Raw genomic sequence first — 57,671 nt, 5'->3', positions numbered from 1 at the left:
CCGCGCGCTGTGGCAACTCCGCCGCGGTAGATTATGCTGCGGCCGCGTTGGAACCCGGAACCATGGCTCATTGGTTTTACCTTCCGATATTTGCGTCTTCCCATCCTTGAGTTTCCAGTGGCAAGTTACATGCGTCGAATGACGTACGGGGATGGAAACTAAAATTCCAATGGGGTTCGACCTTCGTATTTGGTCTTTCGTACGTCATATGACGCATGTGCTGTATGTTCTCCTCTGGTGAGATGTCTACTCAGAACAAGCGGGCACCAGCCGGGGAAGCCGCCGGGTATCCGTCGCAGACATTGGAGGAACAATGAAATCTCGTAGGTTTGCAAGACTCGTGTCGCTCGGTGCCGTGGCCTCACTCGTCCTTGCCGGTTGCACCTCCGGCACAGCGTCCGAAGGGGACTCCACCGGAAGGCCCGACAAAGGCGCAGTTGCGATGAGTTTTGCCGGGTTGGACATCCAGATCTGGGTCGATGAACTCGAATACATGAAACCCATCGTTGAAGCTGCCGGCTACGAATTGGTCAGCGACGATCCACAGTGGAATATCCAAAGCCAGGTTTCGAGCTGGCAGTCATGGATCCAGCGCGGCGACATCAAGGCGATCATGGGCTATCCCGTACAGTCGGACTCCATGGTGCCGGTCACCACCGAGGCGAATGCCGCAAACATCCCTGTCGTCGGGTATGCGACCGAATGGGACGGCATCGAGGCAGCATTGGTCATCGACAACTACAACGACGGTTTCACCTTGGGCGAGGAAGCTGGCAATTGGATCGTGGAGAAGTACGGAGACGCCGAGGTCCCCGTTGGGTTCTTCAGCTACTACGAAACCGATCTGGGTATTGACCGTTCCAACGGCATCAAGGACGGGCTGAAGAAGGCCGGCGCGAAAGTAAAGATTTCGGACATGCCCTCGCTGACCATCGAAGACGGACTGGAAAACACCAAGAACCAGCTGTCAGCGGATCCCAACACAAAGGTCTGGCTTTCAACCGGTTCCGACCAGTTGATCGGTTCCTACCGTGCGCTCATGGCTCACGGAGTGGATCCCAAGGACCCGGGTTACCTGCTCGGTGCCTTAGATGCCACCGATGAATCACTGGACCTGATAAAGGAAAAGGACAGCATCTGGCGGCTCGGGTTCATCCTGCCGGCCAAGGAGCTGGCCGAGAAGAATGCGCAGCTGCTCATCGAGGCGGCCGAGGGAACTCTCAAGGGGAACATCGAGATTTCCTCCACCCGGGTTACCCCAGAAAACGCCGACTCGTTCCGCAGCGACCTCAATAGCGGAAGCTGATCCACGATGCATTCCACACAGTCCCGGCCGGGGTCGGGTGAAGGCGATATGCGATTGCGGTTGGAAAACTTGTCCGTTGAATTCGGTGCCACCCGGGCTCTGGACGGGGTCTCGCTCTCGGTGGCGGCCGGTGAAGTCGTCGGCCTGCTGGGCCACAACGGGGCGGGAAAATCCACGATGTTCAACGTGCTCTGCGGGGTCTATGCCGCGTCGAGCGGGGTTTTCACCGTGGATGGTGTCCCGGCACCGGGGAATTTGACGCCGCAAGAAGCCGCCGGAATGGGCATCACGGTGATCCATCAGGAGCCAGCGCTGGCGCCGAACCTGAGCATCCTGGACAACCTGTTCCTGGGACAAGGGCTTCGGCCCAGCGTCGGCCAGCGCGAGCAAGCGCGCCGGGCCCTGGCCGAGGTCGGATCCGACCTCGATCCGCGTCTCATGGTAGATACGCTCTCGCTGGGTGAGCGTCAGCTTGTTGACTTGGCGCGCGGGTTCTTGGCCGGCGGTATGAAAATGTTGTTGCTCGATGAACCCACCGCCGCGCTCGGCCGTGCCGAAACCGAATCACTGCATGCCTTGATCAGGCAGCTGGCAGCGCGGGGGGTGACGGTAATCTACGTCTCCCACAGGCTTCCCGACATACTGGACATTTGCGAACGCATCTTGGTGCTCAGGTCGGGGCGCCTGGTGGTGGACGGGCCCGCCGAGTCATTCACGGGCAGGACGCTGGCCCAGGCCCTGGCCCCGGGCATGGCGGACGACGAATTCGTTCCAGCTAGGGTGCAAACGAGCGCCGGGGTTCTCCAGTCAGACGGGGTCAGCATCGCCGCCGGCGAAGTGGTGGGCCTCTTCGGGATGGCCGCCGGGGAACAATTCAGCTTTCTTGCCGGCCTCTTCGGCTTGGACGGACATGGCCGCTTTAGCTGGAACGACCGGGACGTCGATATCGCGTCGCCAGGCGCCGCGGTGCGTTGGGGCATCCATCTGGTGCCGGCCGACCGTGAAAACGACGGGCTAGTCTCCGGTGCTTCAGCACTGGACACGGTGTTCCTCCCGTGGTTCAGCCAGTTGCCCGGCCGCGGATGGTGGGTTGGCCCAGCAGTGGGGGAAAACACCTACGCCGAAGCCCGAAAAAAGCTCAATATCCTCGGCCCCGGCGCCGACGCACCAATTGACGAGTTCAGCGGCGGCAACCGGCAAAAGCACCTGCTGTCGCGCTGGATGTTTCCACGCCAACCGCGGGTCCTCCTGCTGGCACAGCCGACCCAGGGTGTCGACGTTGGCGCCAAGCAGGACATCGCCACCGCCGTGCGCGAGCTCGCCGCCCAAGGTGTGGCGGTGTTGGTCGCCTCCGCCGAATCTGATGAGATCGCCCAGCTTTGCGACCGTTCCTACGTTATGTACGGCGGTTCGAGGGCGGAAGTCCCCCGCGGTCCCGAATTCAGCGGGGATCTCGTTTCCACGTTGCTCCACCTATCAGATGCAGAACGACCCATGGAAGGGGTCTCCCGGTGAAACTATCCTCGGTCAATCTCAAGTCCTTCTTGGCCAAGAACGGGATCTTCTTTGCCCTCGTTCTCCTGATCGTGTTTTTTACGATCCTCAACCCGCGCTTCATGAGCACCAGTAACGCACTGAACGTGCTGCTGCAGGTCGCCGAACTCGGAATCGTCGTCCTGCCCTTGGCCCTGTTGATGATTTCAGGTTCGGTGGATCTGTCCGTCGGTTCCATAGCGTCTGCCTCGGCGGTCAATTCGGCGCTGGTCATGAGCGCCACCGGGTCAACGACCTTGGGCATCGTCGCGGGCCTGTTCTTTGGAATGGCAGCAGGTGCTCTGAATGGCTTCCTCGTGGCATACCTCGGTCTGAACCCCATTGTGGTGACTTTGGGTTTCCTGAGCGTCTGGGGCGGTTACGCGATGATGGTGACGGGCGGGCGCACAGTGACCAGGCGCGAATTGCCGGAGGAATTCCAGGAATTCGGCACCGCCGCCGTCGGCCCCTTCTCGGTTCGATTGTTGTTGCTCGTGCTGGTGGTTGCCGCTGTTTGGTACGTGTTGAACAGACACCGGGTTGGGCGCGAGACCTACGCCATTGGTGGCAGTGAGCGCGCGGCGCGATTGATGGGCGTCAATGTTCGCCGCGTCCGGTTCGGGCTGTTCTCGGCCACCGGCCTTGCGTCCGCCTTGGCGGGAATCATGCTGGGGGCCAAAGTCCAGTCTGTGAGTCCCGCTGTGGGCTTGAACCTCGAAATGAATGCATTGACGGTTGCCTTGCTTGGCGGTGTGGCATTTGCCGGCGGCGTGGGGCGCGTCGGCGGGGTTCTGGCCGGCTTGTTGTTCTTCGGCGTCATGCGCAACGGCCTGGTCTTTTTGCAGGCCTCCCCCTTCCTCCAAACGATCATCGTGGGCCTGACCTTGGTGGTGGCAGTGGCACTGGACGAATCTATCCAAAAGATCGTCAAGCAATCTTGGGCAACACGCGGCAAAGCGGTCTTGGAATCGAGTCTCGGGGCAAATGGCGACCCCGGTTCCTTGGTGGAGGAAGGCCCGACCGAGGCCGGGGAACGCCAGCGTTTGGGCGTCGGCAAACACTAGTCCTCGCCAAAACTCATCGGGATGCACGGCCCGAGACACACCAGAACACGCGACGAAAGGCACGCAATCATGAGCACAGGCTGGATCTGGCACGAAGTCTTCAACTGGCACAACACCGGCAACGGATCCGGCTTCTTCGGACCCGGGGGATTTATACAGCCTCATGTGGCCTTCGACTCGCCCGACACAAAGGGTCGCTTTGCGGCCTTAGTGAAGGTCAGTGAGTTCGACAAGAAAATGGTTGCACTGGACACGGCCCCGGCAACGGACGATGAGATCCTAGCGGTTCACACTCACGGGTACCTGCAGCGGCTTGAAGACATGAACGAAACGGGCGGGGATGCCGGGGAAAACGCGGATTTCGGTCCACAGGGGCTCGCGATTGCCAAGCTTTCGGCCGGCGCTGCCATCGGAGCAGTGCGGGCCGTGCTGCGCGGCGAGGTGGACAACGCCTATGCGTTGGTGCGTCCAGCTGGGCACCACGCTGAGGCCGACCGTGGCCGCGGTTTCTGCCTGTTCGCCAACACCTCGATCGCCGCACGTGTCGCCTTGGACGAATTCGAGCTCAAGCGGGTGGCGATCGTCGACTGGGACGTGCACCACGGCAACGGAACGCAGAGCGTGTTTTGGAACGACCCGTCCGTCCTCACGATTTCCCTGCACCAAGACCGGTTGTACCCTGCGGACTCCGGCATGCGCGCCGAAAGCGGCGGGCCAGGCGCCGAAGGCACCGCGATCAACATCCCGTTGCCCGCGGGCACGGGAGACGGAGGCTATCTCGATGCCCTGGACCGCGTCGTGGTTCCAGCCTTGGAACGATTCCGACCCGAACTCATCATTATCGGCAGCGGTTTTGACGCGTCAGCCACGGACCCGCTCGGCCGGATGGTGGTCACCAGTGACGGGTTCCGCTCCATGTCCCAACGGATGATCGACGCCGCTTCCGAACATTGTGCAGGTCGCATCGCGTTCATCCACGAAGGTGGCTACTCGGCGCACTACGTCCCGTTCTGCGGCATGGCAGTGCTTGAGGAACTGACCGGCATGGATTCTGGGGTCAAAGATCCCTACATGGCATTTTTTGCCGACTACCCGCAGCTGCAGTTGGAACCGTGGCAGAAGGAAGCCGTGGACTTGGCCAGCGAACTCGTCCACCACGTGCCAGACCACCGCCAATGACCCGTGTGATCGAGTTCCTCACGGACCACCGCGGCCGAATTGAATCGATCCACGGCGGTCCACCACCCCCGGAATTGGTATCCTACGCCCGGGGCTTCCTGTTGCTGAACCGCCACCGGGTCCAGTTCCTCTACCGGTCGGCCGAACCATGGCTGACCGTCGTGCTGGAAAGGGCACGTCGGCGCGGCGAGCGGCACGATCGTGCGCTGATCAGGGCCGTTCCATCAGAACTGCCACAGGGCATCACCCGGCGCGAAATCGAGGTCCTGACCTTGTTGTCACTCGGACTGTCCAACCCGGAGATCGGGGAACGGCTCGGAACCAGCCGCCGGACTGTGTCCACCCAGGTGGAGCGGCTGCTGCACAAGCTCGGCCAGGTGAGTAGGGCTGGGCTGGCATCGCTCGTCGTTGACAGCCACCTGATTGCTTTGCCGATCCCGGGTGGCGTTGATGGCGTGGCTCATATCTCGGTCGTGGGTGTCGAACGATTTGCTGGCATGGTCGATGAGGTTCCCGCGCGTCTTCCCTCAGGCCCGAAGACAGTCGACGGACCACGCCCGATCCTGGTTGGAACCCTGGCGTCCCTGACTGGCCAGGCCAACGACGAGGGAGAAGAATTGGTCCGCGGCGCTGCACTGGCTGTCGAGGAGATCAATTCCCACGGCGGGGTGGCGGGCCGGACTCTTGAACACCTCGTTGCCGACGCGGACTTGTACGACCCCGATGCAGTCCGGGCCGCCATGCAGCGACTCATCGATGCAGGCGTCGACGCCATTACAACGCACTATTCGAGCGCCGAGAATCCCTTCCTGCTCGAGATGGCGGCCGAATACGGCAGGCCGTTTCTTCATGTCGACACATTTGAGCGTCATGTGGACCTAGTCCGGAGTAATCCCCGTCGCTACGGAACGGTATTCCAGACGTGCCCGTCAGAAAAGTATTACGCCATGGCGTTTGTGCGCTTCCTGAGAGATCTCGGGAAACTGCGGAGCTATCTGCCAAGGCAACGCCGGATGGCGTTGGTGGAGATGGACACCCCGAGTGCGCATATCGGCGGAAACGGATTCGAGCCCGCAGTCGCTGAGGCAGGCTGGAGCATTGTCAGCCGCGAAAATGCTCCCTTCCGGCAATCGGACTGGGAGGAAGTGGCCCGGCATCTGGTGGAGTCCCGCGCCGAAGTCATTCTCGTGGCACACTTCATCACCGACGAAATTGCGGAGCTGCAGAGACAACTCCATGCCGCGAAGTTCACGGGCTTGGTCTACTACGTTTACGCTGCATCGAGCCCCCGCTTTGTGGAGCAGCTGGGGGATCTTGCGAATGGGGTCGTGTGGAGTTCCGTCACCAACCGAACGGATTCGGCCGTGGCACGGGCGTTTCAGCGAAACTATGCGGTCCGCTACGGCGTGGAACCGGGGCCGGCGCAATCCAGTTCCGCCTACGACCAGGTCCAGCTGTTGGCTAGCTCGTGGCGCCAAAACGGAGGCACGGACAGCGCCGGAGTGTGCTCTACCCTACGCGAGACCCTCTACCGAGGGCTCAACGGAACCTACTATCTGGGAGAAAACGGCCAAGCGCCATTGAGCTACCCTGATGGCACAATCGATCCGACGATTGGCATGCCGCTTTTAACCTGCCAGATCCAATCGGGTGCACCAGTGGTCCTTAGCCCCGCACCATTCGGGTCCATGCATCGCTTGCAGATTCCGGGAATGAACCTCGCCGTGGAAAGCTAACCAAAGACCGCATCAACCAGGTCACCGGGATCCCCCGCTCCATGGCGAGGTTTCCGGAGACTTCGATTTCGTGACACATGGTTGTTTTCTGCTGCCCGCGCTGAAAAGCGATCTCGGCGCCGAGATCGGCGAACCAGTCCCAACGCATGATCGCGGCCAGCCCAAGGGGACCACCAGGTCTAGGTTGAGCACCAGGGCCAGTCCAGGCGCCCACGCCGCAGAGAAGCACGAAGTATCTGCGATTCCCGTGGGATACTCTGCCGTGGGCGTAAGTGTAAGCGCGATACGGGATGTCGTACAGCTACGCCTTCACAAGACTAGGCAGTAAGAATTCGGCGTAATCGACAACCTTTCTAGGCGTTAGGCAGGGGTTACCTTCTGCCAGATGCAGTACGCGGTTATCCAGATCCATGACCACAGACATGACCGTCGACCACTGCGCCGCAGGATCCGATCGGCCATCGGGGTGGCAGCAAATGGAACCCGGGGCGTCTGTGTGATCCCGCAGGGCGTGATCCAGTACAGCGAGAGTGACCTTTTTTGCGTTGATGCCGACCAGCTCGCGCAACCGGGACAGTCGCACGTAGGAATCGGACATGGCCATGGGAGCCAGGTCGAAACCGTCCCGCGTCGAATCCAAGAAGTGGTTGGTGTGGAAGGTCTTTCCATGTTTGGCAATCTGGACGTTGATGTTGCGTGCGTCCCCCGGTCCCGTCTCAACGTTCAGGATCGCTCCGTCCGCGGCTCCCAGCATGTAGTTTCCGGAAGAGGCCCTGGGGTGAGAGGCCAGTAATTCGACCGCGTCATAGACACGTTTGCAATCTGCCAGCGCCCGCAGCAACACATGAAAAGGGACGCCCGGGGTTGTTCCGTCAACGCTCGTCACAAGCGTGTTTACTGCCATGCCGATGCCATGCTCGTTCATCACAGTTTTGGCCAGCAACCCGGCCTCCACGATGGTGACGTAGTTCGGTCCGTCCTCGCGTTCAACCTCAAGCAGGATCACCGAATCTAAGCCGTGCACCAGCCAATCCCAATTCTGGCCAATCAATGTGTGACCCAGTGCCGTGTGCGTCGGGGCTATCGCAAAGGAAGAACATTCCCCGACCCCACGCAGTGGATTTGCACATCCCGTGGCCATCCTGTGCGCGGAGACCAAAGCCTGCCAGAGGATCTCGGTGCGACAATTCATCGCCAGGATGTCTCCGAACGGCAGGTTCGCGCCCTTGGCAATCCCGCGCATTTCGTCCCAGATATCCGGGAAGAAGCGCTGGATGGATTCAGCGTACCCTTCGGCGTGGCTGACGGCGTCTTCCCAGGTCACGCCCTTGCTGGCGAAAGAGCGCTCGTAACCGTCGCGGGCATGGTGCACCTGTGTGCGGGCCAGTGATCCGTATTGTTCACCGCGTTCAATCGGCCCGCCACTGACTCGGATGCGCGGGTAGCCTGCAGTTTTCATGCCCGGTCCGTCCGTCCTGCCAGAGCGCCTCCTGCGACCCCCAAGAGTGGTTGGTCTTCATGTTCCGGGAGCAAATTGGTGGGCAATGACGTGGGGGCCTGTGCCGCTGACAGCGTCCCGGTCGGAGAGTCTTCATCCAGTAGTTCGGCGGTTTGCCGCACCGTGCCGATCCAGGCTCCGGCTCCCTTGAGTCCCACGATGATCTTTTCGAGCATGGCCAAGCGCGAGGGTCGCCCGGAAATCATGGGGTGCAAAGTCAGCATGACGTGTCCGCCCAGGGCCGCAATGCCGTCGATCTCCGGCTGCCACACCTCTAGGACCTCTCGGGTGGAGCGAATGGTCTTTTCCCAGGTGTCATTGGCGAACCAGAAATGCGGGGCGTCGTCCAGTATCCACGACACAGGGACCTCAATGAGGTCGTGGCTCTCGAAACGGTAAGGGCGAATGTCGTTGAGCAGGTTGGAACTGTATATGAAGCCCGCTTCCTGCAAGAGGTCAAGGGTCTGGTCCGAGAATTCCCACGAAGGGGATCGGTATCCCGTTATCTCCGCACCCAGGTCCCGCAATACGGCCAGCCCATCATACAATTCCGCGCGTTCTGCCTCGGGACTCAGTGTTGTGGGGTTGGTGTGTGAGTGTCCGTGGTGGGCGACCTCGTGGCCCCGGGCCAGGATTGCTCTTACGGAGTCGGGGTGGCGCAGGGCATCCTTGCCGCAGATGAAGAAGGTTGCCTTCACGTCGTGCTTAGCCAGCAGATCCAAGATCAAGGGAACCCCCACGCGCGGACCATAGGCTCCCTGCGAAAGCACTCCGGGACGGTTGGCATTGTCGGGGTTCTCTCCGATCCAAACCTCTTCGGCATCAAAATCGAAGGTAATGCTTGCGCCGAACTCCTTGTCCTGCGGCCACAAAGCCATCGTGCATCCTCACTCGTGGGCATCCCGCTGGGAGAGAGAACGCCATGGTCATTACGTGAAGATCCAGTCTGCCCGGCACGTTACCTTGTGTCATGGGTCAAATGACGTATCTTCAATTTCACGTCGAAAATCCAAACCCGGTAGTGGCGCGAGGATGCCGATCCAACCAATGGCTTGGCCACCCTGAAACTGGTACCAAAAATTGCTCTGAGGGCGAGGATCTTGTTGCGGACATGTCCTGAGTTTCGGTAGAAACTATGGCACTTGGTCGCGGCGCAGGCGACCTCCGTGGGGAGGGCGCCCAAGCGGATGGTTGGGTCGGGCGCCTGCTGCGCGTGGCCCAAATTGACGGCGACTGGCACAACCTGAGGCCCAAAAGATTCCCGATTGCCGGTGAAGGGGAACCATGAAATTCGCTCCAACCCAGGGAGCAATGCCGAGTCTACGGACCTTCGTCCGGAAACGGCCGGCTCTGGGCATCCGGACCCCAACTGATTGGCGTCCCTGCTGCAATCGTTAGTGAGTTGGTTCCCAAAAACCCCACTCGACTAATTCCTCCACGCTCTTGCGTGCCTTCTCTTGAAGCGACATTGGAATGGCGCCTATTTCTTCGTCGAAGTTGATCCAGAATTGAACGCATTGACGATCGGTGTCCGAATCCCAGACCGATTCAACCGGACGGTGCCTGAACAAAGACTTGAGCGCTTTGTCTTCAACGGGGTTAAGAACATGCTCTGGCCTGTTCATGGTCCATCGGTCGTACTCGAAAACGGACGCGTGCTCAACGGGACTAAGATGCTTTTGGCGCCATCGAGGGATCCTTTCCAAATCGTGCCTGGTGCTGGCTGGCAAGCCATGCATTATGTTCATCCACTTCTCTCGCCCGCTCATTGATGGCCTTGATTATTTCCTCGCCGACCATTGAAGGAGTCCAAATATTGACTCCGTATGTTGGTTCTCATGGCCCGGATGGATAAGGCCGTCGAGCCGATGGCTATGCTGGGTGGATGGCGACAGTTATTCTCTTGCGGCACGGCCGCACCAATGCCAATGCCGCTGGACTGCTGGCCGGTCGGACAGCGGGCATCGGTCTGGACCAAATCGGGATCGACCAGGCCGCTCGGGCCGGAGACCGGCTCGCGGCCGTGCCCTTGGTCGCCGTGGTCTCCAGCCCCCTGGAGCGTTGCCGGCAGACCGCCCGGTTCGTCCTCGAACGCCAGGCAGGCATCCCGTACGCGCCGGTCGAGCCGGATCTCATCGAGTGCGATTACGGTCAGTGGCAGGGCCGCACGCTCGAGGATCTCGCGACCGAGGACTTGTGGTCGGTGGTGCAGTCGCAACCCTCGGCCGTCACCTTTCCCGGCGGTGAATCCCTGGCCGCCATGCAGGCCCGGTCGGTGGCAGCGATTCGGCGCCACGATGCGGCCTTCGAAGCAGAGCACGGGCCTGGGGCGGTATGGGCAGCGGTGAGCCACGGCGACCTCATCAAGGCAATCCTCGCCGACGCGCTTGGCATGCACCTGGACCTGTTCCAGCGCCTCAATGTGGGCCCCGCCTCCGTGTCCATCGTGCGCTATGGCGCCAGCCGGCCGACCGTCTACGCGACTAACACCGAGGCCGGGGATCTTGCGTGGCTGGCGAACAGCGCCCCCTCCGGCGACGCACCGGTGGGCGGCGGGGCAGGGCAGGAGGCGCCGCGATCCTCCGGAGCCTAAGATGGTTACATGCCTACACGTGTTCACGAGTTCATCTGGCCTGATCGGGTCATAGTCGGCACCCTAGGCCTGCCGGGGTCGCGCACCTTCTACCTGCAGGTACGCGCGGGGCGGCAGATCGTCAGTATTGCCTTTGAGAAGCAGCAGGCGGATCTGCTTGCCGAGAAGGTCGATGAAATTCTCGACCAGCTGATGGCCCTCGAGGGCAACCCCTTCAGCGTTCCCGGAAGCACGCCCATAGAACTGGTCGACAACGACCAACTCGAGACCGTCCAGGAACAGTTTCGGTGCGGAGCCATGGGCCTGGGTTGGGACCCCACGACGGCCCAAGTCGTCATCAAGGCCTACCCGATCACCGATGTCGATGACGAAGTCGTCGAATCGCCTGAGGAGATTGACCCCAACGCGGACGAAATGCTGCTGGTGAGCATGCCGGTGGGCTCCGCCCGGGCATTCGCCAAGCGCACCCGCGAGATCGTGGCCGCCGGGCGTCCGATGTGCCTGCTCTGCGGCTACCCCATGGACGCCGACGGACACACCTGCACCCTTCCCGAGAACTGATGCCGGCGCCCGACCTTGCAAACGCTGAGCTGACGCTCACCGGGCGCATCACCGCGGCTTCGAACGCCACATTTGTGGGCAGCATCGGCGACGCGGTGGTCGTCTACAAGCCAATGGCAGGTGAAAAGCCGCTGTGGGATTTTCCCCACGGTGCCCTGGCCCACCGGGAGCTGGCCGCCTACCTGGTCTCGCAGGCCCTGGGCTGGAACGTCGTGCCGCACACCTGGCTGCGCGACGGCCCGCTGGGTGAAGGAATGGTGCAGCTCTGGCAGGAGCAAGATCCCGCCCAGAATGCCGTGGACCTGGTCGCTGCGCACGACGTGCAGCAAAAGGACTGGAAGCAAGTTCTTGACGGCCGGGATGAGGCGGGGCGAATGGTCGCCCTCGTCCATGAAGACTCGCAGGCCCTCAGGCGCATGGCCGTCTTCGACGTGGTCATCAACAATGCCGACCGCAAAGGCAACCACGTTCTCGCCATGGGGGACGGACATCGGTACGGCGTGGACCATGGGCTTACCTTTCACAGTGAGCATAAGCTGCGGACGGTGCTGTGGGGTTGGATGGGAGACGCCCTAAGCGCCGAGGAACTCGACGGAGTGGACCGCGTCATTCAAGGGCTGCACGGCCAGCTGGGACGCGACCTGGCGCACTTGCTCACCGCCGAGGAAATCTCCGCGCTCGGCGCACGCTGCACGCGGTTGCGCTTGGCCCGGCGGTTTCCGGCTCCGAGCGGCGGGATGCCGGCGGTGCCCTGGCCGCTGTTCTAGGAAAAGGACAGTTGCCGGCGGGACCAAGTGCCCGTCGTGAAGCAGACGCCGCCGGTGGGAATCATCAAACCGGACGGGCAGGGAAATCCGCCACCGAAGGCCACACCGACAGGCAGCGCGACTCCCCCACTGTCATCCGATGCGGCGCACAGCATACGAGTGCGTCCCGCGCGCGGACTAGCGGAGCATCCTTGGCGCCCCGGTCACGGGGCGGGATCAGCCTTGTCTTTCCCCGGCCGATATCCGGCGATTTCCGCCCTGATGTCGCCCTCCTCGTGTCCGCCCTTCTTCTTGCCGAAAGGGAGCGCCTTGAGCAGCGGGTGCACGATGGCCATGACGATACTTCCCCAGATGATTCCGATGATGGCCGAGCACAGGGTGTTCACGAGCCAGGCCAGGAAGGCGCCCACCGCGGGGATCCCGGCGAAAGGCGTCTCGAGAACATGGACCAGGTCGTAGGGGGCATGCCACCCGAGGTCGTAGGCGCCCTGCAGCATGATGTGGCCACCCACCCACAACATGGCGATCGTCCCGATAAAGGTGATTGCGGCCAGCACGGCGGGCATGCCCTTGACCAGCGCCTCGCCGAAGCGCTTTGCGCCCGCGGAGTCCTTGGTGGCCAGGTGCAGGCCGATGTCGTCCATCTTCACAATCAGCCCCACGGCCCCGTACACGAGCACCGTGATGGCGAGCGCCACGACGATAAGGATGATGGCCCGAGAAAGCAGGGACTCGGTGGCCACCTCGTTCATGGAGATCACCATGATCTCGCAGGAGAGGATGAAGTCGGTGGTGATGGCGCCCTTGATGACCTTGGCCTCCGCCAACGGTCCGCGGTCGACCGCCGGGGATTTTTCCGCCTCATGGTGTCCGCGGAGCTTGTGCCACACCTTTTCGGCGCCCTCGTAGCAGAGGTAGGTGCCACCGGCCATGAGGATGAACGGAATGATCCCCGGGAGGAAGGCGCTGATCAGCAACAGCGCCGGCAGGATGACCAGCAGCTTGTTGCGCAGCGAACCCCAAAAGATCTTCTTGATCATTGGCAGTTCACGGGAGGGGTCGGCACCTGAAACGTACTGCGGGGTGACGGCGGCATCGTCGATGACCACTCCGGCCGCCTTGGCTCCCGCCTTCGCGGCGCCGGCGGCGACGTCGTCAACCGAGGCGGCCGCGATGCGGGCCAGGGCCGCGACATCGTCCAGCAGGGCGACGAGGCCGCCGCTCACAGGGCGCCCCGGTGCTGCTCGAGGGCGGAGGGCTGGGCGTGGAAGCCTCGGTCAAGGCGCATATTTGGCATGTTCCGAGTATATGGCGGCGAACGGGCCACCGGCGACGAGAGAAACGGGAGTCGGCAGCACGGGAAAGGCCGACCGTCGATGGTTTCCCGCCCGCCGCATGGGATGCCGGTGGGCGAAAAATGTCGGTGATCGATGGCCGAAAAACACTTTGTTGAACCCCCACACGTCAAGATCGAAGACCATGGCCCGAGGGCTTCACTAGCTTTCCGTCAGTGACGGCCCTGGCTGGCCAAACACCAGTGCGGAGCGCTCCCCACCGTTTTCTGGCCGTTCTCAGCCCCTCGCGACATTCAGCGAGAACTCGATGAAGCCCGAGTCCTCCACGGCGACGAACCCGAGATTCGGCGCCTCGACACCGAATTCCGCCCAGGTCGTCGGGATCTGGCCGACCAACTGTGCCGAGCCGCCGGCCAACACGCCCTGGACGTTGGCATCCACGGAAACCGTCTGGCCGTTGAGGGTGAGGTCGCCGGTGATGGCGAAGGTCTGCGTGTCACCCTCAAGCGCCCCCGACACGTCAACGGGCTCGGTCAGCGTGAACGTTGCCTCGGGGTGCTGCGAGGTGTCGATGGCCGTCGTGCGGAAGTACTGGTCGCGGCGATCGGAGTCAGTGCTGATGGTGTCGACCGACAGCTCGATGTCCGCGGCCGTCAACCGGTCGTCCTCGACTCTCAGGGAACCGCTCACGTCCTCGGTGCGTCCCGTAACGGTCACGTCGGCTCCGTTGAGGACTTCGTCCAGCCGGTATCCGGCGAAAGACCCGGCACCGACGGTCCAGGTGCCGGAGTGGTCCTCGGCTGCAGTCGCGGTGCCGTTCTCCCCCGTCGCTTTGGACGCCTCGCCGGTCGGCGTTGCCGACAAGGCCGGAACGGCCTCGGCCCGGGCGGAAACGTTGGCAGCATAGATGCGGCTGCCCACGAAGATGCCCGCAACAACGGCTGCCGCCACCAGTGCGACGATCCACATCAGGCGCTTGTTCTTCGGGCGGGCGGGTGCCGGCTGGTCGGTCATGGGTTCTCCTGATCGCTCGCGCCGATTCCCGGCGGACTTTTACTTGATGCTTGAATTATTTCACCGCGATCAATTTCCCCTGCCGAAAAATGCGCCCATCGAGCGAAGTTCACCAAAGATACGCAGGCCACAAACAGACTGCCGCGAAACCCCGGCCCCGGCGGCCCCGGCGCCGCCGCCCACCGGGCAAAAAAATTCCCCGGCGCCCTGTGAGGGGAACCGGGGAATTTCAATCAAACCTAGTGCTAATGACTAGCGACGCAGGCCGAGGCGCTCGATCAGCGTACGGTAACGCTCGATGTCGGCACCCTTGAGGTACGCAAGCATACGACGACGACGACCAACCAGGGCCATCAGGCCGCGGCGGGTGTGGTGGTCATGCTTGTGCATCTTCAGGTGTTCCGTCAGATCCAGGATGCGGCGCGACATCACGGCGATCTGGACCTCGGGGGAACCGGTGTCGCCTTCGCTGGTGGCGTAGGCCTTCATGATTTCCTGCTTGATAGCGGCGTCTAATGCCACAATAACTCCTAGAGTTGTACCGCGTTTCAAAACACCGTTGCCGGCAGGTGCACTCGCAACCGCGGACTGCAGCGGGCACCGCAGATAAGTCTAGCAAACGGATGCCCGCCCCCGGCACCCTTGCGACCCATGCCACATGCTTCGCTTGCGTGAACGCTAGCTGCGCAGCCGGGCCCGCCAGGCGTGGGTGAGGTAGGGCAGCGCGAACGGCTCCCCCGGCGTGTGCCCCAAGTGGTCGTAGAGATACCAGGACAGGTTGTGCTCGACCCTTGCCCGGGTCGCTGCGCCCGCGCGCAGGTAGTAGCTGCGCGACTTGGCCAGCGCGATGACCTGTTCCCCGGTCAACGGCTGCTCCCAGGTCCAGGCCCCGGATTCGGGTGCGTGGAATTCCGGGCCCAGCGGCGGGACGAAATCCGGGCGGTGCACATCCCCTGCATGCATGATCCGTGCCAGCCGGTGCACCCAGGAGACCGAGACATCAAGCTGGTTCCAGACCAGTGACAATTGCCCGGCCGGTCGCAGCACGCGGGCCGCCTCGGCGCTGGCTGCCTTCGGGTCCACCCAGTGCCAGGCCTGGGCGTAGGTGATGACGTCCGCGCTGGATTCATCCAGCCCGGTCTCTTCCCCGGTCCCGGCGACGGCCGTGACCTCGGGCAGGCGGCTGCGGAGCACATCAAGCATGTCGTCGGAGGGTTCCACCGCGCCGACCTTCAGGCCGCGGCCGAGCAGCTGCGCGGTGAAGATCCCGGTGCCTGCCCCCACGTCCACGGCGTCGCGGGCGGTCGCGGGGACCATGAAGTCCAGCGCTGCATCCGGATAATTCGGGCGCACCGCATCGTAGTGCGCTCCCCCGGCCTTGAAGGCCCTGGCCAGTTCCCGGCGGCGCTTTCCATCCATGGTGAAGGCGCGGGCGGGCAGCCCGGGAACAGGGCGCGGTGTTGCCCCGGTTGTCCCGGGGCCCGAATCAGGCATCAAGCAGGACGGTACGGGTGCGTGCGACGTCCTCGCGCATCTGTTCGATCAGGGCCTCGATGCCCCGATAGGCCACCATCGGGCGCAGGTGCTCCACGAATTCCACGGCAACCTGCTGGCCGTAGAGGTCGAAGTCCTCCACGCCCTCGGCCGGGCGGTCGATCACGTGGGCCTCCACCTGGCGGCTGACACCCTCGAAGGTCGGGTTCGAGCCCACGGAGATCGCCGCGGGCCAGCGCACCTGCGCCTCGTCGACCAGCCAGCCGGCGTAGACGCCGTCGGCGGGGATGATGCCCGAGGCCGAGGGGTCGAGGTTGGCGGTGGGGAATCCGAGTTCGCGGCCGCGTGCCGCGCCGTGCACGACCTCGCCGCGCATCCGGTGCGGGCGGCCCAGGATCTGGGCGGCGGTGGCGACCTCGCCGCGGTTCAGTGCCTCGCGCACCCAGGTGGAGGACCAGCGGCGGTGCTCGCCCACGTCCTCGACGCCGACGACGTCGAAGGCGTATTGCTTGCCGAGTTCGACCATGGTGTCGAAGTCCCCGGAGTTCTCGCGCCCGAAGCGCACGTCGTGGCCCACCACCACGGTGCAGGCGTTGAGCGCTCCCACGATGACCTTGGCAACGAATTCCTCGGCGGTGGCCCGGGCGAAGTCAAGGGTGTAGCGGATCATGAGCAGGCCGTCGAGGCCCTCCTCGGCGAGGGTCTCGATGCGGTCCTCAAGGCCCATGATGAGTTCGGGTGCGTCGTCGGGGCGGTGCACCTGGGAGGGGTGCGGATCGAAGCTGATGGCAACTGCCCTGGCGTTGCGCTCCCTGGCGGTGGCCACCACGGCGGCGAGCACCTCGCGGTGCCCGCGGTGGACGCCGTCGAAGTTGCCGATGGTCACTACCGACGGGCCGATGCCGGGCGGGACGGCTTCGAGGCCTTTCCAATAGTGCACGTTGCTCCTTCGCTGGTGATCCTGGCGGCCGCCTTGAGACCGGCCATTACCATTATGAACGACAAATACGCCAAGTGCCGATTCCTGCGTCCCCCATCCGCCCATTGACGTGGCGTGCACCATAGGATGGGCGCAGGGCCACAATTCCGTCCGGCCCGCCAATCACAAGGAGCTCCAGATGGCCGACCTGAATGAACTGCTTGACCTGATCCCCCTTGACCAGCTGGGCGCGAAGCTCGGCGTGGATGCCGAGACCGCCCGTGCCACCGCTGCGACGGCACTGCCCTCGCTGCTCGCGGGGCTGCAAAACAATGCCGCCTCCCCCGAAGGCGAGGACGCCCTGTCCACGGCCATTGCCCAACACGACGCGAAGTTCCTGGACGGCGGCGTGGACATCGACGCGGTGGACACCGAAGACGGGCAGAAGATCGTGCAGCATTCGCTCGGTGAGAACCAGTCGGCGCTGACCGCCCAGCTCAGCGGTGCGGCACCGGGCGGCGTGGACCTGGGCGCACTGGTGCAGAAGGCCCTGCCGATCCTCGCCCCGATCGTCATGTCGTTCCTGGCCCAGAAACTTTCCTCCTCGCAGGGCGGCCTCGGCGGCCTTCTGGGCGGTCTGCTCGGCGGGCAGGGCCCGGCAGCCGGGCAGCAGCCCGGGGGCCTTGACCTCGGCGGGATCCTGGGCGGGCTCTTCGGCGGCGGAAGCACGCAGCAGCAACAGCCCCAGCAGGGCCAGGCTCCCGGGGGCCTTGACCTCGGGGGAATCCTCGGCGGGCTCTTCGGCAAGAAGTAGGCCTACCGCCACCAACACCGGAGCCGGAGATCCCGCACACCGCCCCATGGGCAGGGGTGGGGGAAATCCGGCTCCTTGTGGATGCCTGGAATCAGGCCGCGGGCTGCGCCTGCCCGTCATTCATGCGGTGGCGGCCCAGCCACCAGAGGCCGATCAGCGGCAGCACCAGCGGCACGTAGCCGTAGCCGGAGCCGAAGTGGGACCAGACGGCCGGGTGGGCAAAGAGGCTCGGCAACGCGAAGCTCAGCGTCCCGACCACCAAGACGCCAATGAGTTCAAAGAGCACCGCATACCAGGACAGCCTCCAGCTGCCCGGACGCTTGGAGGCCATCGCGAGGGTCGCCACGATGTAGACCAGCCCGGCCAGGGCGCTGAGCAGGTAGGCCAACGGGGCCTCGGAGAAGTCCATCAGGATCTGGTAGACGGCACGGACCGTGGCCGAGAGCGCCAGCACCCCGTAGACAGCGATGATGATCCGGCCCAGCCCGGAGCTGCGCCCGCCGTTGGAGCGCTGCTTCTTTCCCGCGCCGCGGGTCGCCGCGTCGGCGATGCGCGAACGCCTCGTCGTGTTCTTTCCCTGCTCGCTCATGCCGGCAGTGCTCCGTCCCAAATTTGTTCCATCCTGTACAGCATGACAAAGACAATCGCTCCGGAGACCGCCAGCACCGTGTTCGAGTACCGCGACTTGTCGGTGACCGCCCAGATGAACGCCAGCGCCGGGATCAGCAGTGCGGTGAGCAGGTAGCCCCAGAACTCCCAGGGTTCCCCGCTGATCACCTGTCCCCCGGCCTGGCGGATTGCGGCGGCGATCCCGTAGACGACCAGGAACACCTCCAGCAGCGCCACCGACACCAGGGCAAAGTCGTCCGGGTAGGTGCGGATGATGGTCGCAACCACTCCCAGCAGCACCGCCACGGCGCAGAGAATGGCCCCGGCTATAAAGAATCCGTCAACGATCACGGCGGAAATTACCCCTTAGAAGTTGTTCATTCACTCGGCCCCGGCCACCGGCTCTTCCCGGCGCACCAACCCTAGGAAGCGGGGGCAAACACCAGTTCGGGCCTGGCATTCTCGCCCTTGTTCTTCAGCAGCGCCACCAGGGTGCCGTCCGGGGCAAATGCCGCGGTCGTCTCCTCGCTTTCGTTCACGCCGATCCTTCGGCCAAAGGAGAGCTCGGAGCGCTCGTGCTCGCTCAGGTCCCGGCGCGGGAAAAGGGCGTCGGCGGCCTTCTCCATCGGCAGGTACTCGAAGTCCTTGGCCAGCTGTTCCAGCGTGCGTGCCCGATCCAGGGTGTAGGGCCCGACCTCGGTGCGGCGCAGTGCGGTCAGGTGGCCGCCGACCGCCAGGTCCTCGCCCAGGTCGCGGGCCAGTGCCCGGATGTAGGTGCCCGAGGAGCATTCGACTGTCACATCGATGTCCAGCACCTTGCCGCCGCGTTCGCGGCGGATGTCGTGCACCTCGAAGCGGTGGATGGTCACCGGGCGGGCGGCAAGCTTCACTTCCTCCCCCGCGCGAACCCGGGCGTAGGAGCGTTCCCCGTTGACCTTGATGGCACTGACGGAAGAAGGCACCTGTTCGATCGGGCCGGTGAGCTTGGCAATCGAGGCGTGGATCTGTTCCTCGGTGACGGCGGCGGCGATCCGGGCCTGCACGATCTCGCCCTCGGCGTCGTCGGTGATCGTCGACTCCCCCAGGCGGATGGTGGCGGTGTAGGTCTTGTTGGCGCCCACGATGTAGGTCAGCAGACGTGTGGCCTTGTTGATGCCCAGCACCAGCACGCCGGTGGCCATCGGGTCCAGGGTGCCCGCGTGTCCGACCTTGCGGGTGCCCGCCAGCCGGCGCGTGCGGCCCACCACATCATGGCTCGTCCAACCCTGCGGTTTGTCGACAATGACCAGGCCTGAGCCAATGGGTTCCGTGGGGTTCTGCGCGGCTGTTTTCACGCCCTCCAGTATAGGCCGGTTCCCTGGGCACGATTTCCCGGGCCGCACGGACACGGTGTCATTGTGCGCAAGCTATCCCCCATCCCGCCCTTCCCGGCCGCTGGTGCTGGCCCGCGCGGCACCAACAAGGAAGACGGTGCACGGCATTGACTTCCCCCTGCGCTGCCCCTAACGTTCTGGGTGTCTGGCCACGGCCGGATCATCCGTGTCGGGCAAGGTGTAGCTGGGGCGCCAACACCCTCGTCCCGTGTATACGGCATCCACTCGTCCATTTCCCGTCGGCGCCATCCACCAGCCGCCCGTGTTGCCTCTCGGCAAACGGCTGGCACGGCCAAATCGAAACAACTTGGGGCCATGGCGCACGGAGAAAACGAGCCGGTTCAATAGTCCACGCTCCGCAACGACGCGGTGCGTCCAGTTCTCTTGAAAAGGATCCACAGCATGAAGTTTCGCGCACTCGCGGCGGTAGCCGCTGCCTCGGCCATGACGGTGACGCTCAGCGTCGCCCCTGCCCAGGCCACCAAGGACCGCCAGCCGGCACCGTCCATCACCAACGTCAAGACACTTGCCCAAGGTTTCGGCGGCCCACTGAAGGTCGCCTTCGGACCGGAAGGCAGCATCCTCGTTGCCGAGGCCTTCGCCGGCAAGATCACCTCGGTCTCCCCCACCGGCGCCAAGACCACCCTGGTCAATGCCCCGGGCAAGGAAATCGTCGGTGTCTCCCACGCCCGCGGCACCACCTACTACTTCGAGAATGCCGGGGCCACCGGCGAGGAACCGCCCAGTGGGGCGACGCCCGCGCTGCTGAAGTCCATCGACAAGAAGGGCAAGACCCGCACGATCACAGACCTGCTGGAGTTCGAGAAGACGCACGATCCCGACGCCCGGACCGTGTACGGGGTCCGGGACGCCTCAGCCAGCTGCTTGGCGCAGGCACCGGAGATGCTTTCAATGGGCGAGCTCTATTCGCACCCGTTCTCCAGCCTCCCGGCACGCAACGGCGTCTACGTCGGCGACGCGGGGGCCAACACGATCCTGCACGTGAACAACCGGGGCAAGGTTTCCCTCGTCAAGGCGCTTCCCGCCGAACCCGTCACCATCACCGAGGCGGTGCGGGAAGCTGCAGGGGAAATGGGCATCACGGTCCCGGATTGCATGCTCGGACTCACCTATTGGGCGCAGCCGGTACCCACCGACATCACGGTCAAGGGAAACTGGATGTACTACACCGTGTTGCCCGGGGTTCCGGGCGAGTCCCTGTCCAGGGGCAAGGTCTACAAGATGAACCTGCACACGAAGAAGACCCAGACCGTGGCCACCGGACTCAGCGCGCCCACGGGCATTGCCCTGGACAAGCGCGGCAACGTCTACGTGGCAGAGCTCTTCGGCGGCGGCGTGGCAAAGATCGTCAACGGCCACGGTGTGACCGTGCTGCCGGCCATGATGGCCAGCGATGTAGAGATCCGCAACAACAAGTTGGTTGCCAGCACCGAGGCGCTGACCCCTTCGGGCAAGCTGGTGACGGCGACCGTTAAGTAGTCAATCAGCCCCGGCCATTCCCGGGGAAATGAGGCGACCCCGGGCGGGGACCCGTTCACTTCGGGATTCCCGACCGGGGTTTGCCCGCGTTTGGGCGGTTTCCAGGAAAGTCAGGACGCCAGGCGTTCCGGCTGCCGATCCGGCGGATTATCGAGCCCGGCCGATTGCGGCGGCCGGCTGATGGCAGACCACACCTCATCGAGGGAGAGCCCGAGCACCCCTGCGATGGCCGCAATGGTGGAGAAGGAGGGCGTGGCCACGCGTCCAGTTTCGATCTTGCGAAGGGTCTCCGGGGAGATGTCGGCGGCCACCGCCACCTCGAACATGGAACGATCGGTGCGCGCCCGGCGCAGAAGGGCGCCGAGTTGCTGGCCGCGTTCGATTTCGGCTGGAGTGAGTGGAAGTCTGACCATGACTCCAATGATAGTACCGGTATAGTATTACCGGTACTGTTATTGGAGGCCGCGAGAGGACCAGCCCATGATCGAGATTTTCAGCCCAGCCGAACTTGAGCGCGCCACGGAAAGCGGGGCCTTCATCGCCTCGGTGCTCCAGGGCATCAAAAAGCGGGTCACGGTGGGCACGAACCTGCTGGAAATCGATGCTTGGGCCGGGGAAATGATCAAGGCTGCGGGCGCCCGCTCGTGCTACGTCGACTACGCGCCCTCCTTCGGCAGCGGCCCCTTTGGCCACTTCATCTGCACGTCCGTCAATGACGCGGTGCTCCACGGATTGCCCCACGACTATTCCCTGAGGAACGGCGACCTGCTGACCCTGGACTTCGCAGCGTCCCTCAACGGGATCGTCACGGACGCCGCGATCAGCTTCACCGTCGGAGAATCCTCGTCCACCTCCGATGCCAAGATGATCAAGGCAACGCGGCAGGCACTGGATGCCGGCATCGCAGCGGCCAACCCCGGCGCCCGCATCGGGGACATCTCCCATGCCATCGGTGAGGTCCTGACCGCGGCCGGATACAGCGTCAACCTGGAGTTCGGCGGCCACGGCGTGGGATCGACCATGCACCAGGATCCCCACATCGCCAACATTGGCCGCCCGGGCCGCGGCTACAAGCTCCGCCCGGGCCTGCTGCTGGCCATCGAGCCCTGGGTCATGGCCGACACCGACAAGCTCGTCACCGACGCCGACGGCTGGACACTGAGGAGCGCCACCGGCGCCCGCACGGCACACTCTGAGCACACCATCGCGATCACCGAGGACGGCCCGCGCATCCTGACCATCTAGGCCCGTGCAGCCCTGAGGATCCAACAACAAGGCCGTCAGGTCTTCCGCCCCGGGGCGGAAGACCTGACGGCCTCATTTATTTCGAAAGAAGGGAAACGAGGATTAGTCGTCTTCCTCTTCCTCGTCGTGCTTGTACGGGTCCGCGTCGCCGGCGAAGTTCTTGCCGGCCGCCAGTGCGGCAACCTCGGCGTCCTTGGCCTTGGCGACGCGCAGCAGCGCCTCGAGGTTCGAGGCGTTGACGGGGATCTCGTCGGCAACGAATTCCAGGGTCGGGGTCAGGCGAACGGTCACGTTCTTGCCGACCTCCTTGCGCAGGACGCCCTTGGACTTCTCCAGGGCGGCAGCCGCGTCGGACTTCGCCTCGTCGTCGCCGAAGACCGTGTAGTAGATCGTTGCGTGCTGCAGGTCGTTGGTCACGCGCGCATCGGTGACCGTGATGGCCTCCACGCGCGGATCCTTGACGGCCTTGCCCAGGGCCTGGGCGACGACCACCTTGATGCGTTGGGCCAGTTTTGCGGCGCGAGCTGAGTCAGCCACGTTCACTCCTTTTCTCGGCCCCCGCGAAGGGTGCCGGTTAATGCGCTTCGACGGCGGGGAGCCGCAACCCTGTGCGGTTGCGGCCCCCCACCGTCGATTAGCAGCGCTTGATATTGATTAAGCGCGCGGCTTTTCGCGCATCTCGTAGGTCTCGATCGTGTCGCCGTCCTTGACGTCGTTGAACGAGCCCAGGCCGATACCACATTCGAAGCCCTCGCGGACCTCGGTGGCGTCGTCCTTGAACCGCTTGAGCGAATCCACGGTGAGGCCCTCGCCGATGACCTTGCCATCGCGCAGGACGCGTGCCTTGGTGTTTCGGCGGATGGTGCCCGAGCGGACGATCGAGCCGGCGATGTTGCCGAACTTCGAGGAACGGAAGACCTCGCGGACCTCCGCGGTGCCCAGCTGGGCCTCCTCGTATTCCGGCTTCAGCATGCCCTTCAGTGCCAGTTCGATGTCATCGATGGCGCCGTAGATGACCGAGTAGAAGCGCATGTCGACGCCCTCCTTGTCGGCCATGTCCGCAACGCGCTCCGCGGGCTTGACGTTGAAGCCAATGATGATGGCATTGTCAACGGTCGCCAGGTTGACGTCGTTCTGGGTGATGGCGCCAACGCCGCGGTGGATGACGCGCAGCTGCACGCCCTCGCCCACGTCGATCTTGAGCAGCGAATCTTCCAGGGCTTCCACGGCACCGGACACGTCACCCTTGAGGATGAGGTTGAGGGTGTCGATCTTGCCGTCGGCAACGGCCTGGTCGAAGTCTTCCAGGGTGATGCGCTTGCGACGCTTGGCCAGGGCCGCGTTGCGGTCCGCTGCTTCGCGCTTCTCGGCGATCTGGCGGGCGGTGCGCTCGTCGTCGGTCACCAGGAAGGTGTCGCCTGCACGCGGCACCGAGGACAGGCCGAGGACCTGGACCGGGCGCGAAGGCAGTGCAACGTCGAGGTTCTCGCCGTTTTCGTCGAACATGGCACGCACACGGCCGTGTGCGGTGCCGGCAACGATGGTGTCGCCGACGGCCAGGGTGCCGGACTGGACCAGCACGGTCGCAACCGCACCGCGACCCTTGTCCAGGTTCGCCTCGATGGCGATGCCGCGGGCGTCCTTGTCCGGGTTGGCACGCATGTCCAACGCGGCGTCGGCGGTCAGCAGAACCGCGTCAAGCAGCTCGTCGATGCCGATCTTCTGCAGCGCGGAGACGTGGACGAACATGGTGTCGCCACCGTATTCCTCCGGGACCAAGCCGTATTCGGCCAGCTGGCCCTTGACCTTGTCCGGGTTTGCCGCGTCCTTGTCGACCTTGTTCACTGCCACGACAACCGGGACACCGGCGGCCTTGGCGTGGTTCAGGGCTTCAACGGTCTGCGGCATGACGCCGTCGTCCGCTGCAACCACGAGCACGGCGATGTCGGTCACCTTGGCACCACGTGCACGCATGGCGGTGAACGCCTCGTGGCCCGGGGTGTCAATGAAGGTGATCGCGCGATCGATTTCCTCGTGGATGTGGTGGATCTGGTACGCACCGATGTGCTGGGTGATGCCGCCGGCTTCGCCCTCGATGACGTTGGACTTGCGGATCGCATCGAGCAGGCGGGTCTTACCGTGGTCAACGTGACCCATGATGGTGACCACCGGCGGACGTGCCTCAAGCATGTCATCGGTCTCGGCCTCGATTTCGGCGTCAAAGTCGATCGAGAACGAGGCGAGCAGTTCGCGCTCTTCGTCCTCGGGGGACACGACGGTGACGACGTAGCCGAGCTCGGCACCCAGGACGTCAAAGGTTGCCTCATCCAGGGACTGCGTGGCGGTGGCCATTTCGCCCAGGTGGAAGAGCACGGTAACCAATGCTGCCGGGTTGGCGTTGATCTTGTCGGCGAAGTCGGTGATCGACGAGCCACGACGGAGGCGGACCTCGGTGTTGCCGTTGCCGCGGGGCACGCTCACGCCGCCCAGCGACGGAGCGCTCATCTGCTCAAGTTCCTGGCGCTTGGCGCGCTTGGACTTGCGCTGCTTGCCGCGGCCTGCGCCGCCCTTGCCGAAGGCACCCTGGGTTCCACCGCGACCGCGGTTGGGACCGCCGCCGCCCTTGTAACCGCCGCCGCCACCGGCTGCACCGGGAGCTGCGCCCGGGGCGCCGCCCGGACGAGCCGGACCGCCGCGGCCGCCCGCTGCCGGACGTCCACCGGCCGGAGCCGGACGTTCGGTGCGGTTGGGCATCATGCCGGGAGTTGCGCGAGCGCCTCCCGGGGTGCGCGGGCCTGCACCGGGGGCACCGGCCGGACGCGGGGCGCCCGGACGGGATCCACCGGCACCTGCCGGGCGGGGACCGCCGGCACCTGCTGCGGGACGCGGACCGCCGGCACCTGCCGGGGGACGCGGGCCACCCGGGCGGGGACCGCCCGGACGGGGGCCACCGGCGCCGGGGCCGGAAGCGCGCATGCCCTGCTGGGATGCGAACGGGTTGTTGCCCGGACGCGGTCCGCCGGGCTTGGCACCCGGACGGGGAGCTGCGGAACGCTCGGGGCGGTCCGTACGCTCGGTGCGCTCGGGACGTGCGTTCTCACCGGTCGGGCGCATGCCCTGCTGGGAGGAGAACGGGTTGTTGCCCGGACGCGGGGCGCCGGGCTTGGCACCCGGACGCGGGGCGGCCGGAGCCGAGGCTGCAGGTGCCGCCGGAGCCGAATCGGCAGGTGCGGAGGCAGCGGGTGCCTCGGCGGCTGCCGGGGCCGGCGTGGTGCCGGCCGGCTTCGGTGCGGTGGCGCCCGGGGTTGCCGGGGCGGCCGGAGCTGCGGCCGGGGCCTTGGCTGCCGGTGCTGCCTTGGGTGCTGCCGGAGCAGCGTTCGGGAACGCGGAGCGCAACTTGCGCACTACCGGTGCCTCGATGGTTGAGGATGCGGAACGGACGAATTCGCCCATTTCCTGCAGTTTTGCAACTGCATCCTTTGAAGTGATTCCGAGCTCTTTGGCGAGCTCGTGTACGCGGACCTTAGCCACATTTCTCCTGTCTGAAGGTCCGCGCCACTTCTTAAGAAGTCTTTGGCACGAACCAACGTTTGCTGTCTAGCCCAGCATCCAAAACGGATGCCACAGGCGCTGCGACGCATAACCGATTCATCATCGTTAGGCGCTCATCGCTTGGAACTCATCGGGTTTCCATCAGATTTCTGACCCGCTTTCAGGTTGGACGTTTGTGAAGGCCGGTTTCCCAGGTTGGGTCCTGACCTTGGCCCTCGACTCCGCCACAAGTGCGGAAACATCCACGTTGGTCCGAAAGGACCGCGCGAATGCCCCGCGTTGCACGGCGCGTTGGGCACATTCCGGGTTCGGGTGCAGCCATGCACCCCGCCCGGGGAGGCTCCGGGTGGGATCCGGCACGGGAACGGACTTGCCGTCCTGCGCCTTCAACACCCAGCGCCTCAGCTGGTTCTGGTCCGCCACCATCCGGCAACCAATGCACGTGCGCTGCGGCTGTTGCTGCAATGACACGTTGGTTCTTCTTCCGACATTGATTTACCACGATGCATAGTGGACCACAGACAAGTCTAGCGCGTTTCGTCAATCCGTGGAGCGTGCCGTGGACCACTCGAATCGATCACACTTCACTCCCCCTCGGGCCGGGGTACGGGGCACGCAAAGGGCCGCCGGCCCGCGACCGGCCGGCACCGAGGCGGTGCCTGCCTGACGCGGGGCGCGACGGCCCTTGGACGGGGCGCTGCTAGTTGGCGTCGACCGCGTCCGAGACGATGTCGATGCGCCAGCCGGTGAGCTTGGCGGCCAGGCGGGCGTTCTGCCCTTCCTTGCCGATGGCCAGCGAGAGCTGGTAGTCCGGGACCACGACGCGGGCCGAGCGGGTCGACTCGTCGGTGATGGTCACCGAGACGACCTTCGACGGGGACAGGGCCGAGGCAATGAACTTCGCCGGGTCCTCGTTGAAGTCGACGATGTCGATCTTCTCGTCGTTCAGCTCGGTCATCACGGCGCGCACGCGCGAACCCATTTCACCGATGCAGGCACCCTTGGCGTTGACGCCCGGGATGTTGCCCTGCACGGCGATCTTGGTGCGGTGGCCTGCCTCGCGGGCCAGGGCGATGATTTCCACGGCGCCGTCGGCGATCTCCGGGACCTCGAGCTCGAAGAGCCGGCGGACCAGGTTCGGGTGCGAGCGCGACAGGGTCACGGCCGGGCCCTTGGGGCCGCGGTTCACGTCCACCACGTAGCAGCGGATGCGGTTGCCGTGGGTGTACTTCTCGCCCGGCACCTGCTCCGGCGGCGGCAGCAAGGCCTCCACGGTGCCCAGGTTCACCTGGACCATGATCGGGTTGTTGCCCTGCTGGATCTGTCCGGAGACGATCTCGCCGATCTTGTTCTTGAACTCGCCCACGACGTTGTCGTCCTCGGCGTCGCGCAGGCGCTGCAGGATGATCTGGCGTGCGGTGGAGGCGGCGATGCGGCCGAACCCGGTGGGGGTGTCGTCGAACTCGCCGACCACGGTGCCGTCTTCCTCGGTCTCGGTGGCGAAGATCGTCACGTGGCCGTTGCGGCGGTCGACCTCGGCGCGTGCCTGCGGCATCGCACCCGGGGACTTCTGGTAGGCAATGAGCAGGGCCTGCTCAATGGTGGGGATCAGCACCTCGAGAGGGATTTCCCGCTCTTTTTCGAGCATGCGCAGCGCGCTCATATCAATGTCCAACTCAGGCCTCCACGTTTTCGTCGTCTTCGTCGTCAAGTTCTAGTTCAGTGAGGTCCGCGCTCTCGGCACGGGAGAACTCCACCTCGACGTTGCCGCGGCGGATGGATCCAAATTCAATGCTGCGGGGTTCGCCGACCTTGGGCTTCATGCCCTTCTTCACCGCGATCTCCGGCACGATGGTGATTCCCTCGTCGTCGACCTCCATCAGGCGGCCGAGCAGGTTGTCCTCGCCGATCACGTTGACCTTGACCATGCGCCCGACGTTGCGGCGCCAGTGGCGCGGCAGGGTCAGCGGGCGGGAGGTTCCGGGCGAGGAAACCTCAAGCTCATAGGGGTCAGAGGTGTCGTGCGGGTCCTTGTCCAGGGCCTCGGAAATCGAGCGGGAGACCTCGGCGACCTGGTCGAGCAGGATTCCCTCGGTGCCCTCGATGGCGTCGACCACCACGTGCACGATGCGCTGGTCCCCGGCACGGCGGACCTCGACTTCTTCAAGCACCAGCTGGTGGGAGGCGACGGTGGGCTCCAGTAGTTCGGTGAGGCGGGCCGCCTCGAGCTGGATGTCTGCCGGCTTGCCGGTCATGAAAGTCCTCCCACATTATTCGATGTTGTGAATCCTAGGGTAGCGACTTTTGGTGCCATCCGTCTGCCCGATCCTTCGCGGGCCACCCGCTCCCCCGATCCATGGGATGATCAAGGTGATGGATCAGCACCCCCAGGACCCCAGTGATCGTGTTTCCCGCCGACCCCGCCGCAGCGGTGCCAGGCGGGCCCTGCTGGCATTGGCGGCGGCTCTTGCCGTGGCCGCCGGGACCCTGGGCACAGCGGTCTACCTGAACCGCGAATCCCCTACATGGCAGGGAATCCTGGGCACCGAACCGGCGGTCCGGGAGGCCCCGGACCCGGCCGCGGAACTGCCCGTCCTGCTCGATGCATTGAACCTCATGATCGAGGGCCCGGGCGCCTCCGGCGGTGCCCCATTGGCCGCCGCGCTGCAGGGCACCGGCACCATGCTGTCGGAGCATGTCGATTTACTCACACCCCGAATCCCGGAGGCCGCCGAGACCTCTGCCGAACCCTCGGCGGCCACCCCGTTGACCCCGGCCGAGTTTTCCCTGCGCCTGGCCCAGACCGGCAGCGCCCTGCTGACGCAGTCTCTCGGTGCCCCCGGGCAGGAGGCCCGCAGGCTCTCCGGGGCCGGCCTGGAGCTGCTGCTGCAGGCCCGCACCGTGCTCTCCGCCTCCGGGGCAACACAGGCGGCAATCGACGCCCTGCCCGCACCCGGCGCCACCGACGAACCGGCGCCGGCGACCGCGTCGGCCACGGCGCAGGAATCGGCCGCCGGCGGCGCCACCACCAGCCCGGCCGTGCTGGCCCAGATGCCCGCGTTCAACGTCTCCGGCTGCCCCTCCCCCGCCCCCACGGAAACCGAGGCGGCGGATTCGGGCCGGCTGCTGGCCAGCGTTGCCGACGCCGCCTACCGGATGGGCTACGCCTACGACGTCGCCGGGGCACGGACCAGCGCCGGGCTGCGCACCGCGGCTTGGAACAGGTCCGCGATGCTGGTGGACTTCGCGAAGGCAGTGGAAGCTCAATTTGCGGACGAACTCGGCTGTGCTCCCCTCCGGCAGCCCGCCTACCAGCTCCCGGCCGACGCCATCGAAAACCCGATGGACGCGGCACGCAGCGGAGAGGCGCAATTGGCGCTGCTGTTGCGCGACGCCGCGGCGACCCAGGAAGCCGAAGCGCGCGCGTACCTCCTGGATGCCGCCTGGGCCCAGGCGCTGCACGCCCGCCAGGTCACCGGAGTTGCACCTGACTTCACCCAGGTGGAGGGCGCTGCAGCGGCCACGGGCGCGGCAACCGAATCCCCAGTGCCTTCCGGCCCCTAGCCGCAAGAGTCTCCTTCGCCGCGCCCTGCGCGGATCTTCCGGCTTCCCGGTGCACAGCCCGATTCGGGACCCCCGGCAAGCCGCGGCGCCGTGTGAGGCGTGTCACGGACTCCCGAAGCGCACCGGGGCAATACGTTGGCAGTGTCCCACTCGCACAGCCATCAAGGAGATCCCTGTGTCACGCAGATTCATTCATGCCTCGGCCTGCGCCGCCGCACTCACCCTCGTCGCCGGAGCGGTCACCGCCGCCCCGGCCGCCGCAGAACCGCGGCAAACCGAAAAACAGGCCACCGCCACCGGCACAGGCGGGGCCGTGAGCACCGTCGATGCCGAGGCCTCGGCCGCGGCCATCGCCGTGCTGCGCAAGGGCGGCAACGCGGTGGACGCCGCCGTCGCCGCGGCAGCAACCCTCGGCGTCACCGAGCCCTACAGTGCCGGCATCGGAGGGGGCGGCTACTTCGTCTACTACGACGCCGCCTCCGGAAAGGTCAGCACCCTGGACGGACGGGAAACGGCCCCGGCGGCCATGCCGCACGATGCGTTCATCGATCCGGCGACCGGGGACCCCTATCCCTTCACCCCCGAGCTGGTGACCAGCGGCGTCTCGGTGGGCGTGCCCGGCACCGCGGCGACCTGGCAGCAGGCGCTGGAGAACTGGGGGTCGCTCAGCCTCGGCCAGGCCCTGCAGCCGGCCATCAAGGCCGCCACCCGAGGCTTCGTGGTGGACGAGACCTTCCGCGAACAGACGCTGGATAACCAGGAGCGCTTTGCCGCGTTCGACTCCACCGCCGAGCTCTACCTGCCCGGGGGCGATGCCCCGAAGGTGGGCAGCATCCTGAAGAACCCGGAACTGGCCAACACCTACCGGCTGCTGGCCCGCGACGGGGTCGAGGCCTTCTACCACGGGGCGCTGGCGGAGGACATTGCCAACGCCGTCCAGGCCCCGCCGATCGCCGAGGGCACCGAGCTTCCGGTGCCCGTCGGCCACCTTTCCACCCAGGACCTCGCCGACTACGAGGTCATCAACCAGGCACCCACCAAGGTGGACTATCGCGGGCTGGAGGTCTTCGGCATGGCTCCCTCCAGCAGCGGCGGCACCACCGTCGGCGAGGCCCTGAACATCCTGGGAAACTACGACCTCTCCGCCATGGAGGGTCCTGGCGCATTGCACCACTACCTCGAGGCCAGCGCCCTGTCCTTTGCCGACCGGGGAAAGTACGTGGGCGACCCGGCGTTCGTGGACGTGCCAACGAACCAGTTGACCGATGCCCTGTTTGGCGCCGAACGCGCCTGCGCGCTGGATTCCGAGCAGGCAGCCGCCAAGCCCGTGGCCCCCGGCGACGTCGCGGACTACGACGGGCTCTGCCCGGCGACCACCGCTGCGCCGGCCCAGGAGACCGACACCGAGAACTACTCCACGACGCACCTGTCCGTCGCCGATGCCCAGGGCAACGTGGTGTCCTACACGCTGACCATCGAGCAGACCGGCGGTTCGGGCATCGTCGTTCCGGGACGCGGCTTCCTGCTGAACAACGAGCTGACCGACTTCTCCACCGTCTACAACCCGACCGACCCCAACCGGATCGATCCGGGCAAGCGTCCGCGTTCCTCGATGTCCCCGACCATCGTGCTCTCCGAGGGCAAGCCGCTGCTGGCCCTGGGTTCCCCGGGCGGTTCGACCATCATCACTACGGTGCTGCAGACCCTGGTCAACCGCGTGGATTTGGGCATGAGCCTGCCCGAGGCGATCGCCGCACCGCGCGCCTCGCAGCGCAACACGGCCAAGGTCACGGCCGAACCGGAATTCATCGAGTCCCAGGCACCTGCGCTTCAGGCCCTCGGCCATGAATTCGTCGCTTCGGGCGATTCGTTCACGCCGCAGGCTGAAATCGGCGCGCTCGAGGCCATCGAGTTCGCGCCGGACGGGACGATGACCGCGGCGGCCGAACCGACGCGCCGCGGCGGAGGCTCGGCCATGGTGCTCAAGCCGACGCGCTAACGGCGGCAAGGCCCCCCTCTGAAACGGAACGGCTCCCCGACCCTTGAACCGGTACGCCGGTTGGGTGTTCGGGGAGCCGCACCTGCGTCCGGGTGCCTTTCCGGCCAACGGCCGCTGCACCCGATGCCAGCCTGGCGGCACGTTCACAAGGGCGGAATTGCGGCTATCTGATCCAATCTCCCTGATCACAGAGGTGGTCTGTTCAGCTGCCGTCGGGTCACGAAGACGGCCGACGTGCCGTCTCATTAACGCGCTTCAGGACCGTTTGACGCATCGTATTGGCTGGGCAAATAAAAAAGGTTTCCGAGGGTCAATAAAAATAATGCCAGGGCCTTCATGAATTCATCGACAGTCGAGAAACAAAATTATCCAAAAAGTGATTTTTGGCCGAAACGGACTACAAAACGTCTGTGCTTGGGGTTAGCATCTGGCTAGAGCCACCGGCGTTTGGGAGGGGCTCTGATTCGAATCATCACTAGGGGGAATTATGTCTGTTCGTTTCAATCCGCCACCACTCTGGATCCAGCACCTGCCTGCCGAATTCCAGCCCTCACCCTCATGGGTCCCGGACGCCGCGTGGGGTGCCCCTCCGGCAGGCTGGCCCATGTGGGTGGAACGTCTCAATGGCCAACCTGCGGCTCCGCCGGAAGAGTTCTCCGCCAACCCGTACCTGTACATGGCGGTGATGCCCGGGGAGCCGGCCTTCAGTGCCGCCGGGGGCCATGGCCCAAGTTCGATCGGAGCGGATGGCAGGCCGGGAGTCGCCGGTTTTTCGGCGCCCGAAAACGATAAACCCAAGAGACCCTTGAGCCGGGGGAAGAAGATCGGGATCGGAGTCGCAGGCTTCGTAGTCCTCGCGATCATCATTGGTTCTTGTGGCGGCAGCAACGAGCAGCCCTCGTCGGCCCCCACAGCTACGGACGCCCCAACAGCTTCTCCCAGTTCCCCGACCGCTGTCGCCCCCGTGGTGTCGTCGGCTGACGCTTCGGCCAGCGCCGAGGCGGAGGCCGCAGCCGAAGCCAGCGCCCAGGCCGCAGCCGAGGCCAGTGCCAAGGCGGAAGCTGAAGCGGAGGCCAGTGCCAAGGCGCAGGCAGAGGCCGAAGCGGAAGCTGCTGCCAAGGAGGAAGCCGAGGCGAGCGCCAAAGCCGAGGCAGAATCAGGGACCTTGATTCAACAAAATGCACTTCGGTCGGCCGAGAACTACCTCGACTTCTCGGCCTTCTCGCGCAGTGGGCTGATCAACCAATTGGAGTTCGAGGACTTCTCGACCAAGGACGCAACGTGGGCGGTTGACCGTGTGGCTGTCGACTGGAATGAACAAGCTGCCAAGTCAGCCGAGCAATATCTCGACTTCTCATCCTTCTCACGCAAAGGTCTGATTGACCAGCTGATGTTTGAGGGTTATACCAAGAAGCAGGCTGAGTACGGGGTGAGCAAGACCGGCCTCTAGCCCTCCGACTGGCCGTGTGGTTCAGGCCTTCCAGTTGGCACGCTGCCGTGGCCCGGTCGCGAGGACGCCGCGACCACCCAGGAACGCCGCGTTGACGTGAAGCCTGTTGCGCCGTTGTGGCACAACAGGCTTCACGTAGCGCTCCAGCCGGGAGCCCCACCTGCGTCCGGGTGCCTTTCCGGCCTATGCGGCGGGGAACAGCACGTCGTAGCCGAGCTTGAGGATCAGCGCGCCGACGACTGACAGGAACACGATCCGGATGAACTTGCTGCCCTTGGACACCGCCATGCGCGCGCCCAGGTAGCCGCCGGCCATGTTCGCCGCGCCCAGCACCAGGCCGATGCCCCACAGCAGGTGCCCGGTGGGCAGGAAGAATGCCAGGGCGCCGAGGTTGGTGGCCATGTTCACGATCTTGGCCTTGGCGCTGGCTGCCAGGAAGTTGTAGCCCATGAAGGCGACCATCGCGATGATCAGGAACGAGCCGGTGCCCGGGCCGATCAGCCCGTCGTAGCCGCCGATGACCAGCCCGATCACCGCCGCCACCGCGTGGTGGCGGGACCCGGTGTGGCGCAGGTTCGTCAGCTCCCCGGCGGTGGGCCGAAAGAGCGTGAACAGGCCCACCGCCACCAGCGCGGCGATGATGACCGGCTTGATGACCTCCTCGGGCAGCAGCGTGGCAAGGATCGCGCCGCCGAAGGAACCGGCAAGCGCGACCATGGCCATCGGGATGGCCGTCCTCAGGTCCGGGTGGGCGCGGCGATAGTAGGTCACCGCAGAAGTGGTGGTCCCGAAGACCGAGCCCAGCTTGTTGGTGGCAAGGGCCTGCACCGGGGAGATCCCCGGCACCAGCAGCAGGGCGGGGAGCTGGAGCAGTCCCCCGCCGCCGACCACCGCGTCGACCCAGCCGGCGGCGAAGCCCGCGAGCACGATCAGCGCGAGGGTTCCGGCCTGCATTCCCTGCAGGCCGGAACCCTCAAGCAGCCCCGCCGCCTCGATCATGCCTAGCCCTTGGCGAGGGCGATCAGCTGCGCGACGACCTCGTCGACGGCCACGTCGGTGCGTGTCCCCGTGGCGCGGTCCTTGACCTCGACCACTCCGTCGGCCAGGCCGCGGCCGATGACCACGATGGTCGGCACGCCGATGAGCTCCGCGTCGGAGAACTTCACGCCGGCCGAAACCTTGGGCCGGTCGTCGTAGATGACCTCGACGCCGGCTGCGTGCAGCTCGTCGGCGATCTTCTGCGCAGCCTCGAAGAGCTCGGCCTGCTTGCCGGTGACCACCAGGTGCACGTCGGCCGGGGCGACGTTGCGCGGCCAGACCAGGCCGTTCTCGTCGTGGTTGGCCTCGGCCAGGGCGGCGACGGCGCGGGTGACGCCCACGCCGTAGGAGCCCATGGTGACGACCTTGAGCTTGCCGTTCTGGTCAAGCACCTTCAGGTCCAGCGCCTCGGCGTACTTGCGGCCGAGCTGGAAGATGTGGCCCATCTCGATGCCGCGGGCGGTTTCCAGCGGGCCGGATCCGTCCGGTGCCGGGTCCCCGGCGAGCACCTCGACGCACTCGATGGTGCCGTCCCAGGCGAAGTCGCGCCCGGCGACCAGGCCGAAGACGTGCTTGCCGTCCTCGTTGGCGCCGGTGACCCAGCTGGTGCCGGGCACCACGCGCGGGTCGACCAGGTAGAGGATCTTGCTGGCGCCCTCGAGGCCCAGGACGGCCGTCTCGGTGCCCAGGGCCGGGCCGATGTAGCCCTTGATGAGCGTCGGGTGCTTCTTTAGGTCATCCTCGGTCGCTGCCTCGAGGCCGACCTCGCCGCCGGTTTCCAGGTGCGCGGAGATGTTCGCCTCGACGCGCTTGAGGTCGACGTTGCGGTCCCCGGGCAGGCCGATGGCCACCAGCTGGCGTTCGCCGGTGGGCAGCGTGGCGGCCAGCACGACGTTTTTCAGGGTGTCGGCAGCATTCCAGGCCCCGTTGGCGCGCGGGGCGACCTCGTTGGCGCAGGCCACCAGGGTCTCGATGGTGGGGGTGTTCGGGGTGTCAAGCACCTCGAAGGCCGGGGCATCGGTGTAGTCGATGTCCTCGGGCACCACGGTGGTCACTGCCTCCACGTTGGCGTAGTAGCCGCCCGGGGAGCGCACGAAGGTGTCCTCGCCGACCTCGGTCGGGTGCAGGAACTCCTCGGACTTCGAGCCGCCCATGGCGCCGGCGGTCGCGAAGACCGGCAGGATCTCCAGGCCCAGGCGCGCGAAGATCTTCAGGTAGGCGGCGCGGTGCGCCTGGTAGGCCTCTTCCAGGCCCTCGTCGTCGATGTTGAAGGAGTAGGAGTCCTTCATGATGAATTCACGCCCGCGCAGCAGGCCCGCGCGGGGACGGGCCTCGTCGCGGTACTTGTTCTGGATCTGGTACAGGTAGGCCGGCAGGTCCTTGTAGGAGTTGTACAGGTCCTTGACCAGGAGGGTGAACATCTCCTCGTGGGTCGGGGCCAGCAGGTAGTCGGCGCCCTTGCGGTCCTTGAGGCGGAAGAGCCCGTCGCCGTATTCGGTCCAGCGGCCCGTGGTTTCGTACGGTTCGCGCGGCAGCAGGGCCGGGAAGTGAACTTCCTGGGCGCCGATGGCGTTCATTTCCTCGCGGATGATGGCCTCCACCTTGCCCAGGACGCGCAGGCCCAGCGGCAGCCAGGTGTAGATCCCGGGCGCGGCGCGGCGGATGTACCCGGCGCGGACCATCAGCTTGTGGCTGGCGACCTCGGCGTCGACCGGATCTTCGCGCAGCGTGCGCAGGAACAGGGTGGAGAGCTTTAGGACCACGCTAACTTTCCATTTCCGCGGCCATTTTCCAGGCCACAACATAGTGGTGGGGTGCAAATCTTTGGTGCCGCGGCTTCCGTCCGCGGGGGTCCGCGGCGGGGCATGGCGCCGCAAGGCACTTGTCCCATCCTACTTTGCCGACCCGGCGCCCCTTGGCATCGGGCGGCGACATGGCACCGGCCGGCAGGCACCCGAGGATGAGTGCCTGCCGGCCGTCGGCACGCCGGGTGAGCCCGGTGGTTACTTGTCGCCCATGTGCAGCAGTGCGAGGTCGATGTATTTCTCGGCCTTCTTCACGGCGGCCTCCAGGTCCTCCGGCTGGGAGATGCTGACCGAGACGTTGTTTTGGCCGTCGTAGCCGGCCACGGTCAGCGTCGTGATGGACTGGCCCATCACCTTCACGTCGGTCACGGTGGCCATCGTGGTCTGCGCAGTGGTGCTGGCCTTGGCGTCCCTGACCTCCGCGGTGGCTTCCTGGTCCTGCATGGTCAGCGTGAATTTGCTGCAGTCGGCCTTGTTTTCCGCGGCCTGCTGCATCAGCTTTTCCAGGGTCCCGGCGCTGTCATAGGAGGCGACGCTGACGGCGGTGCTCACGTCGTTGGGCTCGGCGGGCAGGACCAGTACCGCCATGGTGACGCGCTCGAGCATCTCGCTCATGCCGGCCACCGCGAACTCACCACACTCCGCCGGACTGACCTTCATGCCCGACACGATCTCCTCGATGGTGCCCATGCTTGCCCGGAGTTCGGCGTCCTTGAGGACCTGCGCATCGTCCTTGCCGTATTCCTTTTCCAAGGCTTGCGCGACCTTCACCAGCTGGTTCGCGGTCAGTTGCTTCCCGGTGGCGGCGCTCGGCTCGGTGGTTGCCACGGAGCTTGGCGCGGATGGCCCGGCGGATCCGGGTCCCGTCAACGGCGCCGCCGAACCGGGCGAGGACTCGGCCGTGGCGGTCTGTCCCGGCTGGGTGGCTGCACCCGGCGTGGATTCCGCCGCACATCCGGTGACGGCAAGTGTTGCGGCAATGGGCAGTGCCCACAGTGCTGTTTTCTTCATCTTCTCCCCCGAGGCGTATGAATGGAACGCTATTCCGGCCACCATGGTGGCAGCCATGGGCAACACCTTACCGAATAAAACTAGTCGTGGGAGGAAATGTTCGGCAGGAGTTTTCCGTCGTCGCCTGGGCAGGTCCCGTCGGGCCGGGAGAGGGAACCCCGGGTGCGGGGCCGCTACGGTGCAGGGGTCGCCGCGGGCGATGCCGCGCGCAGGATCCCCAGCATGGCCTCGGCATCCTTCAGCGCCTGGGCGGCGGCGGCCTCGGCGGTGTCCTTCACCGCGCGGGTTGCCGTCAGCATGATGTTCCCGTCAATGACGCGCACCGACACCTGCTTGCTCTTGGCGCTCCCGTTCACGCTTTCCAGCATCGTTGCCGAGGTGTAGGGGGCCGAGCTCGTGGCGTCGAGCCGCGACAGCCGCGAAACGATCCTTTGGCCGTCCGCGGTGAGCGTGTAGGTGCCGCAGGATTCATCCAGGTGTTGCTGCGCCGCCACGTCGGCCACCAGGGCCGCACGGTCCCGGTAGGAGGCCACCGTCAGGTCCCCGCCGGCCTGCTGCGGCAGGACGGCCGCGGCCATCGCGGCCTGGTCCAGCTGGTCCTTGAGGCTGCCCAGCCCGTAGAGCCCGCACTTGGCCGGGACCACGGTGATGCCCTCGAGCCATTTTTCCGCCTGCGGCAGTTGCCGGCGCAGGCTTTCATGGTCGTTGACCACGGTTCCCGGGGTTGCCTTGGCCCATTGCTGCACGGCCCCCTTGAGTGCCGCGGCATCCAGGTACCCCAGGGCGGCCGGGGCCGAGGGTGCCTGCGGCGATTCCTGGGAGCCCGGCGCGGTGACCGGGACCTCCACGGCGGTCGGGGATGGGGCGGACGGCCCCGGGGCGTCGGTGCAGCCGGCGAGGGCCAGCAGCAGGCCGGCGGCCCCCAGCACGGCGAGGGTCTTGCGAATGGTTTCGTTGGTCCTTGGCATGTGGGACGTCAAGCTCTGGCTTTCCGGTCGGCGGCCCGTGCCGGGGAGCGCCGTTTCCGTGGTGGATGGGATTGCCGGCAACCGCCGGGCGGGTCAGAAAAGGATGGTGGCGAACTCCCCGACCTCTTCGAAACCGACCTTGCGATAGGTGGCAAGGGCCGGGGCGTTGTAGTCGTTGACATAGAGGCTGGTGGTGGGGGCCAGGCGCAGGGCGTAGTCGGCGACCGCCGCCATGTAGCCCGCGGCCTTCCCGTTGCCGCGGTGCCCGGGGTTCATCCAAACACCCTGGATCTGCGTGGCGCGGGTGGTGACGGTGCCCAGCTCTGCCTTGAAGCGGATCTCGCCGTTCGGATCGAGGGAAATGAGCGAATGCCCCGAATGGATCAGCGAACGGACCCGGGAGCGGTAGAACGATCCCCCGTTGACCAGGGGCGAGTAGCCCAGCTCCTCCTCGAACATCAGGGCGCAGGCGGGCAGGACCAGGTCGTACTCCCCCGAATGGCTGGCCCGCAGGGATGCATCCGGCTCAATGGCGGGGGCGCCGGAAAGCGTCATCAGCGGCTGGTTGGGCCGCACGCTGAAGGCCTGCTGCGGCCCGTCGACGAGAACCTTCCACATCCCCATGACCGCCTCGGCGGGGCCGAAGCAGGAGGCAAAGGAGCGGTTGAGCGATTTCACCACGTGGCCGAATTCCTCGGCGTCCCCGGCGGTGACGTTGATGGGGACAATGTTGGCCCCGACCCAGCAGGCCGAGACCAGCAGTTCGCCGTCGAACCTGCCCACGATGAGCGAGCCGCCCAGCCCGGGCCGGGCCGAGCCGGTGACCGCCAGCTGCGCATCCATGAAGATATTGGCAACGGGGTCGGAGGAAACGAGGGCGCGGAGAGCCGCGGTATCCGCATCGTCCAGGACACGGATACTTGCGGAGAGCGACTCTCCGGCGCCCGGGTTGCGTCTAGCTGACGGTAACCACGGGGCCACCTTGGACAGGATTTTCTCCATCCACGTCCCCCATTTCCTCGGCGATGCGCATCGCCTCTTCAATCAGTGTCTCAACAATCTGGTCTTCGGGCACCGTCTTGATGACTTCGCCCTTCACAAAGATCTGGCCCTTGCCGTTGCCCGAGGCCACGCCGAGGTCAGCCTCGCGGGCCTCGCCGGGTCCGTTGACGACGCAGCCCATGACTGCCACGCGCAGCGGGACCTCGAGGCCCTCCAGCCCGGCGGTGACCTGGTCGGCGAGCGTGTACACGTCGACCTGGGCACGGCCGCAGGACGGGCAGGAAACGATTTCGAGCTTGCGCGGGCGCAGGTTCAGCGACTGCAGGATCTGCGCGCCGACCTTGACCTCCTCGACCGGCGGGGCCGAGAGAGAGACGCGGATGGTGTCGCCGATGCCCTTGGAGAGCAGCGCGCCAAAGGCCGTGGCCGACTTGATGGTGCCCTGGAAGGCGGGCCCGGCCTCGGTGACGCCCAGGTGCAGCGGCCAGTCGCCGCGTTCGGCCAACAGCTCGTAGGCGCGGACCATGACCACGGGGTCGTTGTGCTTGACCGAGATCTTGAAGTCGTGGAAGTCGTGTTCCTCGAAGAGCGAGGCTTCCCAGACCGCGGATTCGACCAGCGCCTCCGGGGTTGCCTTGCCGTACTTCTCCATCAGGCGCGGGTCCAGGGACCCGGCATTGACGCCGATGCGGATCGAGGTGCCGGCTGCCTTGGCGGCCTCGGCGATCTGCTTGACCTGGTCGTCGAACTTGCGGATGTTGCCCGGGTTCACTCGGACCGCGGCGCAGCCTGCGTCGATGGCGGCGAAGACGTACTTCGGCTGGAAGTGGATGTCGGCGATCACGGGGATCTGCGACTTCTTCGCGATGATCGGCAGCGCCAGCGCATCGTCGGCCGACGGGCAGGCAACGCGCACGATGTCGCAGCCGGTGGCGGTGAGCTCGGCGATCTGCTGCAGCGTTGCGTTGATGTCGGTGGTCGGCGTCGTGGTCATCGACTGGATGCTGACCGGGCTGTCGGAACCAACACCGACGGAGCCGACCTTGATCTGTCGGGTCTTGCGTCGCGGTGCGAGGACAGGGGGTGGCGTCGATGGCATGCCGAGGCTGACCGGGATCGAGGTCAAGATTTCCTCCGAGGTGTTGAGAATGGAAGCTTTTTCCATTATCCCCCCGCGATCCGGCAACCGGGGCCGTAATCTCGCAGGGCGAAGCCGGATGCGCGGCCACGGCGGCAAAGTGCCGTGATCACGCGGGTTTGCTACCTAGGCGTGGTGACTGAGCTCACCTGTGACCGGGCTCCATTCGGTGATCCGCAGCACCGCAACGGCGCCGTTGATTGCGAACGGGTCGTCCTTCAGGGTTTCGGCGAGCGCGGCCTGGCTGGGCGCGGACAACAGCAACAGGGCGCCGGATCCGTCGACGTAGGGGCCGGAGGCGACCAGGGCGATCTCGCCGGCCAATCCGGACAGGAACTCGCGGTGCCCGGGACGGTGCTCGTCACGGACGGCATCGGATCCGGCGGCGTAGACATATTCAACTGCGAAAACACTCATGGGCAACAGCCTAACCGGTGCGTTGGGCAATTCTGATGCTTAATACGACACACTGGTGCCGGTGATCCGTAACCACGGCGCCACTGTGGCGACTCCGAAACCAGCGGCCCGACCGGCCTTGGCCGGACGGAGATTTCCAGCGAACAACCAATGGTGCCCATGGGTTGGGCCATGGAGCTTCAGGGGACTCGCGGGGGTCGAGAAGCCAACGAAGCGAGGGAACCTGGCGGAAGAGCACGGGGTTGTTGCGCAGCACGTCCAGGTCGGAGACGAGTACGCCGTCGGCGGGCATCACCGCGAGCGAACCGATGATCAGCCAGGAGCGGTAGATGGCTTCCTCGGGGGCGAACCGGGAAATGCTGTCGTCACGCAAGGAGCCGACACCGGTCCCACCCACGCACGGGTCGAGCGCGTTCAGTCCAGCGTGGGAAACGGCCGAATGGCCGGTCAGGGCAGCCGGAACAGACGGGGATGCCTGGGTCACCTTGAGCGTCGCGTGTTTCCTGATCTGGCGTGGCCTGAAGTGGGGTAATTTCTTACCCGGACCTGAAACCCTTCTCGGTCCCAGTCACGCGCCAAGAAACCAAGGGTCCGGACACCGATTAGCAGTCTTCCAGCCAGCGACTTTCCCGGAAATCCGCAATTCTGACTCATCCCACCGCGTTGCCATGTCCAGACCCTTGGAGTCCAAGAGTGCTTAGCCCGGGCTAGGCCTTGCTGCCCTTGAGGGAGCCGGTGGTCATTGCGCCCGAAGGATCCCCGATCAGGCACTGAACGATCCTGTCGCCGTCCGCCCAGCTTTCATTGGTGGGCTGCATGACCGTGAAATCGAGCTCGGAGTCATCATATGCGACTCCCACGAAGGAGCTGAACGCGTTAATGCAGCTCGTCTCCGCCAGCTCATCCATGGCCTCGACGGTGTCGGGGAACTTCTCTAGATCGATGGTGAATTCGTGGAAGACCTCAAGGGAGTGCGGCTTTTCGCAAGGTACCACTGGGACCCGGTCCAGTTCACCTTCACCGGGATCGTTGAGGCAATCGCCGAGGCGAATGGAGAACGCGTCCGCGTTGACTTCGTCGCTGATCTTTCCGGCTACGTCACGGGGGGCCTCTTTGGCTGGGATGAGTGAACAGCTGCTCATAGCCAAAAGTCCGATAGTGAGCCACACCCCGGCGATGGTCGACCTGATCATTATTTGTCCTTCTCGCGATGGAATTTATGAATTGATTCTAGTGGTCAAAGATCTATTATGTCCCGTCAAATTCGTGTATATCAAGAAAAGTCGATCGCTGTTCTTTGCACAGGTCTAAATAAATTTTCGAGCCGGGGGGCGCAGATGCGGTAGGTCCCGTTTGCGTTGATGTCCGCTTCGCGGTGGATTCCCCCGGCCGAACCGGCGGCATCTGGACGGGCCATCGTGGTGACCGGGAACCACGATCGTAAGGCCGTTCCGTGCCGCAATGCTCAGATTTCTGCTGTATGTCGCGCGGATTGAATGCGGGGACAGTGCAGTCCTGACCACTTCCCTGCGTCACACAGAGAGGAATTGTCCCACGATCTGAACGCGGCGTTGCTAAACAAACCAAACATGACTTTTCAGGCGGCTCACGAAAGGTGTTGAATAGGAAACATTTGATTCACATAAAGCAATATGACGACAGGCATCCTGAGTGAATTATCCGCGCCACCTAGCGTGGAATGCGCAATTATTAGCCACTTGCTCGGAGCACCAGATATGCAGCCAGATTCAGCGACCATTACCTCTGGACAAAGAGAGGTTTCCGGTTCCGATCCGGGTACGCAAGAATCCAAGGCCCAAGCGACGGATCCACCCTCCGGATTGCACCGAAGCATGGGACCCCGCCACCTCATCATGATCGCGATGGGTGGGGTGATTGGCTCAGGGCTTTTTCTCAGTTCGGGCTACACCATCGCCCACGCCGGTCCGCTGGGGGCCGTTTTGGCGTATCTCGTGGGCGCGTTCGTGGTGTATTTGGTGATGTCTTGCCTGGGTGAACTGGCGGTTGCCTACCCTGTGGCGGGAGCCTTTCACATTTACGCAGCCAGGTCTATTGGACCGGCAACAGGGTTCACGACCGCGTGGCTCTATTGGCTGTGCTGGGCCGTTGCGCTTGGCTCGGAGTTTACCGCCAGCGGCCTGCTGATGCAGCGATGGTTCCCGGACGTGGAGGTTTGGGTGTGGTGCTTGGTGTTTGCCGTTCTGGTGTTTGGGTTCAACGCTTTCTCCGCGCGTCTCTTCGGTGAAGCAGAATTCTGGCTGTCCCTGGTCAAGGTGGCAACGATTGTCGCCTTGATCGTCTTTGGTGGTGCCGCCTTGCTGGGATTTCGACCGTTGGCAACCGACAGTGGAACGCCACTGCTGCTGAATAACTTCGTCACGAACGAAGGCTTGTTCCCCCAAGGCTTCTCCGGCGTCCTCGTCACCACCCTTGCGGTTTTTTATGCCTTCTCAGGGTCGGAACTCATTGGTGTTGCCGCTGGCGAAACTAAAGATCCGGCACACTCGATTCCCAAGGCGTTGCGGGCCACGGTATTTAGGCTGTTGATTTTCTTTGTTGGTGCCATTACCGTCATCGCAGCCACCGTGCCCTATGGCAACGTGGGACTGGATGAAAGTCCGTTCGTGACGGTTTTTGGCAGCCTCGGCATTCCCTACGCGGCCGACATCATGAACTTCGTCATCATCACTGCCTTGTTGTCCGCGGGCAACAGCGGACTCTATTCCTGCGCCCGTATGTTGTTTTCTTTAGCTGATGAGGGCCACGCACCGAAGGTGTTTAAAGGGCTCACCCGTCGCGGTGTTCCGTTGATAGCCCTGAGCGTCAGCATGCTGGGTGGGCTTGCCTCGCTTTTCTGCAGCGTCATGGCAGCCGAATCTGTTTATCTGGTCTTGGTTTCTATTGCGGGTTTCGCGGTGGTTGGCGTGTGGATGTCCATTTCCGCTTCGCACTTCTTTCACCGCAGAAACTTCGTCCGCCTCGGCGGGGATGTCTCCGCCTTGGCCTACAAATCACCGATCTACCCCGTGGTCCCAATTCTTGCCTTCACCCTGTGCCTGATCTCGGTCATCGGGCTCGCCTTTGACCCAAACCAGGTAGCTGCGCTTTACTTCGGCGTCCCGTTTGTCGGCGCCTGCTACCTGTTCTTTTACATCCGCCATGGTCGCCGTTCCGCGGCCAGCTTGAAAGAAAGCCCCATGTCTCGATGAACGCTTCAACTCCATCCCCACTTCTCTTTTCCCTTTACGAACAAGCAAGCGTCGGTTGCGGTGGTGCACCAAGCCTTTGGACTCACCCGCTGGACGATCGTCTGCAGGTAAATTCTCTGGATCGATGGAAAAACGTTGCCATCACCGCCGAACAGGCAAATCTCGACGCGCTCTTCTTTGCAGACGTGTTGGGCCTCTATGACGTCTACGGCGGTTCCGCCGATGCGGCGCTCAGCTGGGCCGTGGAGGCCCCGGCGAATGACCCATTCGTTTATGTACCCGCTTTGGCCGCGCTGACCGAGCGTCTTTCGTTTGTGATTACAGCGTCGACGACTTACGAACACCCGTTCGCGCTTGCCCGTCGATTCGGCACCTTGGTGCCATCTCAGCAACGGCCGCATTGGCTGGAACATTGTGACCTCGTATCTTTCTAGCGCGGCACGCAATTTCGGCATGGAAGAAATGCTCGAGCACGCCGATCGGTACGAGCGGGCCGATGAATTTATGGACGTCATCTACAAGCTTCTTGAAGGTAGCTGGGCCGCGGATGCTGTGGTTGGAAACAAGGCGGAACGGATTTATGCCCGTCCGGGTTCGGTCCAACCCATCAGCCACGTCGGCTCGCACTTCCGGGTGGATGGGCCATCATTAACATCCCCGTCAGTACAGCGAACACCGGCCCCATTCCAAGCCGGCTGGTCACCACGCGGTCGCGAGTTCGCGGCTAAACACGCTGAAATGGTGCTGCTTCCGAAGAAGGATCCGAACGAAATCGCCACCGGTTTGGCAGACATTCATCGGCGTGCAGCCGAAAGAGGACGACCCGAGGGCGAGATTCGATCGATGGCCTTGGCCAGAATCATCACCGCGCCCACGGCTATCGAGGCTCAAAATAAATACGACGATCTGCAAAGCAACTACCATCTGGAGGCACAGCTGGTTAGCTATGCCGGGGACACGGGCATCGACCTGAGCAAGTATGCCGATAACGAACCACTCACCACGGATTCCAACGGCCTGACGTCCTACGTCGTTAAGGGTGCTCCGACGGATAGGCCACTGACCGCCGGAGACGTTCGCCGGAAGTTCGAAAACGTCACCCGCGGCACAGACTTGCTATTCATTGGGACGCCAGCGGAGGTTGCACGCCAGATTCAAGAACATGCGGCAACCTCTGGTCTCGATGGATACATGATCAATCCCTTGGTGAGCCCGGGATCGCTCAACGATTTCGTTGAATTTGTGGTTCCGGAGCTTACCAAGCGCGGGCTCTACGATTCCGAACCGAAGTCGGGGACGTTGCGCTCCAGGCTCCGCAAGGACAAAACAGATCAGCTGTCGTCAACGTCGTACGGGGCATCGTTCCGGCAAACGGTGAGCCAATCCCGCTAAGTCCCGCGGGCTGGTTTGCCGCGGAGTTGAGTGGTCGTTGAGGTCCCAAGGGTCTGGACATGGCTCATCCCACCGCGTTGCCATGTCCAGACCTCTGAGGCACCTCGGGCGATAAAAACCTCAGGGTAAAAAAATCGGTCGGTGCACCTTCACTTTTGGTGAAGCTACACCGACCGATTCTTTGTCAGCTCAATAAGTCCGAAAACGGACTACATTGATTATTTGGCTACGGCGTTGTTGACCTTGAGCTCGCGGTTCAATGGAATGTCGGCCCCCAAAGACTGAGGAAGCTGAGGGCACCCAACGAACGCTTACCGTCGCCATCAATGCCTAAAAGTCATCACCCGGATCCACACCCTCCGGCAGCGTAAAGCAGGCAGACCCCGATGCAATGCGGATCGTTCCGGGCTCGAATATCCCGATGATGTAGCTTTCTGCGGCGTCTCGTGAGCGCAATTGCACCCGATAGTCTCCAACGATGTCCAGATCGGATTTGATGGCGAAGGGGCCATCCCGGTAATGCGCCTCAATCGCCTTCAAGATAGGTTCTCCCTCGGTCCCCTTTTTTAAGGTGACGGTGGTTGAGCCGTCCCAAGTATGTTTTTTCTCGGAGCAACTAAACAAGACCCCGGTCTCCCTTTGATCGATCTTGGTAACCTTGTCTTCGGGAATCAGGTCGGCGATTTCCAGCTCCATTGCCTGGGCCTTGGCCTTGGCCTCCTGCCACGTCAGTTCACTCTCCACAGGGGTATTCCCTTCGGTCTCGGTCGTACTTTTCGGCGCCCCTGGTGTGCACCCGGTAAGCGCCGCCAACAGAATCAACGCGGCAGCAGTGAATCGTGTCCGGATCATTTCATTACCCACTTAACCATGTCGAAGCGTGCCTCGAGATTGCCTTGGCCCTCGGGGTCGGCCCTCTGGATTTCACTGTGGTCGTCAACCGGATCACCTTCACCGTCAGGCCTAGTGTAGAAATTGTTAGTAAACGCCTCTTGAGTCCTCGGTATCTTACCGTCCCAGACCAACCCTTTCCTTTGCGCCCACAGCAAGGCATCGCGCTCATACACGAGATTCGTGTACTCGGTGTCCTCGTCCGGAACCCACTTTTCGTGCATCCCGGCCCCGGACAAAGAAGTGGACTTGTCCCACTTGGCACCGAAGATCTCGGAACTCGACAGGTTCTGATACCCCCAGCTATGACCAAACCCAATCTGCTGGGCGTTTTGAAGCAACGGATCTGACTGTATTCCCCGTTGGAAGGCTGCCAGTTGCCGTCCGGCATCCAAACCGCGATCTGGATCGTTCGCCTCCAGAAGACGGAAGAAGTCAGTCCCCCCGTCGTACGAGTCTTCCCCAGCGAATTGCCCGTCCTTGTACACGAATGCGACGGTGTCCGGGACCGCGCCCACCAACTCGATTGGGATTTGTTGGGGGCCATTATCATAAAAACTTTTTGGGTTCGTAAACGTTCCCGGAACATAGGTAATCGTCCGTTCGGTATCCTCATCCGGGGCGCCAATCATCTGAACGATTCGGGACTTGTCGCGGTCATACAAATACAGCTGCCTGTCCCCGGACTCGACCTTTTTCAGGTAGTTGATCTCACTAATAAGGAATGCCTGACGATCCGGATACTGACTACCTAGCGGGCTGGCCTTGGAGAATTCCTGAAGCATTTTCAGCTCTTTCTCGGCGGCCTGGATATCTGATGACACCGCCAACTTGTTCGCATACACGCGAGATAACGCCGGGATCCCGTCCAGCGACCCGAACACCCTCGGTGCGGCCCCGAGTAGCTCCGCTTGCAGTGTTGTGACCGTGAACTCAACCTTTTGATTCAGTCTGATCACCTGGTCGGGACCTTGTAGGCCATCCCACCACACGGCAATCCGTTCCGCAGGTACCGACTGCAATGCCTCATCCCACCCGGGGATCTTCGCCTGGGCCCGGATCTGTTCGGGTGTCGCGGTGGACAGGAAGTTCATCAACGCCTCCCCGGATCGGCTGGCCGGGACCAACGCCAACACCAGGCTGTCGGTGGATAGATTCAGTGCCCCACCTGGTAGGTCCGTTCCTTCGCCGGCGTTGCGGAACGCGTCCGCGATCTTGACCAGATATCTGGCGTCCTCATCATTATCCTCGAAAAACCGGGTGAACCCGTCCTGGAGCGCGCTATCGCCGACCATGCCTCGTCGCGTCCACGTGCACACGTCTCGAAAAGTGCCCAGTGCAGCCACCACGGAATCACACACCGGTCTGGCATCCACGTCTTGGGCCCGGAACACCGTCGCGGCACGGGTCAGCGCATCGGGGATCGCGGAACTCGTTCCACCCGCGCCCACACCTAATATCCAGCCACGGACCTCTTGCGGTATCGGATCAACAGCAACCCTCGGCGGCATCGTCTTATCTCGCAGCCAGTCAGAGAAGGAATAACCGAGAATCGTTTGCGCGTCCCTACTCTCCGCTTGGTGTAGCCATGGCTCTGATTCCTGGAATTCAAGGAACTCGATCTCCTTGAGCCGTGCACGGGCTCTATCCTGGGCACGATTCATTTCGTCGCGGGCAGTATCGGCTTGCCGCTTGACCGATTTCACGCCCTCGGCCAGATCTTCAACCGCACGGAACAGAGCTACACGGGCCCTCTTCTGGGCCTCATGGTTCTCAGCGAACAAACCCGAGTACGTCCCGCTGAACTGATCCAACGCCTCACCGAACACAGACCCTCGTTGAACAACCTGCGCAGAGAGCTTCCCGTACGCCGCGTCACACTTCGCGATGAGTGCATCGGCTACTCCATGATCAAAATTCATTCAACATCCTCTACGACCAGCACGCCGCCAGCGCACGACGGGGATAATCAACCAAAAACTAAGACAACAAAGCACAGGCAAGGTACAGCAACGAGCCCGGCAACCTGGATGACGAGCGGGCGGCTCATTGCCATCACGCTGCGGATACGACGACAAGTCGCTACGCAGCGCACCGGGTCTGCCACTCACGTTAGTGAGTAAGGCAGACCGGCCCGCGCGTCACCAATTGTGGTTATGCGCCGCCACCAGCGGTAAAGATGTCCTGCGAGATCTTCTGCAGCTGGTTCCGCAATGCTTCGAGTTCGCTACGCGCCTTGCCCAACGCGGCCCTGGTTTCTGGCCAAGTCGAGGAACGGAACGTCTTCGCCAGCGGGCCATCCCAGACGTTCGGGTCGGACAAGATGCGCCCTTGGTTATCCAGTGCTGTCATCTGGTCGGTGCATCCACCGTTCACGATGCCTTGAATCTGCTGGATTAAATGCTTCGCCCGCTCGGTAGACCAAACCCGTGACATAAAAACCCCTTCGACAATAGACGGTCCGGCCATGTGCGTTGTCTCCCTCAAGAGCACAACGCACGCAAGGTCACATAGTAAAAAGGGCCATCCTGACCACCCCATCAGCAGGTTATCACAAAAGCCTTTACAAATACCTCTGTCATGGATCCTGCAGGCTGGAGAGTGCGCACCGCATTCGACCCGAGTAGGAGGCCAGTGGTGTCTTCCATGGTTGAGAGGAGCTCCCTCCGGCAAGATTGAAGCTCGACCATCACCACGGCAGTCAATCGATGCCGAGATCCGCGAACGCATTCCCGCGGATCGTTTGCCCGACGAAGGAGAGCGCGGCGGGACGTTGCGGCTGCTGCGGGTAGCACCGATGCCACTGGCTACCCTGTCCGGCGACTCCCCCGGCGGTGCACGGCGAGGGGTCGCCCGCCACGCGGGGTGTCGGCCATGTGACGGGTCACGTTTCCAAACCTGCGGGCGTCAGCCGAAGATCGATACCGGCTTGACGATGTCTGCGTAGATCAGCACCGCACCCATCACCAGCATGCCCACCGCGACCACGTAGGTCAGCGGAAGCATCTTGGCGATGTCCACCGGCCCCGGATCGGGGCGGCGGAAGATCTTGGAGAAGAACCGGCGCACCGATTCGAAGAGTGCGCCGACGATGTGCCCGCCATCCAGCGGCAGCAGCGGGATCAGGTTGAAGACGAACAGCGCGATGTTCAGCCCGCCGATCAGTGAGATCAGGCTGGCGGCCTTGTCCGCGACCCCGATCTGCTCCATGGCGCTGATTTCCCCGGCAATGCGTCCCACGCCCACCACGGAGATCGGCCCGTTGGGGTCGCGCGGCGTATCGGAGAACGCGGCCTTGCCGACCGCTGCCACGCGGGCGGGCAGATCGAGCACCACGGCCGAGACCCCGGCGACCTGCTGGCCCACGGCCGGCAGGACGGCGGAAACCGGCTGCTGGATGTTCCGCACGTCCGAGCCCATGCCGATGAACCCGACGTCGACGGTCTCGGGCGTGCCGGAGGCGTCGGTGACGACCTGGCCCTGGTCGTTGATCACCGGGCGTTCGGTCTTGTAGGGGGTGATGGTGGTGGAGTGTTCCAAGCCGTCGCGCTGGTAGACCAACGGGACCGACTCGCCGGCGTGGCCGCGGATCGCCTGGGTCAGGCCCACCCAGTCGGTGGTGCCCACCGGCGCGCCGTCGAATGAAGTGATGACATCTCCCGGGCGCAGGCCGGCCGCATAGGCAGGGCCCGGTGCGTCGGAGGGCAGGCAGCCGTTGTTCACCGAGGAGTCGCGGGAGGATTCCTCGCCGAGCGGCACCACGCACTGGTAGACCTCGTCGACGGTGCTGGTCTGGGCGGGCATCCCGAAGCCGACGGTGACGATGCCGATCATGACCACGCCGATGAGCAGGTTCATCACCGGGCCGCCGAGCATGATGATGATGCGCTTGTACACCGGCAGCTTGTAGAACAGCCGGTTCTCATCCCCGGGTTGCAGCTGTTCGGCCGCCGCGTGCCTGGCCTCGTCGGCCATCTGCTGGAACATGCCGGTGGAGGACTTGCGCAGGATCGGGGCGTCGGTGGCGCCGACGAGCCCCTTGTTCCGCGCCGGCGGGTACATGCCGATCATGGAGATGTAGCCGCCCAGCGGGATGGCCTTGAACCCGTATTCGGTGTCCCCGCGCTTGAAGGACCACAGCGTCTTGCCGAAGCCGATCATGTATTGGGGCACACGCACGCCAAAGCGCTTGGCCGGGATCAGGTGCCCGACCTCATGCAGGCCGATGGACGCGCCGACGGCGATGACCATGATGACCACGCCGAGGATGAAAAGTAGAACGCTCACAATGATTCCAAACGCTTGGCGGCTTCGGTTCGTGCCCAGCTCTCGGCGGCGAGCACCGAGCCCAGGTCAAGGGTGCCGGGTTCCGGGTCGTAGCCCTGCAGGATCGCGTCGACCGTTTCGACGATGTCGGTGAAGCGGATGGCCCCGGCGTGGAACGCCTCGACCGCCTCCTCGTTCACGGCGTTGTACACGGCCATGTGGGTGGGCGAGGCGGCCGCGGCGGCCTTGGCCAGCTCGATGGCCGGGAACGCCGCCGCATCCAGCGGCTCGAAGGTCCAGGAGGCGGCGGTGGACCAGTCGCACGGGGCGGTGGCCGCAGGCACCCGGGCGGGCCAGCCGATGCCCAGCGCGATGGGCAGCGCCATGTCCGGCGGGGAGGCCTGGGCGATGGTGGAGCCGTCGATGAATTCGACCATGGAGTGCACGATGGACTGCGGGTGCACCACGGCCTCGATGCGATCCAGCGGCACATCGAAGAGCAGGTGCGCCTCGATGACCTCCAGGGCTTTGTTGACCATGGTGGCCGAGTTGGTGGTCACCACCTTGCCCATGTCCCAGGTCGGGTGGGCCAATGCCTGTTCGGGGGTGACCTCGCGCAGGGCCTCGCGGTCCCAGCCGCGGAAGGGCCCGCCGGAGGCGGTGACGACGAGCTTGTGCACCTCCTCGGGGGTGCCGGCGCGCAGTGCCTGGGCCAGGGCCGAGTGCTCGGAATCCACCGGGACCAGCTGTCCGGGGGCCGCCGCGTTCTTGACCAGCTGTCCCCCGACGATCAGCGACTCCTTGTTGGCCAGGGCCAGCAGGTGGCCTGCGTTCAGTGCCGCGAGGGTGGGGGCCAGGCCGATGGAGCCGGTGATGCCGTTGAGCACCACGTCCGCGTCCGGGAAGGAGGCAATCTGCGTTGCCGCGTCGGGCCCGGCGAAGAGCTGCGGGTCGTAGTCGTGCGCCCCGGCGGCGTCCTTGGCGGCTGCAAGGGCGGCGGACAGCGCGTCGATATCCGGGTGGGCGCAACCCACCGCAGCTGCCCTGGTCGCCACGGCCTGGGCGGCCAGCAGGGGCAGGTTGTGGCCGCCCGAAAGCGCCGCCACGGCAAACCTGTCGGGAGCCGCGGCGATGACCTCCAGGCCCTGGGTGCCGATGGACCCGGTGGAGCCGATCAGCGTGATGCGGCGGATCGTGCCGGGGAGCGGGGCGGTGAAGGCCGTGGCCGGGCGGGGGGCGGAAAACTGCGCATTGTTCACCTGACCCATTATGTCCGCTCTTCCTGTGCCTACCCAATGGGCCGCGGGCGCAACGTTGCGGTGCGCGCCGCCGCCCTTAACCGGGCGCGGCCCCCGTTTCCCTCCGGAGAAGGGGGAAACGGGGGCCGCGCGGGATTGCACGTGCCGCGGCTAGCGACGCGTCTTGCCGCCGTGGCGCGGGCCGTGGATGTCCATGACCTTCACCTCGGCGGGCTCGTCGGCCTCGACGGTGCCGGTCCCGGCGTCGGGCTCGACCACCACGGGCTCCACCAGCTCCTCGACCTCGGCTGCGGCCTTCGGGAACATGCGGCGCAGCACCTTGGCCAGCAGCGGCCAGAGCAGCACCAGGGCGATGATCGCGTAGACGACCACGGCGATCGGCTCGCTGAACAGACCGGCCGGGTCCCCGCCACTGAGCTGCAGGGACTTGCGCAGCTCCTCCTCGGCCCGGGGGCCAAGGATCACGCCGATGATCAGCGGCAGCACCGGGATGCCAAAGCGGCGCATCGCGAAGCCCAGCGTGCCCAGCACCAGAAGCAGGACCAGGTCGAAGGCCTGCAGGTTCACCGCGTAGGCGCCCAGCGTGGCAAAGAACAGGATGCCCGCGTAGAGGTATTGCCGCGGCAGCTGCAGCAGCTTGGCCCACAGCGGCGCCATGGGCAGGTTGACCAGCAGCAGCAGCGCGTTGCCGATGAACAGGCTGGCGATCAACGCCCACACCAGCTTCGGCTCCTCCTCGAAGAGCAGCGGGCCGGGCTGGACCCCCAGCTGCATGAGCGCCAGGAGCATGACCGCGGCGGTCGCGTTGGTCGGCAGGCCCAGGGCCAGCATCGGTGTCAGTGTGCCGGCGGCCGAGGCGTTGTTGGCCGCCTCGGGGCCCGCGACGCCCTCGATGGCGCCGTGGCCGAATTCCTCCGGGTGCTTCGAAAGCTTCTTCTCGGTGATGTAGGACAGGAACGTCGGGATCTCCGCGCCGCCGGCCGGCAGGGCGCCGAAGGGGAAGCCGTACGCGGTGCCGCGCAGCCAGGGCTTCCAGGAGCGCTTCCAGTCGGACTTGCCCATCCAGGGGCGTCCCACGGGAATCGTCTGGCTCCGGGTCTTGCGCAGGTGTGCGGCGATCCACAGTGCCTCGCCGATGGCGAAGATCGCCACGGCGACCACGACGATATCCAGCCCGTCGGCGAGCAGCGGCTGGCCGAAGACCAGCCGGCCCTGGCCGCTGACCGGGTCCAGGCCGACCAGGCCGATGGCCAGGCCCAGGCCGAGGGCGGCAAAGCCGCGCAGCTTGGAGGATCCCAGCACGGCGGTCACGGCAACCAGCGCCAGCAGCATGATCGCCAGGTAGCTCGGGTTGCCCAGGGACACGGCGAACTTCACCACCCAGGGGGCGATGGTGGCCAGCAGCGCGGTGCCGATGGTGCCGGCGACGAACGATCCGATCGCCGCGGTAGCCAGCGCCTGGGCGGCGCGGCCGGCCTTGGCCATCTTGTGGCCCTCGATGGCGGTGATGACCGTGGCGGACTCGCCGGGGGTGTTCAGCAGGATGGAGGTGGTCGAGCCGCCGAACATGCCGCCGTAGTAAATGCCGGCGAACATGATCATGGCGCTGGTGGGTTCCAGCCCGTAGGTCACCGGCAGCAGCAGCGCGATGGCCATGGCCGGGCCGATGCCCGGCAGCACGCCGATGGCGGTGCCCAGCAGCACGCCCATCACGGCGAAGAGCAGGTTGATGGGGGTCACCGCGGTGGCGAACCCCTGCATCAGCAGGTTGAATGTTTCCACTTAGAGCACTCCCTTGAGCAGGCCGACCGGCAGGTGGATGCCCAGCCCCAAATAAAAGCCGTAGAAGGTGCCCACGGCCAGGGCCACGGAAATCAGTCCGTCACGGATGTAGTTGCGCCCGCCCAGGGCCAGGACGCTGCCCCAGAAGAGGATAGTTCCGGAGATGGGCCAGCCCACCAGGTCGATGAAGAGGATGTTGAGAATGAAGACCAGCACCAGGGGAACGACGACCTTCCAGTCGATGGGCGTTCCGATCTCGATGTCCTCGCCGTCCTCCGGCTCCGCCGCTCCCCCGCGCAGGATGTTCACCGCGAGCAGGACGGCACAGACCAACAGCAGGGTCCCCACGATGTAGGGAACGGTCTTGGGACCCAGCCCGTCGGACTGCTGGTAGGGCACGTTCAGCCCCGCGGCATCGACCAGCACCATGGCCCCGACCGCCCCGAGCAGGGCCGCGAAGCCCAGCTCGGAGCGGTCCTTGAGCCAAACGGCTACTGGTTTCATGCCAATCCCAGGGCGGTCAGGACGTCGGAGACCCGCTTGTCCTGGTCGGTGAGGAAGCCGGCGAACTCGTCCCCGGTGATGAACGCGTCGGTCCAGCCGTTGGTCTTCAGTGCCGCCTTCCATTCCTCGGAGGCGTGCATCTTCTCCAGCGTGGCGATCCAGCGGGCCTTGGCCTCGTCGCTGATGCCCGGAGGGGCCACCAGGCCGCGCCAGTTGCTGAATTCCAGGTCGATGCCCGATTCCTTCAGGGTCGGGGCATCAACGCCCTCGAGGCGCTCGGCGCCGGAGGTGGCGAGCACGCGGACGTCGCCGGACTGGATCTGCTTGAGGAATTCCCCGGCACCGGAGGCCGCGAAGCCCAGCTTGTTGCCCAGGATCGCCGGCAGCAGGTCGCCGCCGCCGTCGTAGGAGACGTAGTTGACCTTTTTCGCGTCGATGCCCACGGCCTGGGCCAGCTGCATCGGCAGCAGGTGGTCGGGGCCGCCCGGCGAGGAGCCGCCGCCGACGGCCAGCTTGGACGGATCCTTCTTCCAGGCCGCGACGAGGTCCTCGATGGTCTTGTACGGGGAGTCCTTCGAGACCATGATGGCCCCCGGCTCCTGGATCAGCCGGGCGATCGGGGTGGTGTCGGTCAGCCGGGCGTCGGTGTCGTTGGTGTAGCTCGCGCCCACCACGCCCAGGCCCATGAGCATGCCCAGGTCGTTGTTGCCCTTTTCGTTCACGATGCGGGCCAGCCCCACGGTGCCGCCGGCGCCGGCAAGGTTGAAGACCTCCACCGACTTGGCGATCTCCGCTTCCTCCATGACCTTGGCGCCGACGCGGGCCGTGGTGTCGTAGCCGCCGCCGGGGCTGTTGGGGACCATGATGCGCAGGCCGGTCACCGGGCCGGATTCGGCCGCGCTGCCGGAGGCGCCGGCGTCGTTGCCGGTGACCCCGCAGCCGGTGGCGGCGAGCATGATGCCGGCGGCGACCGCTGCCAGCTTCAAGATATTGGTTCGTCCCATGGTGATTCCCATCTCAAATGCGAGTGAATGATGTGCACCACACTAGGCCGCCAGCAGGGCCGGGCAATTCTTGTGGTCGCAAAGAAAGTTGTGTACATAGTGTTCACGGTCACATTCGGCGCGGATGCCCGATGTCGGTAGAGTTCACGCCGATGGCATATGCCGGACCGGGCGATTGGCGCCGGGTGCGTCATGGCACGGAAAGGACCGCCGGTGTCCGGCCACTCCCCCGCCCCGCGTTGGGGCCGCACCGCCCGGCTGAGCCTCGCGGGCCAGTTCCTGGGACTGCAATTGCTGATCCTGCTCGCCGTCATGGCCGGGGTCCTTGCCATGTCCCTGGCCCAGGCCACCCAGACCTTTGAACGCGTCGAGTCCCGGCGCTCGCTGGCGGCTGCCGAAAACCTCGCAGCGACCCCGCTGGTGCGCGCCCTGCTGCCCGAGGCCAGGCCCCGCTTCGGCTCGGCCCTGCCCTCGATCACCGAGTCGGTGCGCTCGGTCTCCGGCAGCAGCGAGGCGGTGCTGGTCAACGCCGAGGGGACCGTGGTGACCGCCTCGAATCCCGCCCTGCTCGGGGAGAAGTTCCCGCTGGGCGAATCCGACGTCATGGAGGGCCGCGCCTGGACGGGGTCCACGCAGCGCGGCGGCATCAAGATGCTCGAGGCGCACGTCCCGGTGCTCGATGACGGCGGGCGGCTCGTGGGCTTCGCCGCCATGGGGCGCAGCTACCCCTCGCTGCTCGAACGCCTGCTGGAGGCCACCCCCAACCTGCTGGTCTACCTGGGGGTCTCGGTGGCCCTGGGCACGCTCGGCTCGCTCCTGCTCTCCCGCCGCGTCAAGCGCCAGACCCTGGGCCTGGAGCCGGCGGAAATCACCGGGCTGGTCGAACACCGCGAGGCCATCCTGCACGGCGTCAAGGAGGGCGTGGTGGCCATCGACCTGCGCGAACGCATCACCCTGGCCAACGACGCCGCCCGCCGGCTGCTGGGCTGGCCCGAGGACTGCGAGGGCCGGACCCTGGCGGACCTGTCCATCGACGCGGCCCTGCGCGAGGTGCTGACCATGAAGCAGGCCGAGGCGGACCGGCTGGTGCTGGTCGGCGAGCGCATGGTGGTGCTCAACCGCCGCCCCATGGAGGCGCGCGGCCGGCTGGTCGGCTCGGTGACCACGCTGCGCGACCGCACCGAGCTGACGACCCTGGAAAAGGAACTGGGGGCCACGCGCATGACCACCGAGACGCTGCGCGCCCAGACCCACGAGTTCGCCAACCAGCTGCACACCATCTCCGGGCTGATCCAGCTGGAGGAATACGACGAGGTGCTCTCCTATGTCAACGGGGTGAGCTTCAGCCGCACCCGGCTGCTGGACGACGTCACCCACCGCGTGGCAGACCCCACGGTGGCCGCGCTGCTTATTGCCAAGTCAGCGCTGGCCTCGGAGCGGGGCGTGGGCATCGACCTGGATCCTGCCTCGCAGCTGGGCCGGGTGGACGAGGCCCTCTCGCGGGACCTGACCACGGTGGTCGGCAACCTGGTGGACAACGCCATCGACGCGGTGGCAGGGCGACCCGACGCGCGGGTCAAGGTCCGGCTGGCCGAGGAGGGCCAGACGGTGGTGGTCACGGTGCACGACTCGGGCGAGGGCGTCGACGAGTCGAACGTTGCTAAGATCTTCGTGCAGGGCTACAGCACCAAGGCCTCCTCCTCCGAGGCGGGTCGCGGCTTCGGCCTGGCGCTGACCCGCCTGGTGTGCCTGCGCCGCGGCGGCGACGTCACGGTCGCCAACGACCAGGGGGCGGTCTTCACCGCCCGCCTGGGGAAAAGGGTTCAGCCATGATCAAGGTGCTCATCGTCGACGACGACTTCATGGTCGCGCGGATCCATTCGGGATTCGTGGCGCAGATGCCCGGCTTCGAGGTCGCGGGGGTCGCCCGCACCGGGGCCCAGGCCCTAGCCGAGGCCCGCCGGATCCAGCCCGATCTGGTGCTGCTGGACATCCACCTGCCCGATATCTACGGGCTGGAGCTGCTGGGCCAGTTGCGCGCGGAGGTCCCGGAGCTCGACGTGCTGGTGATCAGCGCCGCCCGCGAGGCCGAGACGGTGCGCCGGGCGCTGCGCGGGGGCATCGTGCACTACCTGATGAAGCCGTTCACCCAGGAGGACCTGCACCAGCGCCTGGAGCACTACCGGCGCACCTACCGTTCGCTGGGTTCGGCCGCCACCGCCGAGCAGTCCGACGTCGATGCGGTCTTCGGCATGGCCGGGGCCGACAGGCCGCTGCCCAAGGGCTGCGCGGCGGAAACCATGGAGCGGGTGCAGGCCATCCTGCGCGAGGCGGAGGCTGACCTCTCCGCGCTGGAGGTCGGCGAGATGCTGGGCCTGTCTCGGGTCAGCGCGCGGCGCTACCTGGAGTACCTCAACGAGGTCGGCCAGGCGCAGGTGAACCTGCGCTACGGCGGCGGGCGCCCGGAGCGCCGGTACAGCCGGCGCGGGGCCTAGCTGCGGGCCGGCTACAGCCAGTCGTCCTCGCCGAAGGTGCCGTTCTGCAGTTTTTGGTGGGCCTCGCGCGTGAACATCAGGCACACGCGCGTCGCCTCCGCCACCGTGATGCCGTCCTGGTTCTTGCCCACGTGGGCGAAGGTCGCCACCCCGAGCCCGGGCCGGGAGTTCGACGGGCGCAGGTCGACGATGTGCGTCTGGGTGTACAGCGTGTCCCCCGGGAAGAGTGGATGCGGGAAGCGCACGTCGGTCAGGCCCAGCTGGCCCATCAGCGTCCCCTGGGTCAGCTGCGAGACCGATTGGCCCACCATGGTGGCCAGGGTGAACATCGAGTTCATGACCCGCCGCCCGAAGGGCTGGGTCGCGGCGAAGGCGGCGTCCAGGTGCAGCGCCTGGGTGTTCAT

General features: G+C 64.9%; 53 protein-coding genes (1 of these 53 cut by a window edge). 19 read left to right on the top strand and 34 right to left on the bottom strand.

From position 1 onward, the window contains the following. Positions 1-442: 442 nt before the first annotated feature. From AC6CHY_RS05900 to AC6CHY_RS05880, 5 genes are all read left to right on the top strand, one after another. Complete coding sequence (locus AC6CHY_RS05900) at positions 443-1,306, top strand: sugar ABC transporter substrate-binding protein (protein WP_498226003.1); 864 nt, start codon at positions 443-445, stop codon at positions 1,304-1,306. Positions 1,307-1,375: 69 nt separating this feature from the next. After that, on the top strand, positions 1,376-2,821 hold the full coding sequence (locus AC6CHY_RS05895) for a sugar ABC transporter ATP-binding protein (RefSeq protein ID WP_498226001.1): 1,446 nt from the start codon (positions 1,376-1,378) through the stop codon (positions 2,819-2,821). Further along, complete coding sequence (locus tag AC6CHY_RS05890; RefSeq protein ID WP_498225999.1) at positions 2,818-3,903, top strand: ABC transporter permease; 1,086 nt, start codon at positions 2,818-2,820, stop codon at positions 3,901-3,903. The genes AC6CHY_RS05895 and AC6CHY_RS05890 overlap by 4 nt, the downstream gene beginning before the upstream one ends. A gap of 69 nt (positions 3,904-3,972) precedes the next feature. Continuing rightward, positions 3,973-5,082, top strand: coding sequence for a class II histone deacetylase (locus AC6CHY_RS05885; RefSeq protein ID WP_498225998.1), 1,110 nt, complete (start codon positions 3,973-3,975; stop codon positions 5,080-5,082). Beyond that, complete coding sequence (locus AC6CHY_RS05880) at positions 5,079-6,818, top strand: ABC transporter substrate-binding protein (RefSeq protein ID WP_498225996.1); 1,740 nt, start codon at positions 5,079-5,081, stop codon at positions 6,816-6,818. Before AC6CHY_RS05885 ends, AC6CHY_RS05880 begins: the two co-directional genes overlap by 4 nt. 301 nt (positions 6,819-7,119) lie before the next feature. Here the strand turns inward: AC6CHY_RS05880 and AC6CHY_RS05875 are convergent, their stop codons facing one another. Both AC6CHY_RS05875 and AC6CHY_RS05870 read right to left on the bottom strand, forming a co-directional pair. Next, on the bottom strand, positions 7,120-8,277 hold the full coding sequence (locus AC6CHY_RS05875; protein WP_498225995.1) for a C45 family autoproteolytic acyltransferase/hydrolase: 1,158 nt from the start codon (positions 8,275-8,277) through the stop codon (positions 7,120-7,122). Next, on the bottom strand, positions 8,274-9,188 hold the full coding sequence (locus AC6CHY_RS05870) for a polysaccharide deacetylase family protein (RefSeq protein WP_498225993.1): 915 nt from the start codon (positions 9,186-9,188) through the stop codon (positions 8,274-8,276). Before AC6CHY_RS05870 ends, AC6CHY_RS05875 begins: the two co-directional genes overlap by 4 nt. A gap of 1,013 nt (positions 9,189-10,201) precedes the next feature. Between AC6CHY_RS05870 and AC6CHY_RS05865 the strand changes: the two genes are divergently transcribed. Genes AC6CHY_RS05865 through AC6CHY_RS05855 form a run of 3 tightly spaced genes read left to right on the top strand, consistent with a single transcriptional unit; the run spans position 10,202 to position 12,237 of the window. Further along, entirely contained in the window at positions 10,202-10,909 is a 708-nt protein-coding gene (locus AC6CHY_RS05865; RefSeq protein ID WP_498225991.1) for a histidine phosphatase family protein, read from the top strand. A gap of 9 nt (positions 10,910-10,918) precedes the next feature. Continuing rightward, complete coding sequence (locus AC6CHY_RS05860) at positions 10,919-11,470, top strand: DUF3090 domain-containing protein (RefSeq protein ID WP_498225989.1); 552 nt, start codon at positions 10,919-10,921, stop codon at positions 11,468-11,470. Then, a complete protein-coding gene (locus AC6CHY_RS05855) occupies positions 11,470-12,237 on the top strand; it encodes an SCO1664 family protein (protein ID WP_498225987.1) in 768 nt (255 codons plus the stop codon). Before AC6CHY_RS05860 ends, AC6CHY_RS05855 begins: the two co-directional genes overlap by 1 nt. A gap of 203 nt (positions 12,238-12,440) precedes the next feature. On the opposite strand, the gene AC6CHY_RS05850 is transcribed toward AC6CHY_RS05855, so the two are convergent. The 5 genes from AC6CHY_RS05850 to AC6CHY_RS05830 all read right to left on the bottom strand — a co-directional run bounded on the left by AC6CHY_RS05850 (position 12,441) and on the right by AC6CHY_RS05830 (position 16,980). After that, a complete protein-coding gene (locus tag AC6CHY_RS05850; protein WP_498225985.1) occupies positions 12,441-13,463 on the bottom strand; it encodes a DUF808 domain-containing protein in 1,023 nt (340 codons plus the stop codon). A gap of 345 nt (positions 13,464-13,808) precedes the next feature. After that, the gene (locus AC6CHY_RS05845; RefSeq protein ID WP_498225983.1) at positions 13,809-14,546 is read right to left on the bottom strand and encodes a YceI family protein; all 738 of its coding nucleotides are present in this window, start codon (positions 14,544-14,546) and stop codon (positions 13,809-13,811) included. Between the two features lie 252 nt (positions 14,547-14,798). After that, positions 14,799-15,068, bottom strand: a complete 270-nt coding sequence (rpsO, locus tag AC6CHY_RS05840) for a 30S ribosomal protein S15 (RefSeq protein WP_498225981.1) — start codon at positions 15,066-15,068, stop codon at positions 14,799-14,801. A gap of 156 nt (positions 15,069-15,224) precedes the next feature. Further along, a complete protein-coding gene (locus tag AC6CHY_RS05835) occupies positions 15,225-16,040 on the bottom strand; it encodes a class I SAM-dependent methyltransferase (protein WP_498225979.1) in 816 nt (271 codons plus the stop codon). Next, complete coding sequence (locus AC6CHY_RS05830) at positions 16,033-16,980, bottom strand: bifunctional riboflavin kinase/FAD synthetase (RefSeq protein WP_498225977.1); 948 nt, start codon at positions 16,978-16,980, stop codon at positions 16,033-16,035. Before AC6CHY_RS05830 ends, AC6CHY_RS05835 begins: the two co-directional genes overlap by 8 nt. 178 nt (positions 16,981-17,158) lie before the next feature. Between AC6CHY_RS05830 and AC6CHY_RS05825 the strand changes: the two genes are divergently transcribed. After that, positions 17,159-17,773 carry a DUF937 domain-containing protein gene (locus tag AC6CHY_RS05825; RefSeq protein WP_498225976.1) on the top strand — a complete coding sequence of 205 codons (615 nt, stop codon included), beginning with the start codon at positions 17,159-17,161 and terminating at the stop codon, positions 17,771-17,773. A 91-nt stretch (positions 17,774-17,864) separates the two neighbouring features. Here AC6CHY_RS05825 and AC6CHY_RS05820 read toward each other — a convergent pair whose 3' ends face one another. The 3 genes from AC6CHY_RS05820 to truB form a co-directional block, all read right to left on the bottom strand. Beyond that, the gene (locus tag AC6CHY_RS05820) at positions 17,865-18,362 is read right to left on the bottom strand and encodes a hypothetical protein (protein ID WP_498225974.1); all 498 of its coding nucleotides are present in this window, start codon (positions 18,360-18,362) and stop codon (positions 17,865-17,867) included. Continuing rightward, positions 18,359-18,733, bottom strand: a complete 375-nt coding sequence (locus AC6CHY_RS05815; protein WP_217389590.1) for a hypothetical protein — start codon at positions 18,731-18,733, stop codon at positions 18,359-18,361. Before AC6CHY_RS05815 ends, AC6CHY_RS05820 begins: the two co-directional genes overlap by 4 nt. A gap of 71 nt (positions 18,734-18,804) precedes the next feature. After that, positions 18,805-19,683: a tRNA pseudouridine(55) synthase TruB gene (gene truB / locus AC6CHY_RS05810; protein ID WP_498226206.1), complete on the bottom strand. Its 879-nt coding sequence runs from the start codon at positions 19,681-19,683 to the stop codon at positions 18,805-18,807. Positions 19,684-20,157: 474 nt separating this feature from the next. On the opposite strand from truB, the gene AC6CHY_RS05805 reads away from it, so the two are divergent. Next, positions 20,158-21,255 (top strand): ScyD/ScyE family protein, encoded by a 1,098-nt coding sequence (locus AC6CHY_RS05805; RefSeq protein WP_498225972.1) that lies wholly within the window; start codon positions 20,158-20,160, stop codon positions 21,253-21,255. A gap of 110 nt (positions 21,256-21,365) precedes the next feature. Here the strand turns inward: AC6CHY_RS05805 and AC6CHY_RS05800 are convergent, their stop codons facing one another. Then, positions 21,366-21,668 carry a helix-turn-helix domain-containing protein gene (locus AC6CHY_RS05800; protein ID WP_498225970.1) on the bottom strand — a complete coding sequence of 101 codons (303 nt, stop codon included), beginning with the start codon at positions 21,666-21,668 and terminating at the stop codon, positions 21,366-21,368. A gap of 67 nt (positions 21,669-21,735) precedes the next feature. On the opposite strand from AC6CHY_RS05800, the gene map reads away from it, so the two are divergent. Then, positions 21,736-22,500: a type I methionyl aminopeptidase gene (map, locus tag AC6CHY_RS05795; RefSeq protein ID WP_498225968.1), complete on the top strand. Its 765-nt coding sequence runs from the start codon at positions 21,736-21,738 to the stop codon at positions 22,498-22,500. A gap of 102 nt (positions 22,501-22,602) precedes the next feature. On the opposite strand, the gene rbfA is transcribed toward map, so the two are convergent. The 5 genes from rbfA to rimP all read right to left on the bottom strand — a co-directional run bounded on the left by rbfA (position 22,603) and on the right by rimP (position 28,307). After that, positions 22,603-23,037: a 30S ribosome-binding factor RbfA gene (rbfA, locus tag AC6CHY_RS05790; protein ID WP_217389595.1), complete on the bottom strand. Its 435-nt coding sequence runs from the start codon at positions 23,035-23,037 to the stop codon at positions 22,603-22,605. A gap of 117 nt (positions 23,038-23,154) precedes the next feature. After that, positions 23,155-26,031 (bottom strand): translation initiation factor IF-2, encoded by a 2,877-nt coding sequence (infB, locus tag AC6CHY_RS05785; protein ID WP_498225965.1) that lies wholly within the window; start codon positions 26,029-26,031, stop codon positions 23,155-23,157. A 162-nt stretch (positions 26,032-26,193) separates the two neighbouring features. Further along, a complete protein-coding gene (locus tag AC6CHY_RS05780; protein WP_498225963.1) occupies positions 26,194-26,523 on the bottom strand; it encodes a YlxR family protein in 330 nt (109 codons plus the stop codon). Positions 26,524-26,752: 229 nt separating this feature from the next. Beyond that, on the bottom strand, positions 26,753-27,727 hold the full coding sequence (gene nusA / locus AC6CHY_RS05775; RefSeq protein ID WP_498225961.1) for a transcription termination factor NusA: 975 nt from the start codon (positions 27,725-27,727) through the stop codon (positions 26,753-26,755). 1 nt (position 27,728) lies between these two features. Beyond that, entirely contained in the window at positions 27,729-28,307 is a 579-nt protein-coding gene (gene rimP, locus AC6CHY_RS05770; RefSeq protein ID WP_498225959.1) for a ribosome maturation factor RimP, read from the bottom strand. Positions 28,308-28,425: 118 nt separating this feature from the next. On the opposite strand from rimP, the gene AC6CHY_RS05765 reads away from it, so the two are divergent. From AC6CHY_RS05765 to AC6CHY_RS05755, 3 genes are all read left to right on the top strand, one after another. Continuing rightward, on the top strand, positions 28,426-29,616 hold the full coding sequence (locus tag AC6CHY_RS05765) for a hypothetical protein (RefSeq protein WP_498225957.1): 1,191 nt from the start codon (positions 28,426-28,428) through the stop codon (positions 29,614-29,616). A gap of 169 nt (positions 29,617-29,785) precedes the next feature. Continuing rightward, positions 29,786-31,615 (top strand): gamma-glutamyltransferase, encoded by a 1,830-nt coding sequence (gene ggt / locus AC6CHY_RS05760; RefSeq protein ID WP_498226204.1) that lies wholly within the window; start codon positions 29,786-29,788, stop codon positions 31,613-31,615. A 610-nt stretch (positions 31,616-32,225) separates the two neighbouring features. Beyond that, positions 32,226-33,065, top strand: coding sequence for an Ltp family lipoprotein (locus AC6CHY_RS05755; protein ID WP_498225955.1), 840 nt, complete (start codon positions 32,226-32,228; stop codon positions 33,063-33,065). Positions 33,066-33,248: 183 nt separating this feature from the next. On the opposite strand, the gene AC6CHY_RS05750 is transcribed toward AC6CHY_RS05755, so the two are convergent. The 9 genes from AC6CHY_RS05750 to AC6CHY_RS05710 form a co-directional block, all read right to left on the bottom strand. Continuing rightward, complete coding sequence (locus AC6CHY_RS05750) at positions 33,249-34,064, bottom strand: sulfite exporter TauE/SafE family protein (RefSeq protein WP_217389606.1); 816 nt, start codon at positions 34,062-34,064, stop codon at positions 33,249-33,251. A 2-nt stretch (positions 34,065-34,066) separates the two neighbouring features. Further along, a complete protein-coding gene (locus AC6CHY_RS05745; protein ID WP_498225953.1) occupies positions 34,067-35,866 on the bottom strand; it encodes a proline--tRNA ligase in 1,800 nt (599 codons plus the stop codon). Between the two features lie 240 nt (positions 35,867-36,106). After that, positions 36,107-36,976, bottom strand: coding sequence for a hypothetical protein (locus AC6CHY_RS05740; protein WP_498225951.1), 870 nt, complete (start codon positions 36,974-36,976; stop codon positions 36,107-36,109). Positions 36,977-37,092: 116 nt separating this feature from the next. Further along, entirely contained in the window at positions 37,093-37,887 is a 795-nt protein-coding gene (locus tag AC6CHY_RS05735) for a hypothetical protein (RefSeq protein WP_498225949.1), read from the bottom strand. A gap of 93 nt (positions 37,888-37,980) precedes the next feature. Then, positions 37,981-38,889 carry a GNAT family N-acetyltransferase gene (locus AC6CHY_RS05730; protein ID WP_498225947.1) on the bottom strand — a complete coding sequence of 303 codons (909 nt, stop codon included), beginning with the start codon at positions 38,887-38,889 and terminating at the stop codon, positions 37,981-37,983. After that, positions 38,843-39,988 (bottom strand): flavodoxin-dependent (E)-4-hydroxy-3-methylbut-2-enyl-diphosphate synthase, encoded by a 1,146-nt coding sequence (gene ispG / locus AC6CHY_RS05725; protein WP_407611138.1) that lies wholly within the window; start codon positions 39,986-39,988, stop codon positions 38,843-38,845. The genes AC6CHY_RS05730 and ispG overlap by 47 nt, the downstream gene beginning before the upstream one ends. 165 nt (positions 39,989-40,153) lie before the next feature. Beyond that, a complete protein-coding gene (locus tag AC6CHY_RS05720; RefSeq protein ID WP_498225946.1) occupies positions 40,154-40,444 on the bottom strand; it encodes a YciI family protein in 291 nt (96 codons plus the stop codon). A gap of 10 nt (positions 40,445-40,454) precedes the next feature. Then, the gene (locus AC6CHY_RS05715; protein ID WP_498225944.1) at positions 40,455-40,928 is read right to left on the bottom strand and encodes a hypothetical protein; all 474 of its coding nucleotides are present in this window, start codon (positions 40,926-40,928) and stop codon (positions 40,455-40,457) included. A 223-nt stretch (positions 40,929-41,151) separates the two neighbouring features. Then, on the bottom strand, positions 41,152-41,637 hold the full coding sequence (locus AC6CHY_RS05710) for a septum formation family protein (protein ID WP_498225943.1): 486 nt from the start codon (positions 41,635-41,637) through the stop codon (positions 41,152-41,154). Between the two features lie 648 nt (positions 41,638-42,285). Between AC6CHY_RS05710 and AC6CHY_RS05705 the strand changes: the two genes are divergently transcribed. The 3 genes from AC6CHY_RS05705 to AC6CHY_RS05695 are packed head-to-tail and all read left to right on the top strand — an operon-like array spanning position 42,286 to position 45,066. After that, positions 42,286-43,674: an amino acid permease gene (locus AC6CHY_RS05705; RefSeq protein WP_498226202.1), complete on the top strand. Its 1,389-nt coding sequence runs from the start codon at positions 42,286-42,288 to the stop codon at positions 43,672-43,674. Continuing rightward, on the top strand, positions 43,671-44,108 hold the full coding sequence (locus tag AC6CHY_RS05700) for an LLM class flavin-dependent oxidoreductase (RefSeq protein ID WP_498225941.1): 438 nt from the start codon (positions 43,671-43,673) through the stop codon (positions 44,106-44,108). The genes AC6CHY_RS05705 and AC6CHY_RS05700 overlap by 4 nt, the downstream gene beginning before the upstream one ends. Beyond that, positions 44,089-45,066 carry an NtaA/DmoA family FMN-dependent monooxygenase gene (locus AC6CHY_RS05695; RefSeq protein WP_498225939.1) on the top strand — a complete coding sequence of 326 codons (978 nt, stop codon included), beginning with the start codon at positions 44,089-44,091 and terminating at the stop codon, positions 45,064-45,066. Before AC6CHY_RS05700 ends, AC6CHY_RS05695 begins: the two co-directional genes overlap by 20 nt. Positions 45,067-45,396: 330 nt before the next feature. Here AC6CHY_RS05695 and AC6CHY_RS05690 read toward each other — a convergent pair whose 3' ends face one another. From AC6CHY_RS05690 to AC6CHY_RS05655, 8 genes are all read right to left on the bottom strand, one after another. Then, complete coding sequence (locus tag AC6CHY_RS05690) at positions 45,397-45,810, bottom strand: hypothetical protein (protein WP_498225937.1); 414 nt, start codon at positions 45,808-45,810, stop codon at positions 45,397-45,399. A gap of 104 nt (positions 45,811-45,914) precedes the next feature. Beyond that, positions 45,915-47,879, bottom strand: a complete 1,965-nt coding sequence (locus AC6CHY_RS05685) for a hypothetical protein (protein ID WP_498225935.1) — start codon at positions 47,877-47,879, stop codon at positions 45,915-45,917. Between the two features lie 232 nt (positions 47,880-48,111). Continuing rightward, a complete protein-coding gene (locus tag AC6CHY_RS05680) occupies positions 48,112-48,426 on the bottom strand; it encodes a pyrophosphorylase (protein WP_498225934.1) in 315 nt (104 codons plus the stop codon). A 438-nt stretch (positions 48,427-48,864) separates the two neighbouring features. Next, positions 48,865-50,247, bottom strand: a complete 1,383-nt coding sequence (locus AC6CHY_RS05675; RefSeq protein WP_498226200.1) for a M50 family metallopeptidase — start codon at positions 50,245-50,247, stop codon at positions 48,865-48,867. Next, complete coding sequence (dxr, locus tag AC6CHY_RS05670; RefSeq protein WP_498225933.1) at positions 50,241-51,491, bottom strand: 1-deoxy-D-xylulose-5-phosphate reductoisomerase; 1,251 nt, start codon at positions 51,489-51,491, stop codon at positions 50,241-50,243. Before dxr ends, AC6CHY_RS05675 begins: the two co-directional genes overlap by 7 nt. 141 nt (positions 51,492-51,632) lie before the next feature. After that, positions 51,633-53,243, bottom strand: coding sequence for a tripartite tricarboxylate transporter permease (locus AC6CHY_RS05665; protein WP_498226198.1), 1,611 nt, complete (start codon positions 53,241-53,243; stop codon positions 51,633-51,635). Positions 53,244-53,264: 21 nt separating this feature from the next. Next, positions 53,265-53,768 carry a tripartite tricarboxylate transporter TctB family protein gene (locus tag AC6CHY_RS05660; RefSeq protein ID WP_498225931.1) on the bottom strand — a complete coding sequence of 168 codons (504 nt, stop codon included), beginning with the start codon at positions 53,766-53,768 and terminating at the stop codon, positions 53,265-53,267. Next, entirely contained in the window at positions 53,765-54,772 is a 1,008-nt protein-coding gene (locus AC6CHY_RS05655) for a Bug family tripartite tricarboxylate transporter substrate binding protein (protein ID WP_217389629.1), read from the bottom strand. Before AC6CHY_RS05655 ends, AC6CHY_RS05660 begins: the two co-directional genes overlap by 4 nt. A gap of 258 nt (positions 54,773-55,030) precedes the next feature. Here AC6CHY_RS05655 and AC6CHY_RS05650 point away from each other — a divergent pair, with 258 nt between their 5' ends. Together AC6CHY_RS05650 and AC6CHY_RS05645 are read left to right on the top strand one after the other, a co-directional pair. Next, positions 55,031-56,605, top strand: a complete 1,575-nt coding sequence (locus AC6CHY_RS05650) for a sensor histidine kinase (protein ID WP_498226197.1) — start codon at positions 55,031-55,033, stop codon at positions 56,603-56,605. Continuing rightward, positions 56,602-57,267, top strand: coding sequence for a response regulator (locus tag AC6CHY_RS05645; RefSeq protein ID WP_217389630.1), 666 nt, complete (start codon positions 56,602-56,604; stop codon positions 57,265-57,267). The genes AC6CHY_RS05650 and AC6CHY_RS05645 overlap by 4 nt, the downstream gene beginning before the upstream one ends. Positions 57,268-57,278: 11 nt before the next feature. Here AC6CHY_RS05645 and AC6CHY_RS05640 read toward each other — a convergent pair whose 3' ends face one another. Next, positions 57,279-57,671 carry the 3' portion of a MaoC family dehydratase gene (locus AC6CHY_RS05640; protein ID WP_217389636.1) on the bottom strand. The gene runs 138 nt beyond the window's last position, so only the last 393 of its 531 coding nucleotides appear in the window; its start codon lies off the right edge, out of view — the gene reads right to left on this strand; it ends in the stop codon at positions 57,279-57,281.

It is taken from the genome of Paeniglutamicibacter sp. GQ140 (assembly GCF_059759235.1).
Note: the sequence above shows the minus strand (reverse complement) of the source record. Positions and strands in the feature narration are given on the sequence as shown.

Excerpts from the sequence above, each read along its gene's own strand:
- AC6CHY_RS05900 (WP_498226003.1), top strand. The coding sequence starts at position 443 with ATGAGTTTTGCCGGGTTGGACATCCAGATCTGGGTCGATGAACTCGAA.
- AC6CHY_RS05885 (WP_498225998.1), top strand. The coding sequence starts at position 3,973 with ATGAGCACAGGCTGGATCTGGCACGAAGTCTTCAACTGGCACAACACC.
- AC6CHY_RS05880 (WP_498225996.1), top strand. The coding sequence starts at position 5,079 with ATGACCCGTGTGATCGAGTTCCTCACGGACCACCGCGGCCGAATTGAA.
- AC6CHY_RS05875 (WP_498225995.1), bottom strand. The coding sequence starts at position 8,277 with ATGAAAACTGCAGGCTACCCGCGCATCCGAGTCAGTGGCGGGCCGATT.
- AC6CHY_RS05865 (WP_498225991.1), top strand. The coding sequence starts at position 10,202 with ATGGCGACAGTTATTCTCTTGCGGCACGGCCGCACCAATGCCAATGCC.
- AC6CHY_RS05860 (WP_498225989.1), top strand. The coding sequence starts at position 10,919 with ATGCCTACACGTGTTCACGAGTTCATCTGGCCTGATCGGGTCATAGTC.
- AC6CHY_RS05855 (WP_498225987.1), top strand. The coding sequence starts at position 11,470 with ATGCCGGCGCCCGACCTTGCAAACGCTGAGCTGACGCTCACCGGGCGC.
- AC6CHY_RS05845 (WP_498225983.1), bottom strand. The coding sequence starts at position 14,546 with ATGACCGACCAGCCGGCACCCGCCCGCCCGAAGAACAAGCGCCTGATG.
- AC6CHY_RS05835 (WP_498225979.1), bottom strand. The coding sequence starts at position 16,040 with ATGCCTGATTCGGGCCCCGGGACAACCGGGGCAACACCGCGCCCTGTT.
- AC6CHY_RS05825 (WP_498225976.1), top strand. The coding sequence starts at position 17,159 with ATGGCCGACCTGAATGAACTGCTTGACCTGATCCCCCTTGACCAGCTG.
- AC6CHY_RS05820 (WP_498225974.1), bottom strand. The coding sequence starts at position 18,362 with ATGAGCGAGCAGGGAAAGAACACGACGAGGCGTTCGCGCATCGCCGAC.
- AC6CHY_RS05805 (WP_498225972.1), top strand. The coding sequence starts at position 20,158 with ATGAAGTTTCGCGCACTCGCGGCGGTAGCCGCTGCCTCGGCCATGACG.
- AC6CHY_RS05800 (WP_498225970.1), bottom strand. The coding sequence starts at position 21,668 with ATGGTCAGACTTCCACTCACTCCAGCCGAAATCGAACGCGGCCAGCAA.
- map (WP_498225968.1), top strand. The coding sequence starts at position 21,736 with ATGATCGAGATTTTCAGCCCAGCCGAACTTGAGCGCGCCACGGAAAGC.
- rimP (WP_498225959.1), bottom strand. The coding sequence starts at position 28,307 with ATGACCGGCAAGCCGGCAGACATCCAGCTCGAGGCGGCCCGCCTCACC.
- AC6CHY_RS05765 (WP_498225957.1), top strand. The coding sequence starts at position 28,426 with ATGGATCAGCACCCCCAGGACCCCAGTGATCGTGTTTCCCGCCGACCC.
- AC6CHY_RS05750 (WP_217389606.1), bottom strand. The coding sequence starts at position 34,064 with ATGATCGAGGCGGCGGGGCTGCTTGAGGGTTCCGGCCTGCAGGGAATG.
- AC6CHY_RS05740 (WP_498225951.1), bottom strand. The coding sequence starts at position 36,976 with ATGGCTGCCACCATGGTGGCCGGAATAGCGTTCCATTCATACGCCTCG.
- AC6CHY_RS05735 (WP_498225949.1), bottom strand. The coding sequence starts at position 37,887 with ATGCCAAGGACCAACGAAACCATTCGCAAGACCCTCGCCGTGCTGGGG.
- AC6CHY_RS05730 (WP_498225947.1), bottom strand. The coding sequence starts at position 38,889 with ATGGAGAAAATCCTGTCCAAGGTGGCCCCGTGGTTACCGTCAGCTAGA.
- ispG (WP_407611138.1), bottom strand. The coding sequence starts at position 39,988 with ATGCCATCGACGCCACCCCCTGTCCTCGCACCGCGACGCAAGACCCGA.
- AC6CHY_RS05720 (WP_498225946.1), bottom strand. The coding sequence starts at position 40,444 with ATGAGTGTTTTCGCAGTTGAATATGTCTACGCCGCCGGATCCGATGCC.
- AC6CHY_RS05710 (WP_498225943.1), bottom strand. The coding sequence starts at position 41,637 with ATGATCAGGTCGACCATCGCCGGGGTGTGGCTCACTATCGGACTTTTG.
- AC6CHY_RS05700 (WP_498225941.1), top strand. The coding sequence starts at position 43,671 with ATGAACGCTTCAACTCCATCCCCACTTCTCTTTTCCCTTTACGAACAA.
- AC6CHY_RS05685 (WP_498225935.1), bottom strand. The coding sequence starts at position 47,879 with ATGAATTTTGATCATGGAGTAGCCGATGCACTCATCGCGAAGTGTGAC.
- AC6CHY_RS05680 (WP_498225934.1), bottom strand. The coding sequence starts at position 48,426 with ATGGCCGGACCGTCTATTGTCGAAGGGGTTTTTATGTCACGGGTTTGG.
- dxr (WP_498225933.1), bottom strand. The coding sequence starts at position 51,491 with ATGGGTCAGGTGAACAATGCGCAGTTTTCCGCCCCCCGCCCGGCCACG.
- AC6CHY_RS05665 (WP_498226198.1), bottom strand. The coding sequence starts at position 53,243 with ATGCAGGGGTTCGCCACCGCGGTGACCCCCATCAACCTGCTCTTCGCC.
- AC6CHY_RS05660 (WP_498225931.1), bottom strand. The coding sequence starts at position 53,768 with ATGAAACCAGTAGCCGTTTGGCTCAAGGACCGCTCCGAGCTGGGCTTC.
- AC6CHY_RS05655 (WP_217389629.1), bottom strand. The coding sequence starts at position 54,772 with ATGGGACGAACCAATATCTTGAAGCTGGCAGCGGTCGCCGCCGGCATC.
- AC6CHY_RS05645 (WP_217389630.1), top strand. The coding sequence starts at position 56,602 with ATGATCAAGGTGCTCATCGTCGACGACGACTTCATGGTCGCGCGGATC.